The organism is Campylobacter sp. CNRCH_2015_0814, assembly GCF_025772765.1.
In the GTDB taxonomy this organism is placed as follows: Bacteria; Campylobacterota; Campylobacteria; order Campylobacterales; family Campylobacteraceae; genus Campylobacter_D.
In genome coordinates this window covers 1-57671 of the sequence record NZ_JAKMSR010000001.1, presented here as the reverse complement: position 1 = coordinate 57671, position 57671 = coordinate 1, and the positions used below count along the sequence as shown (strand labels likewise).

At 29.7% G+C, this 57671-nt stretch carries 57 protein-coding genes and 1 pseudogene (1 of these 58 running past the window's edge); 31 read left to right on the top strand and 27 right to left on the bottom strand.

Translation table 11 applies throughout. From position 1 onward, the window contains the following. Together groL and groES are read right to left on the bottom strand one after the other, a co-directional pair. Positions 1–584: the 5' portion of a chaperonin GroEL gene (gene groL, locus L8X24_RS00290; protein ID WP_070256698.1), read on the bottom strand. Its footprint begins 1054 nt before the window's first position; the window shows 584 of its 1638 coding nt (coding positions 1–584); it begins with the start codon at positions 582–584; its stop codon lies beyond the left edge, outside the window. A gap of 13 nt (positions 585–597) precedes the next feature. Next, positions 598–858, bottom strand: coding sequence for a co-chaperone GroES (gene groES, locus L8X24_RS00285; RefSeq protein WP_257941733.1), 261 nt, complete (start codon positions 856–858; stop codon positions 598–600). Positions 859–1020: 162 nt separating this feature from the next. Here groES and L8X24_RS00280 point away from each other — a divergent pair, with 162 nt between their 5' ends. Further along, positions 1021–3564 carry a hypothetical protein gene (locus tag L8X24_RS00280; protein ID WP_263663108.1) on the top strand — a complete coding sequence of 848 codons (2544 nt, stop codon included), beginning with the start codon at positions 1021–1023 and terminating at the stop codon, positions 3562–3564. A gap of 29 nt (positions 3565–3593) precedes the next feature. Here the strand turns inward: L8X24_RS00280 and hpf are convergent, their stop codons facing one another. The 13 genes from hpf to yajC all read right to left on the bottom strand — a co-directional run bounded on the left by hpf (position 3594) and on the right by yajC (position 17662). Continuing rightward, positions 3594–4112, bottom strand: a complete 519-nt coding sequence (hpf, locus tag L8X24_RS00275; protein WP_012661742.1) for a ribosome hibernation-promoting factor, HPF/YfiA family — start codon at positions 4110–4112, stop codon at positions 3594–3596. A gap of 78 nt (positions 4113–4190) precedes the next feature. Beyond that, on the bottom strand, positions 4191–4871 hold the full coding sequence (locus L8X24_RS00270; RefSeq protein WP_263663107.1) for a 3-methyladenine DNA glycosylase: 681 nt from the start codon (positions 4869–4871) through the stop codon (positions 4191–4193). After that, on the bottom strand, positions 4868–7807 hold the full coding sequence (locus L8X24_RS00265) for a DEAD/DEAH box helicase (protein ID WP_263663106.1): 2940 nt from the start codon (positions 7805–7807) through the stop codon (positions 4868–4870). Before L8X24_RS00265 ends, L8X24_RS00270 begins: the two co-directional genes overlap by 4 nt. Continuing rightward, the gene (locus L8X24_RS00260) at positions 7797–8201 is read right to left on the bottom strand and encodes a bactofilin family protein (protein WP_263660127.1); all 405 of its coding nucleotides are present in this window, start codon (positions 8199–8201) and stop codon (positions 7797–7799) included. Before L8X24_RS00260 ends, L8X24_RS00265 begins: the two co-directional genes overlap by 11 nt. Further along, positions 8129–9040 carry a M23 family metallopeptidase gene (locus L8X24_RS00255; protein ID WP_243705623.1) on the bottom strand — a complete coding sequence of 304 codons (912 nt, stop codon included), beginning with the start codon at positions 9038–9040 and terminating at the stop codon, positions 8129–8131. The genes L8X24_RS00260 and L8X24_RS00255 overlap by 73 nt, the downstream gene beginning before the upstream one ends. Beyond that, a complete protein-coding gene (locus L8X24_RS00250) occupies positions 9027–10196 on the bottom strand; it encodes a Mur ligase family protein (RefSeq protein ID WP_263663105.1) in 1170 nt (389 codons plus the stop codon). Before L8X24_RS00250 ends, L8X24_RS00255 begins: the two co-directional genes overlap by 14 nt. A 1-nt stretch (position 10197) precedes the next feature. Further along, positions 10198–11565 carry a hypothetical protein gene (locus tag L8X24_RS00245; protein ID WP_263663104.1) on the bottom strand — a complete coding sequence of 456 codons (1368 nt, stop codon included), beginning with the start codon at positions 11563–11565 and terminating at the stop codon, positions 10198–10200. Position 11566: 1 nt separating this feature from the next. Then, positions 11567–12064 carry an LPS assembly lipoprotein LptE gene (lptE, locus tag L8X24_RS00240; protein WP_263663103.1) on the bottom strand — a complete coding sequence of 166 codons (498 nt, stop codon included), beginning with the start codon at positions 12062–12064 and terminating at the stop codon, positions 11567–11569. Continuing rightward, entirely contained in the window at positions 12061–14490 is a 2430-nt protein-coding gene (gene leuS / locus L8X24_RS00235; RefSeq protein WP_263663102.1) for a leucine--tRNA ligase, read from the bottom strand. The genes lptE and leuS overlap by 4 nt, the downstream gene beginning before the upstream one ends. An 8-nt stretch (positions 14491–14498) precedes the next feature. Next, entirely contained in the window at positions 14499–14840 is a 342-nt protein-coding gene (locus L8X24_RS00230) for a DUF6394 family protein (RefSeq protein ID WP_039618681.1), read from the bottom strand. Between the two features lie 2 nt (positions 14841–14842). After that, a complete protein-coding gene (gene secF / locus L8X24_RS00225; protein WP_263663101.1) occupies positions 14843–15814 on the bottom strand; it encodes a protein translocase subunit SecF in 972 nt (323 codons plus the stop codon). Then, positions 15814–17394: a protein translocase subunit SecD gene (gene secD / locus L8X24_RS00220; protein WP_263663100.1), complete on the bottom strand. Its 1581-nt coding sequence runs from the start codon at positions 17392–17394 to the stop codon at positions 15814–15816. The genes secF and secD overlap by 1 nt, the downstream gene beginning before the upstream one ends. After that, positions 17387–17662, bottom strand: coding sequence for a preprotein translocase subunit YajC (gene yajC, locus L8X24_RS00215; protein ID WP_012661754.1), 276 nt, complete (start codon positions 17660–17662; stop codon positions 17387–17389). The genes secD and yajC overlap by 8 nt, the downstream gene beginning before the upstream one ends. Between yajC and L8X24_RS00210 the strand changes: the two genes are divergently transcribed. Then, complete coding sequence (locus tag L8X24_RS00210) at positions 17632–18954, top strand: apolipoprotein N-acyltransferase (protein WP_263663099.1); 1323 nt, start codon at positions 17632–17634, stop codon at positions 18952–18954. The two genes, yajC and L8X24_RS00210, sit on opposite strands and share 31 nt — an antisense overlap. Positions 18955–18965: 11 nt before the next feature. On the opposite strand, the gene metK is transcribed toward L8X24_RS00210, so the two are convergent. Next, complete coding sequence (metK, locus tag L8X24_RS00205; protein ID WP_039628549.1) at positions 18966–20159, bottom strand: methionine adenosyltransferase; 1194 nt, start codon at positions 20157–20159, stop codon at positions 18966–18968. A 132-nt stretch (positions 20160–20291) separates the two neighbouring features. Here metK and sstT point away from each other — a divergent pair, with 132 nt between their 5' ends. From sstT to L8X24_RS00120, 17 genes are all read left to right on the top strand, one after another. Further along, complete coding sequence (gene sstT / locus L8X24_RS00200) at positions 20292–21518, top strand: serine/threonine transporter SstT (RefSeq protein WP_263663098.1); 1227 nt, start codon at positions 20292–20294, stop codon at positions 21516–21518. 9 nt (positions 21519–21527) lie between these two features. Next, complete coding sequence (locus L8X24_RS00195; protein WP_263663097.1) at positions 21528–22406, top strand: aspartate carbamoyltransferase catalytic subunit; 879 nt, start codon at positions 21528–21530, stop codon at positions 22404–22406. A gap of 4 nt (positions 22407–22410) precedes the next feature. Further along, positions 22411–24132 carry a M3 family oligoendopeptidase gene (locus L8X24_RS00190; protein WP_263663096.1) on the top strand — a complete coding sequence of 574 codons (1722 nt, stop codon included), beginning with the start codon at positions 22411–22413 and terminating at the stop codon, positions 24130–24132. Continuing rightward, entirely contained in the window at positions 24125–24571 is a 447-nt protein-coding gene (locus L8X24_RS00185; protein ID WP_074691700.1) for a hypothetical protein, read from the top strand. The genes L8X24_RS00190 and L8X24_RS00185 overlap by 8 nt, the downstream gene beginning before the upstream one ends. After that, entirely contained in the window at positions 24568–26631 is a 2064-nt protein-coding gene (locus L8X24_RS00180; protein ID WP_263663095.1) for an ATP-dependent helicase, read from the top strand. The genes L8X24_RS00185 and L8X24_RS00180 overlap by 4 nt, the downstream gene beginning before the upstream one ends. Then, on the top strand, positions 26628–27446 hold the full coding sequence (gene truB / locus L8X24_RS00175) for a tRNA pseudouridine(55) synthase TruB (protein WP_263663094.1): 819 nt from the start codon (positions 26628–26630) through the stop codon (positions 27444–27446). The genes L8X24_RS00180 and truB overlap by 4 nt, the downstream gene beginning before the upstream one ends. Next, entirely contained in the window at positions 27440–27667 is a 228-nt protein-coding gene (csrA, locus tag L8X24_RS00170) for a carbon storage regulator CsrA (protein ID WP_012661763.1), read from the top strand. Before truB ends, csrA begins: the two co-directional genes overlap by 7 nt. Continuing rightward, positions 27664–28419 carry a 4-(cytidine 5'-diphospho)-2-C-methyl-D-erythritol kinase gene (locus L8X24_RS00165; protein ID WP_263663093.1) on the top strand — a complete coding sequence of 252 codons (756 nt, stop codon included), beginning with the start codon at positions 27664–27666 and terminating at the stop codon, positions 28417–28419. Before csrA ends, L8X24_RS00165 begins: the two co-directional genes overlap by 4 nt. Beyond that, positions 28419–28874 (top strand): SsrA-binding protein SmpB, encoded by a 456-nt coding sequence (gene smpB / locus L8X24_RS00160; protein ID WP_263663092.1) that lies wholly within the window; start codon positions 28419–28421, stop codon positions 28872–28874. The genes L8X24_RS00165 and smpB overlap by 1 nt, the downstream gene beginning before the upstream one ends. Positions 28875–28887: 13 nt before the next feature. Further along, on the top strand, positions 28888–29505 hold the full coding sequence (locus L8X24_RS00155; RefSeq protein ID WP_263663091.1) for a thioredoxin domain-containing protein: 618 nt from the start codon (positions 28888–28890) through the stop codon (positions 29503–29505). Continuing rightward, a complete protein-coding gene (locus L8X24_RS00150) occupies positions 29489–29782 on the top strand; it encodes an ATP-dependent Clp protease adaptor ClpS (RefSeq protein ID WP_263663090.1) in 294 nt (97 codons plus the stop codon). Before L8X24_RS00155 ends, L8X24_RS00150 begins: the two co-directional genes overlap by 17 nt. After that, positions 29779–31908: an AAA family ATPase gene (locus tag L8X24_RS00145; protein ID WP_263663089.1), complete on the top strand. Its 2130-nt coding sequence runs from the start codon at positions 29779–29781 to the stop codon at positions 31906–31908. Before L8X24_RS00150 ends, L8X24_RS00145 begins: the two co-directional genes overlap by 4 nt. Then, on the top strand, positions 31883–32524 hold the full coding sequence (gene aat, locus L8X24_RS00140; protein ID WP_263663088.1) for a leucyl/phenylalanyl-tRNA--protein transferase: 642 nt from the start codon (positions 31883–31885) through the stop codon (positions 32522–32524). The genes L8X24_RS00145 and aat overlap by 26 nt, the downstream gene beginning before the upstream one ends. A gap of 92 nt (positions 32525–32616) precedes the next feature. Further along, a complete protein-coding gene (gene flgB / locus L8X24_RS00135) occupies positions 32617–33048 on the top strand; it encodes a flagellar basal body rod protein FlgB (protein ID WP_039668590.1) in 432 nt (143 codons plus the stop codon). A gap of 10 nt (positions 33049–33058) precedes the next feature. Further along, complete coding sequence (gene flgC / locus L8X24_RS00130; protein ID WP_039618718.1) at positions 33059–33553, top strand: flagellar basal body rod protein FlgC; 495 nt, start codon at positions 33059–33061, stop codon at positions 33551–33553. A gap of 3 nt (positions 33554–33556) precedes the next feature. Beyond that, positions 33557–33850, top strand: coding sequence for a flagellar hook-basal body complex protein FliE (gene fliE / locus L8X24_RS00125; protein ID WP_039668591.1), 294 nt, complete (start codon positions 33557–33559; stop codon positions 33848–33850). A 3-nt stretch (positions 33851–33853) separates the two neighbouring features. Beyond that, positions 33854–35656 carry a peptidoglycan D,D-transpeptidase FtsI family protein gene (locus L8X24_RS00120; protein ID WP_263663087.1) on the top strand — a complete coding sequence of 601 codons (1803 nt, stop codon included), beginning with the start codon at positions 33854–33856 and terminating at the stop codon, positions 35654–35656. A gap of 37 nt (positions 35657–35693) precedes the next feature. Here the strand turns inward: L8X24_RS00120 and hemH are convergent, their stop codons facing one another. The 3 genes from hemH to L8X24_RS00105 are packed head-to-tail and all read right to left on the bottom strand — an operon-like array spanning position 35694 to position 38529. Further along, positions 35694–36596 carry a ferrochelatase gene (hemH, locus tag L8X24_RS00115; RefSeq protein WP_263663086.1) on the bottom strand — a complete coding sequence of 301 codons (903 nt, stop codon included), beginning with the start codon at positions 36594–36596 and terminating at the stop codon, positions 35694–35696. A gap of 2 nt (positions 36597–36598) precedes the next feature. Next, complete coding sequence (locus L8X24_RS00110; protein ID WP_263663085.1) at positions 36599–37456, bottom strand: Gfo/Idh/MocA family protein; 858 nt, start codon at positions 37454–37456, stop codon at positions 36599–36601. After that, positions 37453–38529, bottom strand: a complete 1077-nt coding sequence (locus L8X24_RS00105) for a DegT/DnrJ/EryC1/StrS family aminotransferase (RefSeq protein ID WP_263663247.1) — start codon at positions 38527–38529, stop codon at positions 37453–37455. The genes L8X24_RS00110 and L8X24_RS00105 overlap by 4 nt, the downstream gene beginning before the upstream one ends. Positions 38530–38637: 108 nt before the next feature. Between L8X24_RS00105 and alaS the strand changes: the two genes are divergently transcribed. The 6 genes from alaS to L8X24_RS00075 all read left to right on the top strand — a co-directional run bounded on the left by alaS (position 38638) and on the right by L8X24_RS00075 (position 47168). Further along, complete coding sequence (gene alaS, locus L8X24_RS00100; RefSeq protein WP_263663084.1) at positions 38638–41175, top strand: alanine--tRNA ligase; 2538 nt, start codon at positions 38638–38640, stop codon at positions 41173–41175. Continuing rightward, positions 41175–41717: a septum formation inhibitor Maf gene (gene maf / locus L8X24_RS00095; protein WP_263663083.1), complete on the top strand. Its 543-nt coding sequence runs from the start codon at positions 41175–41177 to the stop codon at positions 41715–41717. Before alaS ends, maf begins: the two co-directional genes overlap by 1 nt. After that, positions 41717–43648, top strand: coding sequence for a penicillin-binding protein 1A (locus tag L8X24_RS00090; protein ID WP_263663246.1), 1932 nt, complete (start codon positions 41717–41719; stop codon positions 43646–43648). The genes maf and L8X24_RS00090 overlap by 1 nt, the downstream gene beginning before the upstream one ends. Positions 43649–43728: 80 nt before the next feature. Continuing rightward, positions 43729–44622, top strand: coding sequence for a protein-methionine-sulfoxide reductase catalytic subunit MsrP (gene msrP, locus L8X24_RS00085; protein WP_257396805.1), 894 nt, complete (start codon positions 43729–43731; stop codon positions 44620–44622). Then, the gene (locus tag L8X24_RS00080) at positions 44622–45182 is read left to right on the top strand and encodes a sulfite oxidase heme-binding subunit YedZ (protein ID WP_263663082.1); all 561 of its coding nucleotides are present in this window, start codon (positions 44622–44624) and stop codon (positions 45180–45182) included. The genes msrP and L8X24_RS00080 overlap by 1 nt, the downstream gene beginning before the upstream one ends. A gap of 90 nt (positions 45183–45272) precedes the next feature. Then, entirely contained in the window at positions 45273–47168 is a 1896-nt protein-coding gene (locus L8X24_RS00075; RefSeq protein ID WP_263663081.1) for an NAD(P)/FAD-dependent oxidoreductase, read from the top strand. Between the two features lie 30 nt (positions 47169–47198). On the opposite strand, the gene L8X24_RS00070 is transcribed toward L8X24_RS00075, so the two are convergent. The 4 genes from L8X24_RS00070 to L8X24_RS00055 form a co-directional block, all read right to left on the bottom strand. Continuing rightward, positions 47199–47723, bottom strand: coding sequence for a DUF2165 family protein (locus L8X24_RS00070; protein ID WP_263663080.1), 525 nt, complete (start codon positions 47721–47723; stop codon positions 47199–47201). Positions 47724–47789: 66 nt separating this feature from the next. After that, the gene (locus tag L8X24_RS00065; protein ID WP_263663079.1) at positions 47790–49910 is read right to left on the bottom strand and encodes a heavy metal translocating P-type ATPase; all 2121 of its coding nucleotides are present in this window, start codon (positions 49908–49910) and stop codon (positions 47790–47792) included. After that, positions 49900–50091, bottom strand: a complete 192-nt coding sequence (locus tag L8X24_RS00060) for a heavy-metal-associated domain-containing protein (RefSeq protein ID WP_263663078.1) — start codon at positions 50089–50091, stop codon at positions 49900–49902. Before L8X24_RS00060 ends, L8X24_RS00065 begins: the two co-directional genes overlap by 11 nt. Further along, on the bottom strand, positions 50092–50637 hold the full coding sequence (locus tag L8X24_RS00055) for a GNAT family N-acetyltransferase (RefSeq protein WP_263663077.1): 546 nt from the start codon (positions 50635–50637) through the stop codon (positions 50092–50094). Between the two features lie 80 nt (positions 50638–50717). On the opposite strand from L8X24_RS00055, the gene L8X24_RS00050 reads away from it, so the two are divergent. From L8X24_RS00050 to L8X24_RS00025, 6 genes are all read left to right on the top strand, one after another. Beyond that, entirely contained in the window at positions 50718–51425 is a 708-nt protein-coding gene (locus L8X24_RS00050) for a YebC/PmpR family DNA-binding transcriptional regulator (RefSeq protein WP_263663076.1), read from the top strand. A gap of 9 nt (positions 51426–51434) precedes the next feature. Next, the gene (locus L8X24_RS00045) at positions 51435–51917 is read left to right on the top strand and encodes a peptidylprolyl isomerase (RefSeq protein ID WP_263663075.1); all 483 of its coding nucleotides are present in this window, start codon (positions 51435–51437) and stop codon (positions 51915–51917) included. A gap of 47 nt (positions 51918–51964) precedes the next feature. Continuing rightward, the gene (locus L8X24_RS00040; protein WP_214098150.1) at positions 51965–52393 is read left to right on the top strand and encodes a trehalose-6-phosphate synthase; all 429 of its coding nucleotides are present in this window, start codon (positions 51965–51967) and stop codon (positions 52391–52393) included. A 49-nt stretch (positions 52394–52442) separates the two neighbouring features. Then, the gene (locus L8X24_RS00035) at positions 52443–53048 is read left to right on the top strand and encodes a DedA family protein (protein ID WP_263663074.1); all 606 of its coding nucleotides are present in this window, start codon (positions 52443–52445) and stop codon (positions 53046–53048) included. A gap of 150 nt (positions 53049–53198) precedes the next feature. Further along, a complete protein-coding gene (locus L8X24_RS00030; RefSeq protein WP_263663073.1) occupies positions 53199–53975 on the top strand; it encodes a threonine/serine exporter family protein in 777 nt (258 codons plus the stop codon). Next, positions 53972–54490: a threonine/serine exporter family protein gene (locus L8X24_RS00025; protein WP_039618755.1), complete on the top strand. Its 519-nt coding sequence runs from the start codon at positions 53972–53974 to the stop codon at positions 54488–54490. The genes L8X24_RS00030 and L8X24_RS00025 overlap by 4 nt, the downstream gene beginning before the upstream one ends. Here the strand turns inward: L8X24_RS00025 and argS are convergent. The 4 genes and pseudogenes from argS to L8X24_RS00005 all read right to left on the bottom strand — a co-directional run. Then, positions 54487–56082, bottom strand: a complete 1596-nt coding sequence (gene argS / locus L8X24_RS00020) for an arginine--tRNA ligase (RefSeq protein ID WP_263663072.1) — start codon at positions 56080–56082, stop codon at positions 54487–54489. The genes L8X24_RS00025 and argS overlap by 4 nt on opposite strands. A 9-nt stretch (positions 56083–56091) precedes the next feature. Then, positions 56092–56331, bottom strand: coding sequence for a twin-arginine translocase TatA/TatE family subunit (locus L8X24_RS00015; protein WP_263663071.1), 240 nt, complete (start codon positions 56329–56331; stop codon positions 56092–56094). 1 nt (position 56332) lies between these two features. Next, positions 56333–56947 carry a guanylate kinase gene (gene gmk / locus L8X24_RS00010; protein ID WP_263663070.1) on the bottom strand — a complete coding sequence of 205 codons (615 nt, stop codon included), beginning with the start codon at positions 56945–56947 and terminating at the stop codon, positions 56333–56335. Next, positions 56944–57671, bottom strand: a pseudogene (locus tag L8X24_RS00005) (highly acidic protein); the annotation flags it as partial. The pseudogene L8X24_RS00005 and the gene gmk, both read right to left, overlap by 4 nt.

The following is a 57671-nucleotide window of genomic DNA, read 5'->3' as shown; positions in this document are numbered from 1 at the left end:
TCAAATTGCATACCTTCAACCACATTTAATTCATCATTAATTGATTTTGCTTCTTCAACAGTGATAACACCATCTTTTCCAACTTTTTCCATAGCATCAGCGATTAAATTTCCGATTTTCTCATCTGAATTTGCAGAAATTGTTGCAACTTGAGCAATTTCTTTTTTATCTTTAACTTCACGAGAAAGTTTTTTAAGTTCAGCTACTATAGCTTCACAAGCTTTATCCATACCTCTTTTAACTTCGATAGGATTAGCACCTGCTGTGATATTTCTCAAACCTTCTTTGAAAATAGCATGCGCTAAAACTGTTGCTGTTGTTGTTCCATCGCCTGCTTGATCAGCTGTTTTACTAGCTACTTCTCTAACTAAAGAAGCACCCATATTTTCTAAAGAATCTTTTAATTCTACTTCTTTAGCCACACTCACGCCATCTTTTGTGATAGTTGGAGCACCAAAACTTTTTTGAATTAATACATTACGACCACGTGGTCCCATAGTAACTTTTACTGCATCATTTAGTTTTTTAACACCTTCATAAAGTTTATTTCTTGCTTCATCTGAAAAAAATATTTCTTTTGCCATTTTTTATCCTTTTTTATTTAATAATCCCTAAAACATCTTCAACATTAAGAACCAAATACTCTTCATTGTCAAGTTTAATTTCAGTTCCGCCGTATTTTGCAAACATTACTTTATCATTTACTTTAACATCTTCTATTTCTTTGCTTACTGCAACAACTTCACCATTTAATGGTTTTTCTTTAGCATTATCTGGTATAATAATCCCAGAAGCAGTAGTTTTCATTTCTTCTAAGCGTTTTACCAAAATACGCTTTCCTAGAGGTTGAAAATTCATTTTGTATCCTTTCTAAAATGTGCCATTTTTAGCACTCTTTGTTTTTGAGTGATAGAATTATACATTAAAGAAAGTTAATTGTCAATAAATTAAGTAAAATATATCATATAAGTTTAGTCTATTACGCTAAATTTTTATGATATATTATTATAAAGGTTTCTCATGAAAAAAATTCTTTACATCCTTTTAGGCGTAGTATGTGTGGCATTGCTAGCTATATATACATTATTGTTTACAAGCATGGGTAATGCTTTTTTAAAACCAAGAATCGAAACGATTATTGCTCAAAAAAGTGGTATGAATGTTAAATTTGAAAATTTCAAAATTAGTTTTTCACAACTTGACATTAAAGCAAATATTGATGATAAATTTTTTGCTAATATAGAAGGTGGCATATCACCTTTAAGACTAGGATTTGATTTAAACTATCTTTTAGGACTTAAACAAAACTATATTCAAAATCTTGGCTTAAAAAGCGATAAAGATTTTACATTCAAGGGTGATGTTGTAGGTAAAAGTAGTGATTTTTCGGTAAAAGGTAATGGATTTTTATTTGATTCTAATCTTAGCTTAGATGCAAAAATTGTTGATTTTTCTCCTATAAATCTTGAATTTATTGGAAAAAATATAGATTTAGCTCAAATTTTAGATTTTGCTAATTTACCAAGATATGCTCAAGGAAAAATTAGTATTATAAGTGATATACAAGCTAAAGATTTAAAACCAAATGGTAATGCTTTGATTAATTTTTACACAAGTTCTATCAACAATACTCTCATTGAAAAAGATTTTAATCTAAGCCTACCAAAACAAAGCTATATAAAGGGTGAAATAAGATCTTTAATCCAAAACAATGAAGTTATATCTAAAAGTGAAATTTTAAGTAACTTCTTCAAACTTTATACACAAAAAAGTATTTATGATATAACAAAACAAAGCTTAGCTAGTGATTTTGACATCAAAATAGATGATTTTAATCAATTTTCATCTTTAGCTAAAATAAAACTCCAAGGCAAAAGTCAAATTCAAGGTAATTTACTTTTTGCAAACAATCAATTACAAAAATTAGATGCTAACTTGCTTGGATTTGGTGGTAGCTTAAAAGCTATTTTAGAAAATAATAATCTTAACATCAACACAACTGATATAGAAGTAGCAGAGCTTTTAAAGACTATCTCTATGCCTGCTTTTATTAATTCTAAATTAATTTTAGATTTAAAAGCGCAAGGACTTGATTTTAAAAATTTCAATCTAAATACTAGGTTAAACAATGCAAATATAAATGTTGTAGAATTTAAAAAACTAAGCAATCTTGATTTTCCAAAAACAACTTTTAATCTACAAGCTAAAGCAAATGCGAAAAATTCTTTGATTGATTATGAAGCTTTGCTTGATTCAAACATAGCAAAAATACCTCAGCTAAAAGGCTCTTATAATCTTACAAACAAAGATTTAAAAGCACAAATTAGTGCTTTTGTAGATAATCTTAACAAATTAAAACCTTTAACCAAACAAGATCTCAATGGACCTTTAAATTTAGATGCCAAAGTTGATCTTAAGGCAAATCAAATTCAAAATCTTGATGCAAATATTAAAATCATGCAAGGACTTATCAATGCGAAATCTAATGGAAAAAGTTTACAAGCGAAAGTTGATAATATAAAATTAGAACAACTTTTCCCTTTAATAGGACAAAAAGTTTTAGCATTTGGCGATGTAAATGCTGATATTGATTTAAAAACACTTGATTTTAACAATATTAATGGTGATTTTAAAGCCACTATCAATTCTTCTTTTAATGAAGTAGAATTATCCAAGCTTTTAGAGAAAAAATTTCCAAAGAATACTTCAGCAAAAATCAATCTTGATGGAAAAATTTCTAAATCAATCATTGATTTTAATGCTAAAGCTCTAAGTTCATTTGCAAATATTAACTCATTAAAAGGAAATTTTGATCTTAATCAAATGGCTCTAGCAAGCACTTATAATATATCATTGCAAGATTTTTCTAAGCTAGGATTTTTAGTCGATAGAAACTTAAAGGGCAAGGCTGATTTTGAAGGAAAATTTTATTTTAAAAACGCTTTAATAGATGCAAGCGTTAATAGTAAAAATATATTTGATGGCTCATTAAATGCAACTTTAAAAAATAATATTTTTAACGCTAAAATGCAAAATACTGATCTTTCAAATTTAGCTCAAAGTTTAGATTTGCCTGATTATTACCAAGCAAAATCAAATTTAAGTATTGACTACAATCTTTTAAAAGAAAGCGGTGTGGTGCTAATGAACTTAGCCGATGGACAACTTAAGAAAAACCTCATCACAAGTGCTTTAATGCTACTTTTACAAAAAGATATCACTCAAGATGTATATCGCAACGGTGAAGCTAAAATAAATATCAATAAAAATCTTATAGATTTAAATTTAAACCTAGTGGCTGATAGAAGTAATATAAACATCAGCAAAGGCAAAGTTGATACAAAAAGCACTAAATTAAACATTCCTTTTAATATCGTTATTGATAGAGCAAATTTCAAAGGAATTATAAAAGGAACAACACAAGATCCTAAAGTAAGTCTTGATACAAAAAGTGTTGTAAATTCTATTGTTAATACAATAGGTGGAAATGCTAGTGATGGTGCTAAAAACACAGGTAAAAAAGTAGATCAAGCAATAGATAAAATTTTTAACAAACTCTTCTAATATATCTAGCCTTAAAAAGGCTAGATTTTTTAAAATAAACCAAATTTACCATCTTTTTTCTTATATAACACCCTCATTTTTGCATCTATGTCATTAAAAACTAAAAATATATCCTTACTTGCTTTTAGCTTTTCTAATGCTTCTTCAATTTCTAAAGGTTTATATAGCTCAAGTTCTGTTGGAACTATCTCATCTTCCTCAATCACACTTGGCAATACTAAATTTTCTTTTATCTCATCTTGATGCTTATGAGTAATATTTTTATCATGTAATCTTCTTAAAACCTTAGAAATTCTATCAATAGCTAAATCTATAGCAGCATATAAGTCTTTATCCTTTTGCTTTACAACCACTGTGTTAATACCAGCTAAGTTAATGCTAAATTCAGCCCAAAAACCTTTCTTTCCATGCCTTTCATCAGCGCTTATAACACAACGTGCAGAAATCACATCTAAGCCATATTTACTTAAAGCATCAAAGCTTTTTTCCACATACTCTTTTATAGACTCAGTTAGCTCAAATTGCTTTCCAACTATACTTGTATTCATTACTTCTCCTTTTTATGAAGTTAAATACATTATAGCACTTTAATCGTAAAAAAATAACTTTTTAAATAAAAAATAAATTTAAAATTTTAAAGGATCTAAAATAAGTGCGCCATCTGCTGAAAGTTTTTTACCTTGAAAGTGTGTTTTACAAAAAGAAACAATTAAAGCATGAAAAATTTGATAAAGCTCATATAGTTCACATTCTTTTTTTAGCAAAACACATAATTCTTGTTGATTTTTAGCTATGCCTTTTTTTAAAAAATCTGCTAATTCATCATAACTTTGACACTCATAACCTAAATAATTAGCTATTTTTGCACTATAAGCATCAACTACTAAAACTTCTTTTTTACATATATAATTTAAAATTCCATCTGCACTTTCTTGACCCAAGCCTTTAATGCCTAAAAGCCATTCTCTATCTACTTCTTCTTTAAAAAGTTCAAAAGAATTAAAATCTTGGAAATATTTTTGAGTGAAATTTTTAATATATTTTGCCTTGGTATTATAAAATCCACTTGGCTTTATTAAAAGTGCTAAATCTTGAGTGTTTAACTTTGATAAATCTTCTATATTAGTAATATTTGCTTGTTTTAAATTTATCAAAGCTTTTAACACATTTTTCCAGTTTGTATTTTGAGTTAAAACCACAGAAATTAAAATTTCAAACTCGCTTAAAGTATTATTTTCTAGCCACTCAAAATCGTTATAGTTGATATTTGCATTAACTAAAGCTTTAAAAATTTCATATCCACTCATGCTTTTTCACTCTTTCTTAAATGCATCAAAATAGCCTCGATCACATCATCATCGTCTTTGCTTTTTGCCTTAATGACTTCCTTACTCTCATCATCTTTTACAAAACAAATATTTTGCTCATAATTACTCACTAGTTTATAATGCTTGCTAGCTAAAATTTTTATGATGATTAAATCCAAAAACTGCTTTGTGAAGATATCAGGCTTACCAAAACGATCATTCATCTCACTTTCTATTTCATAGACTTCATTAACACTCATACATTTACTAAGTCTTCTATAAAGCTCTAATCTCAAACGATCTTCACCAATATACTCACTATTTAAAAAGGCATTGATATTAAGCTTTAGATCTATTTTTTTCTCTTTAATTTCTTCTTTTTTGCTTAGCTTATTAATTTCATCTTCTAACATTTTAAGATATAAACTATAACCAATTTGTTCTATATGTCCACTTTGATCCACACCTAATAAATTTCCACCACCACGAATTTCTAAATCATGATAAGCAAGTACGCTTCCTGAGCCTAAATAAGAATTACTCTCCAAACTCGTAAGTCTTTTTAAAGAATCTTTTGTGATTTTTTCCTTATCTTCAATCAAAAAATAACAATATCCTTGCTTAGCACTACGCCCTACTCTTCCTCTAAGTTGGTGCAAATCAGCCATACCAAAGCGATCTGAATTTTCTACTATGATAGTGTTTGCATTTGCCAAATCAATACCACTTTCAACTATAGAAGTACAAAGCAATAAATCATATTCTTTATTTTCGAATTTAATCATTTCTTCTTCGGTAGTTTTTGCATCAATTTTAGAATGCAAGATTAAAATTTTTAAATTCGGAAATAAATCTAAAAGATATTTTTTACACCCATCAATACTTGCTATATGATTGTGAATATAAAAAATCTGTCCTGCTCTTCTTAATTCTCTTGAAATAGCTTCTTTAATCAAAGCGTCATTACTTTCTCTAACAAAGGTACGCACATCCAAACGATCCTCAGGTGGAGTTTGTAAAACACTATATGATTTTAAAGAACTAAGAGCTTGATTTAAGCTTCTTGGTATAGGCGTTGCTGACATAGATAAAATATGGGAGTTTTTACTTAATTCTTTGAGTTTTTCTTTTTGTTTTACACCAAATTTATGCTCCTCATCTATCACAACTAAACCCAAATTTTCACACTCAATCCCTAAAAGAGAATGCGTTCCTACCACTACACAAGGCTTATTTTCTTTTAAAAATGCCAAAACTTGTTTTTTTTCTTTAGCACTAGTAAAACGATCTAGCTTAAAAACATCTATATTAAAAGAGTCAAATCTTCGTTTTAAGGTTTTAAAATGCTGGGCTGAAAGTAAAGTAGTTGGCACAAAAAACAAAGCCGTATAGCCACTTTTTACACAAGTAAATATAGCATTCATAGCAACTTCTGTTTTACCAAAGCCCACATCACCACTTAAAAGCCTATCCATTACTTGAGAACTTTTTAAATCTTGAGTGATTTCTTGACAAACTTGACTTTGATCTTTAGTATAAAAAAATCCTGCTTTATTGATAAATTCATCTTGTAATTCTTGAGAAATTTTTAATTCTTTTGCTTTTATCAAAGCTCTAGCCGCTGCTAAAGAAACTATATTTGAAGCAATGGCAAATAATTTTTCTTTTAATCTTTCTTTGATTTTTAGAAAACTTCCTTTTCCAAGCTTATCAAGTAAAGGCACGCCACCACTTGCACCGATATATTTATCAATCATATACAAATTTTCAACAGGTAATAAAAGCTTGTCATTATTTAAATACCCAAGAGCTACAAATTCTTTTTTTGCTCCTGCAATTATAATAATCTCAAGACCTAAAAATTTAGCTACACCATAATCTTCATGCACAACAAAATCCCCAACCCTAAGCTCATCTATTACCAAACTTGCTTTTCTAACTCTTTTACTTTTTTCTTTTTTATTTAAAGAGATAATAAGCTCATCTTGAGTGATTAGGTTGATTCTTTCTTGAGATATTTTTAATTTAATATTTGAAAATTCTTGTAAATTTAAAGCTTTAAACAAAGCTTCATTTTTTGCCAAAATAGTAATTTTTTTATCTTTGTGAAAAGTGAAAAAATCATAATTATAAGAACTTACTAAATCTTTATAAAATTTTGGTTCAGGTAAAATATTTTGATTGATTTTACTAATATCTTCTTCAAAATCATTTATATCAAAATTTTTTATACTCACAAAATTTAAATCCAAATAATCACAAAAGTCATCAACACACCAAAAACCCAAAGAATTAACATCATTAACAATGCTTTGACTTTGAAAATTTTGAATTTTTTCTTGTAAATTTTCATATTGCTCTTGATTAAAAGCACTTAAAAATGGACAAATCTCAATTTTTGAAAGTTCATTTGGGATTGATTTTTGTGTATGAATATCAAAATATCTTATACTTTCTATCTCATCTGAAAAAAGTAAAATTCTAAAAGGTTGTTCTTCGTTAATCGCAAAAATATCTATAATATCCCCGCGTATTGAAATTTCACCCTTATCTTGAACTATATCTACAAATTCATATCCACTATGTAAAATTTCTTCTTTAAATTTCTCTAAAGTAAGAAGTGAATTTCTTTTAAGAATAATGTTTTTTAGATGCTTTTTACCTGGTAACTTTTGCAAAATTGTTTTTATAGGAGATATTAAAATTTTATTTTTATTTTCTTTATGATAAGCATTTAATACTTTACAAATTTCAAAAAGTTCTTTAGAAAAAGAGCGTAAATCGCTACCAAATTCTGCTCTAAAATCAGGTAAAACGAAAGTTTTTAAATTTAAAAATAAACAAACTTGAGCTAACTCATCTGCTTCTTTATCATTCTCACAAATTATTAACTCAGTTTTATTACTTAATAAATATTCATATAATTTAGCTTGCATTTTCTGAATTTTCTATACTCACATCAATAGTTGCAAGCTCTTCTTCTTTTTCAATTATTTTACTACTTCCGTTAAATTTCCCACCATTTTCAATACTTAATTGTTTAACTATGATATTACCATTAAGCACACCGCCGGATAAAATTTCTAAAGAATCAACTTGCATTTCTCCCTCAAAAACTCCATTGATTACTATTTTACTTGCCTTAACTTGTCCTTTTAAAACACCACTTTTACCTATCACTATCACATTAGAAGAATTAATTACTCCTGTAATTTCTCCATCTAAATGAAGCATAGAATCAAAATAAAATTTTCCTTCTATTTTTGCTCCGTTTGAAATGACTGTAGTTTCGGATACTGCAGCAATAGAGCCTTTATTAAAGATTGCCATGGCACTCTCCTTTCTTTTTCAAAAATTTGTTCATAGTTTTTTCGGTTTAAATCTATAAAAATCTTAGGATCTAAAAGTTTATTAATAAATCTAACCTCATAATGCAAATGCGGCCCCGTAGAAAGACCTGTATTTCCTGTATAACCCAACAAATCACCTTTTTTTACAAATTGCCCTGCTTTGACAACATCCTGACGCGTCATATGTGCATAAACCGTTTTAAAACCAAAATTATGGATCAAAATCACTGAGTAACCATAGCCATTATTGCTATATGCAGCGTATTCAACCACTCCATTTGCCGGCGCATAAATAGGAGTTTTTAAAGCTGCTCTTAAATCAATACCTGGATGAAATTCTTTTTTATTTAATATAGGATGATGGCGCCATCCGAAATTACCTGTGACTCCATTATCTTCTATCACATGACCATTTGGAATTTGTGTTAAAAATAAATAAGCTTGATCATTAGTAAGTTTGACTTTTTCTAATCTTTCTGGTATATCTAAACTTTCATCTTGCTTTAAGCCTAAATTATCCTCAATATCTGCAAGTTGGGTTTGGAGTTCATCATATAAGGCTGTTTTTTCTTCTAAACTTTTTTGCATACTCTCATTTTGAGAAAACAATTTAGTATTCTTTGAAGATAATATTTCTTGTTCTTTTAAAAGCTCTGAACGCTTATCTGCTAGATAATTAATATATAAAGCACCTAAAACTATAACAACAAAAACAAAAGTAGTAAAATAAATTATTACTTTTTTTATAATCTGACTTAATAAAAAATGTCTAGAACCATTTACATCTGTAATAGTTAGCGTAAATTTATCTTTCATTATAGCCTCTTAAAAATTTTTCTACCAATACAAAAGAACCAAAAACTAAATATAACTCATCTTTTTTTATTTGTTCAAATTTTTGATAAACAATATCTAATTTTTCTAAATTTTCTAGCAAAACAGAACCCGCCAAAGGTCTATCTTTACTTTCATAATCATAAATTTCAACTATTTTTATTATAGGCTTTAAAGCTCTTAAAATTTTATAAGAATCTTTATCTAAAAAGCAATTATAAACCAAATGAACTTTTTTTTCCTTGAAAATTTCAACTAAAGCTAAAGCCGCCATTTCATTATGTCCTACATCAATAAAAATATTTTGACTTATTTGCTCGCACCTTCCTTTTAAATCAAGTTTTGGTAGATTTTTGATACTTTGAATTAATTCTTTTTCATTTTTAGCACAAATTTTAGAAAAAGCTTCTAAAGCTAAAAAAAGATTATCTTTTAAAAAAGTTGCAAAATTGTGCTTTTGAATATATTCTTGCACATAAGGATAAATAAAATTATTTTTTTCTAGCAAACTGATACTTAAACTAGCTCGTTTTAAATTTGCTATTTTTTGAGCCAAATTTAATACTTTTGCTTCTTGCTTATGATCAATTAAAGCTTTGGCACTCATGGCTTTTAATTTTGTTCTTGCTATTTCTTCTAAATTTTTACCTAATAAATCTTGATGATCAAATCCTATTTTAGTAAAAATACTAAAATTTATTTCAAAAACACTTGTAGCATCGTACTCTCCACCTACTCCAGCTTCTAAAATCACATAATCGCAATCTTTAAAAACAAAAAATGCTAAAAATGTAGCATACTCAAAATAGCTAAGTTTTTTCACATCATCTAAAAAAACACTTTCTAATTCTTCGTGTGCTTTTTCTAAAAGCTCATTGCTTGCAATTTTCCCATTTAACCAAAATCTTTCATTAAATTCAAAAATATGTGGACTTGTATAATGCCCTACTTTACATCCTTGCTCTAAGAGTAAAAGGGCTAAAAATCTACCTGTACTTCCTTTGCCATTAGTGCCAATAATTTGAATATTTTTAGTTTTTGGGATAAATTTTTTATATTTTTCATACATACTAAACATAAAAAATCTACTGATTTTTTGTACATGCATGGTTTTTTGTGAAAGTGTTTGCTGGAATTTCATACTAAGCTTTTTGCATTAATTCTTTTAAAATATCGCCATCTGGAAATTCTTTTTTTTCTATACAAGAAGATGATAAAACAAGTCTAACTACTTCTTCTTTATAAATAAATTTATAATCATCTATAAGCTTCAAAGCTTTTTCCGTAAAGATTTGAGCATCTTCTAAGCTTTTACCCGGAAAAACAATTAAATAAGAACTTTCATCTAAAATCCAAATTTCAGCTAAATTTTTACATAAGTCTTTGAGGATTTTTTTAAACTTCCCGCTAATGGTTTTAAAACTATCAATACCATAAGCATTAATAACATGTTCTATATTATTGATTTTAAAGAAAGATAAAGCATAATTAACCGCATAAAGCTTATAATTTTCATCAAGTTTTTTAAGCTCTTGAGCAAGACTCCATTGTTCTCTTTGCTCATCATCGCTTGTAGCTTGAATTTGAGTTTTAATTTGAGCTATTTGCTCGTTTGCATACAAAAGCTTATCTTTTAATGTATCAAAATTAATCTGCACATTACCATTTTTATCTTTAGTTAAAGCATTAATAAATTTCACATCTTCTTGGCTATTATCATAAAGCTTTGAAACCATTTCATTTAGGCTTTCTAAATGCTGATTGAAAAAAGAAAGATTTTTTTGTATGTAGTATTTATCTATTACTTCTTTTTTTTGTAGCATCAAACAATATTCATGTGCAAATTCTTTTCTAGCAATCAATCTAGGATTTTCTTTTAATTTTTGCTTAAATTGCTCTACTTCTTTACTCTCACCAAATAAAGGCTCCAAAGAAGCTAGTAAAAGTTCAGCTTGTTTTTCATAGGAACGTTCTTTTAGCATAGTGATAAGTTTTTCTATTAAAGCATGAAAATCCAAAAAAGCTCGGATATTAAATTCTTCTAATTTTTTTAAGAGTTCTCCATCTTCATAAGATTTTTCAAGTTCTTTCCATTTGGCTCTTAAAAGATATATGGTTTCTAAGTCCATAGCTTGAGATAATCTGTGTTGAGTAATTTGAGCAAGCTCTTTGATTTTTTTATCTTTACTAATACTAAGTTGCTGAATGATTAAGCCAAGTAAAGCATAAACATCTTCATATTTTCTACTTACCTGTCTATTGAGCCTAGAGACTAAAAACATCAAAAACTCATCAATAGTTCGAATGCTCTTTCCTTTTAATTCTTGTTTGTAAGAATCATCTAAAAGATTGGTGTATTTTTCTATTCTGGCTTTATTTGAACTCATCACTCCTGCTTTTTTAGCACACTCTTCAAACACCTCGCTATAATTTTCAGGAGTTGGATATAACTTACGCTCTTTTAGTTTTATCAATGTTTCTTTTGCAATTTCATTGATATGACTTGCCATTTTATTTATAACCCCTAATAGCTATAATAGAAACAAATTCATCAAAAGCTTCACTTGATGCATTTTTAATTGCTTCAAATCTTGCTTGATCACTGATGATAGAGTTTGGATTAATATCAAAATTATAACTCCCTTTAGTATTTACAATTTCTTCCTTGCCATTTTTATAACGCAACACAAACTCCAAATAAAGCTCCGCTTTATAATAAATTACATAACCATTTTTATCATAAACTATAGGATGAAATTCTAATTTTTTCATCGTAACTATAATAGAACTATCTGCATTATACTCATCTGTGATTTTTCTACCAAGCTTATTAAGCATAGCTTCTCTTAGAATATCTGTTATGTAAACACTGTTTTCAGGATCTTGTTTGCTAATATTGATTTTTAAAAATACATTTTCGCCCAAAACTCTACTTGCCATCTGCGAAGAGGGAATATATCCACAAGCTATGATGAAAAAAGCAAAAAACAACACTAGATATTTTTTCATTTAATCACCAAATTTACCAATTTCTTATCAATATAAATTTCTTTTACTATAGTTTTTTCTTTTAGCCATTTTGCAACATTTTCTTTAGCTAAAGCTAAAATCTCATCTTCTTTAGCTTCTGAATTTATTTCAATCTGTGCTCTTTTTTTACCATTAACACTAATAGCTATATTAAAGCTATCCTTTATAAAAACCTCATCTTTTATTTTTAATACTTTAAAATTTTCACATTTAAATAAATGCTCACTAAGTTCAAAACAAACATGAGGGATGATAGGCTCTAAGATATTTAAAATAATATAAAAAGCTTCTTTTGAAACTTCTTTATCATTTATAGCATTTAAAGCATTTAAAGCCTCCATACATGCAGCTATTAAGGTATTAAAGGCAAAACTTTCTTCATAAACTTCGAAAGATTTTTTCAAAGCTTCATATACTTTTAATCTAGCATATTTTTCTTCTTTATTTAAACTTTGATGATCAATTTCTTGTATTTTTCCACATTCTAAACTCATAGCCTTTTCATAAAGCCTATTGATAAATTTAAACGCACCTTCTAATGCACTATCGTTCCATTCAAGTTCTTTAGCAGGTGGTGCAGCAAACAATATAAATAATCTTGCACTATCTGCTCCATATTTTTCTATAATATAATCAGGATCAACCACATTCCCCTTAGACTTACTCATCTTAGCACCATCTTTAGTAACCATTCCTTGGGTTAAAAGTCTATTAAAAGGCTCATCATCTTTTAAATAACCCAAATCTCTAAGTGCTTTTTGGAAAAATCTAGCATAGAGTAAATGTAATATCGCATGTTCAATCCCACCAATATATTCATCAACATTCATCCAATAATTAACACTTTTTTCATCTACTGCTTTTTCTTGCCATGTTTTATCATCACTTGCAAAACGCGCAAAATACCAAGAACTTTCAAAGAAAGTATCTAAAGTATCGCTTTCTTTTTGCGCTTTTTTACCACATTTTGGACAAACGCACTCTTTCCATGTTTCATGCTTATCAAGTGGATTTCCTTCTCCATTTATCACCACATCCTCAGGCAAGGTAATAGGTAAATTTTCTATTTTTTGAGGAACTATGCCACAAGAGTCACACTTAATCATTGGTATAGGAGCTCCCCAATATCTTTGTCTAGAAACACCCCAATCACGAATTTTAAAATTAGTAACCTTTTTACCAATACCCAAAGATTCAATTTTTAAACTAATTTTTTCTCTAGCATCATTGCATTCTAATTGATCAAATTCGCCACTATTAGTTAAAACGCCTTCTTTTAAAGTGTAGCATTGTGCGTCATTTTCATCTTTATAAATTACTTTTTTTATAGCCAAATTATAAGTTTTTGCAAACTCATAATCTCTTTCATCGTGAGCAGGCACGCTCATAACAGCCCCACTACCATAATCACTTAAAACAAAATTAGCTACCCATAAAGGAATTTTTTCTTTACTTAGTGGATGGATTACATAAAGATTTAAAAAATATCCTTCTTTTGGTGCGGCCTGTCTTTGGCGCGGTGTTTGATTTTGTATATTTTGAATTTTAGCTATAACATCTTGATTTAGTAATTTTTTATCAATTAATTCATTTACCATTTCATGATCAGGCGCTAAAGCGATGTAAGATACTCCATAAATAGTCTCAGCTCTTGTGGTAAAAACATTGATCTTTTTTGCGCTGATTTTATCATTTTCTTCTATATCAAAATCAAAACTAAGCCCTGTGCTTTTACCTATCCAATTTTCTTGCATAGTTAGAACTTGACTTGGCCATTTTCCTTCTAATTTTTTAAGATCATGCAATAATTCATCTGCATAAGCAGTGATTTTTACATAATATCCTGGCATTTTTTTTCTAATGACTTCATGTCCACAACGCCAACATTTGCCATCTTCAACTTGCTCATTTGCTAAGACTGTTTTATCATTCTCACACCAATTAACTTCAGCTTCTTTAGTATAAACAAGTCCTTTTTCATACATTTTGATAAAAAATTCTTGCTCAAATTTAGTATATAAAGGATCAGAAGTAGCAAACATTCTTTTTTTAGAAAAAGAAAAGCCCAAAGATGCAAGTTCATTTTGCATATAATCAATATTTTCATAAGTCCATTTTTTAGGATGGATACCATGTTTAATTGCAGCATTTTCAGCAGGCATACCAAAACTATCAAAACCTATAGGATGTAAGACATTAAAACCTTTTTTTCTATAATACCTAGCCATAGCATCACCTATGCTATAGTTTCTCACATGTCCCATATGAATTCTACCACTTGGGTATGGAAACATAGATAAAATGTATTTTTTTGGTAAAGAAAAATCATCTTTTGGTTCAAAATATTCTTTTTCTTGCCAAATTTTTTGCCATTTTTTTTCTATTTTACCTGCTTCATATGCCATTTTAACTCCTAATTTTCTTCTTGATTTTTTACTGAATCAACTATAACTAAAATCATTGAAAAGATATTAGCTATCAAAGCACCAATTGCTAAAGTATAAACCATAACATTAGCTTCTGGATTAATTTGTATTAAAGCAAAAGCTGGAATTAAATGCAAATCAGCTACCAAAGAACTAGCAAATAATTCAGCTGCTAAGAAATTTCTAACCCCAATTTTCAATAAAGTAGAAATTAAATTCACACAAGCTGCAATAAATAAAGCAACTTCATTTTGATCATATAAAAATCCTGCGGTTGTAGTTAAGCTCATTAGAGCAAAAAAGATATAAATAACCTTACCCCAATTCATTTTTACACCGTTCCTTTTTCATACATCGCTCTTAATTTCTCTTTTTCTTGTTTTTTCTTTACTTTTTCTAATTCTTTTTGACGATACTGCGTAACACTAAATTTAAACCATAAAAGTGCTGGACTTGCTACAAATATAGAACTTGCAGTACCTGCTACAATACCCACTATCATAGTTAGAGCAAAACCTTCTATCATAGATCCGCCAAAGAAATAAAGCACTACAACAGTAATTAAAGTTAAACCCGTTGTTAAAGTAGTTCTTGATAAAGTAGCTGAAACTGATTCATTGATAATTAAATCAAGTTTTGAATTTTTACTTGTTTTAACACCTTCTCTAATCCTATCAAAAATAATAATCGTATCATTTAAAGAATATCCAAGCACAGTTAAAACAGCCGCCAAAATATCTAAATTTACATCTATTTCAAATAATGCAATAGCACCTAAAGTAATGACTATATCATGAATTTCACACACAATAGAAGCCATAGCAAAACGCCATTCAAATCTCACTGCCAAATAAATCAAAATAGCAATCAAAGAAATTCCAACCGCCATAAGACCTTTATTACGCAGTTCATCTCCTACTTTTGGACCTACTACATCCACGCGGCGCACTTCAAATTTACCTGTATCTTTTAACAAATTTGCAATACTTACTCCAATATCACTTCCTAAACTATCACTGCTTCCTGAAAAACGAATAATCACTTCATTAGCGCCACCAAATTCGGTAACACTAGCTCCTTTTAAATTTTCATTAATAGCTAAAGCTTTACGAATTTCAGCCAAGGGTGCTTTTTGCTCATATTGAAGTTGTACCAAAGTTCCACCGGTAAAATCAATACCAAAATTCAAACCCTTAGTAAAAAGGATAAAAATAGAACCAAAAAATAAAATAAAAGACAAAGAGATGGCTGCAAATCTCATTCTCATAAAATCATAAACATGTTTTTGACTAAAAAATTGCATTAAGGTCTCCTATATCCAAACCATAATCTTGTGTTATTGCTTTTTTCCATACGGTTCATAAACATTTCAAACATACCATGAGTTCCAACAATAGAAGTAATCATTGAAACTAAAATCCCAATACTCAAAGTCACCGCAAAACCTTTTACCGCACCTGTTCCATAAGCATAAAGCACCACTGAAGTAATAAGCGAAGTAATATTAGAATCTAAAATCGCGCTCATTGCATGCTTATAACCATTTTCAACACTTTGCCTTATGCTAGCACCTTCTCGTAACAATTCTCTAATTCTTTCATTAATAATAACATTAGAATCTACTGCCATACCCACGGTCAGCACAAGTCCTGCCATACCAGGTAAAGTCAAAGTTGCTCCAAACATAGCCATTACAGCAATAATCACTAAAATATTTGCCACTAAAGCAATATTAGCAAAAATTCCTGCTATACCATAATACATCACCATAAATGCAATAACTAATATAGAAGCACCTGCTAGGGCTATCATACTCATTTTAATACTATCAGCACCCAAAGATGGTCCAACACTTCTTTTTTCAAGCATTTTAACCGGTGCTAAAAGTGCCCCACTTCTTAAAGCAATGGCCACATCATGAGCTTCTTCTACAGTAAAGCTACCACTAATTTGACCACTACCCCCGCCTATTCTTTCATTAATTCTTGGAGCTGAATATACTTTATTATCTAAAACTATAGCTAAGCGTTTGCCTACATTATTTCCTGTATAGTCTCCAAATTTTTTAGCACCTTCTGAATTTAAGGTAAAATTAATCACAGGAAGATTATTACTTTGTGCAAAACCTACTTTTGCATCTGTTAACATAGAGCCATCAAGAATAGGTATAGATTTTACTAGATATTTAATTTGAGGATTTTTTGCATCTTCAAAAATCAAGTCTCCATATTCAGCAGCTTGAGCTGGAGTAAGATTATTTACCTGATCCATTCTAACATCATCTACTTCCATTAATTGCAAATGTGCAGCTTTTGCGATAAGCTCTCTAGCTCTAGCCTCATCTGCAGCAGTTTTAATACCTGGAAGTTCGACTAAAATTTTATCCTCACCTGATCTTGCTACATTTGGCTCTGCAAGGCCAAATTGATCAAGTCTGTTTCTAATGGTTTCCACGGCTTGTAAAATAGCTTGCTCATGAGTTAATTTAATTTCTTCTTGGGTTAAAGAAAGTGTGTAGTGTAAATTTTCATGTGTAATAGCCAAGCCTTTGATGTCTTTTAATAACAAATCAACCTTAGCTATATCATTTTCATCTAATAAACTAAATTCAATACTAGTATCATTTACTTTGATTTTATCAACAATAATATCTTCTTTATTGATAGAATAACTAAGAGAAGAGGCTATGGATTTAACCTTTGATTTAACCGCCTCTTCTACTTCTACACCTAATAACATATGCAAACCACCTTGCAAATCAAGTCCTAGGTTGATCTTAGCACCACTTTGGGTTTGCATAAAAGAAGGTATGGAAAAAATTAATCCTATAAGAAAAACTACAAAGAAAATGATACTTCTATAAGTAATTTTTCCACTACGCATCAATTTTCTTTGCTATGAAATCTCTAGAAATTTTTACAACTACATTTTCATCATTAAGCTTAACTTTGATAAAATCCTCTTCTGGTTTTACCACCTCGCAAATTATCCCACCATTTGTGATGATTTTATCTCCTTTTTCTAAAGATAAAACCATTAATTTGTGGTCTTTTGCTTGTTTTTGCTGTGGTCTGATAACCAAAAAATAAAAAATCGCAAAAAGCACAATGAGAGGCAACAATGAAGTCCAAATATTTCCGTTTTCTGCCATTTCTTCCCCTTTTTTTAAAGTTCATAAATTCTAATTCTACCACTTTTAAAATAATAAAAGCCTTTTTTTCTGCACTTTTATTGTCAAATTTTATTTATTTTTCTTTTTTTGAAAATTTACTTTTTGAATTTATTTCACCATTTTTAAGTATATATGGTTTGATTTTATTGCTAAGAAATAAAAGTAAAATAGGATATTTTTATACCGGATTTTTTGTAGGAATTTTATGGTTTTGGTGGATAGCTTTATCATCAATTTATTTTGATTTAGCTTATTTAATTCCTTTAGAAATTATCTTAATCGGATTAATTTATGGATTATTATTTTTAGTATGTTTTTTTCTTAAATATGATTTTTTAAGGCTTTGTGGGATTTTTTTACTTAGTTTTGTTCATCCTTTTGGATTTGATTGGCTAAATTGGGGTGTTTTAAGTGTATATGGAATCTTTGATGCAAGTTATCAAGGCATTATAGCTATGTTTTTGATTGCTTATTTTTATTATGAAAAATACATTTCAAGATATTATAAAATAGCAATCATTTTAATCCTTATTCTAATAGGAGCTCAATATAGTCAAAAACAACCACAAACACTAAATTTAGACTATAAATTAATTCAAACTAATATCTCCCAAGATCAAAAATTCATACAAGAAAATTTACAAACTCATTCTAAAGATATATTTTATCAAATCAATCAGGCCATAAAAGAAGGCAAAGAAGCAATTATTTTTCCTGAAACAGCTTTTGCCTTTGCTTTAAATAAAGCTCCAAGTTATTTACAAGCTTTAAAAGATTTATCAAAACAAATCATCATCATCACAGGTGCTATAAGTACCACACCTAATCATCTATACAATAGCACTTATGTATTTGACAATGGCAACATACAAGTTTTTAACAAACACTATCTTGTACCTTTTGGGGAAGAAATTCCTATATTTAAAAACTTTTTTAAAAAATATCTTTTAAATATTGATGAATTTTCAAAAGGAAAGGAATTAAATCAATACACTCTAAATAATCAACTCATCACTAATGCTATCTGCTTTGAAGCTACAAAAGAAAAACTTTATAAACACTCAAAAATCATCATCGCTATTTCAAACAATGCTTGGTTTAATTTTTCAAGTGAGTATAAATTACAAAATTTTCTAATGCGTTTTTATGCAAACAATTATAATGTAAGCATATATCATGCAGTTAATGGAAAAGAAAATGCTGTAATTAAGTCAAAAGAGATATTGATTTTAAAGATAAAAGAAAAACTTTTAAAGCAAAATGAAGCTTAAAAGCTTCATTATTATAATGCTTTAAATTCATCAAGAGCGTCCAATTTTTCCCAAGGATAATCAGCCTGACCTACTTGACCACGAGCAGCTACATCAGCATACATGAAAGTATCTTTACTTGGTTTATCAAGATTGAATTTATTTTTAATCCAATTTGGAGTTAATGGGAAAGTTTTCATCACAAAATCACTTAAAATATCATCATTTAATCTTGTGTTTGTTCCCATACAATCCACACTAACAGAAGTTGGTTTAGCTACACCTATAGCATAAGAAAGCTGCACTATGCATTTTTTAGCAAGACCTGCGGCTACGATATTTTTAGCAAGCCATCTTGCTGCATAAAGCCCACTTCTATCAACCTTAGTATAATCTTTAGAAGATTGCGCTCCTCCGCCTATTGGAGCATAGCCACCAAAGCTATCTACTATAAGTTTTCTTCCTGTTAAACCACTATCATGCAACGAGCTGTGATTTACATATTTTCCCGTTGGGTTGATTAAAATTCTTGTTTTTTCTGGGCAAAAAAGCTCTTTTGGTAAATTTGAATCTAAAATCAAATCCATCACCAAAGCTCTTAGATCTTCTATTTTCATACTTTCAACACAAGGAGCTGAAACTACAATAGTATGGATGCTTTGAGGTTTGCAATTTTCAAAATTTTCTTTATTTACATAATCAATTGTCACTTGAGTTTTAATATCCACTCCAAGTTTATCAGGATTGTTTTTTGCAAACTCATATACTTTATCACAAAGCATTCTAGCATAAGAAATAGCTGCTGGCATATATTCTTTTGCTTCATTACTTGCAAAACCAAACATTATCCCTTGATCACCCGCTCCAATTTCTCCATCTTCTTGATCAACACCTTGATTGATATCAGGACTTTGTTCATTTAAAAATACCATTACATCTAAATCATCAGGATGTAAACATTGTTTTTTGCTAAAATGTGGATGCCCATCATAACCAATATCTGCTAGAGCTTTTTTTACAATATTTTCATAATCTTGTTTTTCTAGTTTATGTTTTGATTTAATTTCACCACCAATTACTACTTTATTTCCTGCTACAAAAACCTCACTAGCAACCCTTGAATCTTTATCGTGAGTTAAAAAAGCATCCACTATAGAATCAGCTATAATATCAGCACATTTATCAGGATGTCCTGCACTAACAACTTCAGAAGTAAATAAATACATATTTTTAATATTCCTTATCATAAAAAATTCTAGCCTTATTTTAACACAAGCTAGCTTAAAAATCAAAAAGCTTATTTAAGCTTTACTTTGTTAGAATAAATTAAAAATTTATCACTACAAAAAAGGTAAAAAATGAGTTTATTCTCTTGTGCAATCAAACGCTATAAAGATGGAAATCTTATTTTACAAATTTGCATAGGTATTGTTTTAGGAATTTTAATAGGTGTACTTTCTAAAGATTTAGCTATTTTTGCAAATATTTTTGGTACTTTATTTACAGGAGCTTTAAAAGCTATAGCACCGATTTTAGTTTTTATTTTAATTTTAACAACCATTTGCACAAAAGAATTTAATCATGGAAGTGAAAAAATAAAACATATCATTTTCTTATATATATTTGGAACTTTTTTAGCTTCTTTAAGCGCGGTTAGTATAAGCTTTGTCTTTCCCGTAGAATTAGTATTAACCGATATTGAAAAAGCTTCTACTACAAGCCCTGCACATATAGGCGAAGTATTTAAAACCTTACTTTTTCAAATCGTAGATAATCCTATCCACGCTTTATCTTCAGGAAATTATTTAAGTATATTAGCTTGGGCTATAGGTGGGGGTTTTGCTCTAAGGCATTGTTCAAATGACGCAAAACAACTTTTTACTGATATCAACGAAGGTGTATTAAAAATTGTTAAATTTATAGTCAAGCTTGCTCCTTTTGGAATTTTTGGACTTGTAGCAAATTCAGTTGCTCAAACAGGAGCAGCAGGACTTTTAAGTTATGTTAAATTATTAATCATTTTAGTTTTAACCATGTTTTTTGTAGCCTTTGTGATTAATGCTTTAATTGTTTTTGCTTATACGAAGAAAAATCCTTATCCTTTGATTTTTATTTGCTTAAAACATAGTGCTGTTTTTGCATTTTTTACAAGAAGTTCTGCAGCAAACATCCCTGTAAATATGGCACTTTGCTCTAAATTAAATATCAATAATAATTTATATAGTATTTCTATTCCACTAGGCGCTACGATTAATATGGCAGGAGCAGCTGTAACCATTGCTATATTAAGTCTTGCAGCAGCTCACACAGTAGGCATTGAAATAAATTTTTTACAAGCTATGCTTTTGAGTGTTTTAGCCGCATTTGCAGCTTGTGGAGCTAGCGGGGTTGCTGGAGGTTCACTCTTACTTATACCACTTGCTTGTTCTTTATTTAATATTGATTATGACATAGCTATGCAAGTAGTTGCGGTTGGTTTTATCATAGGGGTTATTCAAGATAGCGTTGAAACAGCTTTAAATAGTTCAACAGATGTTTTATTTAGTGCCATTTGTTCAGATAATGAGCTTAATTTAAAAATTTAAGGAGGACTTATGAGGCATTTAATTACTACAAAAGATTTTAGCAATGATGAAATCTTGGCTTTATTTAAAGAAGCAAAAGAATTTTTAGATGAAAAACCGCGTACATTTTTAGAAGGAAAAAGTGTCACAACAATTTTCTTTGAAAATTCAACACGCACTCAATCAAGCTTTGAAACAGCTGCAAGAAGACTGGGTGCTAAAGTTTTAAAATTAGATGTTTCAAGAAGTAGCTCAAGTAAAGGTGAAACACTTTTTGATACTGCTGCAAATTTAGATGCAATGGCACCAAGTGCTATTGTAGTTAGACACAAAAACTCAGGTGTGCCTCATACTTTAGCAAATTATGCTCATTGTCCTATAGTTAATGGAGGCGATGGTAAACACGCTCATCCTACCCAAGCCTTACTTGATCTTTTTACTATAATGGAACATTTTGATTATAATGTAAAAGGTAAAAAAATAGCAATAGTAGGAGATATTAAAAACTCGCGCGTCGCTGCTTCAAATTTAGAATTATTACCTCGTTTTGGTATTGATATCACCCTAGTAGCCCCACCTCATTTTATGCCAAATTATCCCATTAAAAAAACAAATAAACTAAAAGAAGTTATTGATGATATTGATATTATCATGAGTCTTAGAACACAAACTGAAAGACACAATATTCCAACCTATGCATCGCTTAAAGATTATGCAAATGATTTTTGCATTAGCAAAGACTTAATAAAAGATAAAAATCTCATTATCCTACATCCTGGTCCTGTGCATAGAAACATTGATATTAGCGATGAAGTAATGGCTGATAAAAGATGTAAGGTTTTAACTCAAGTTAAAAATGGTGTTGCCATTAGAATGGCTGTATTAAAAAAACTCATTTTAGAAAGCTAAAATCATGCAAAATTGGAACTTAAGTACGTTATTTAAAGATGAGCAAGAATTAAATCTTTTTTTACAAAAAACCCAAGAAGAAGCTTGTGAATTTAAAAAACAATATGAAAATAATCTTCATAGTTTAGACAATGAGCAATTCTTACAGGCTTTAAAAAATTATGAAGAATTAATCTTAAAACTTTCTCACATACTAACCTATGTGTATTTAAATTTTGCTCAAAATACCACAAAAGGTGCTTTTTATGCAAAATATGAAAATTTAAGTAAAAAAATAGAAGAAAATCTTTTATTTTTTGAACTTGAATTTTGCGAATTAAAAGAAGAAAAAAGCAAAACTTTCATCACATTTTGCAAAGATTATGAGTTTTATTTAAACAATCTTATCAAACACAAAAAACACAATCTTTCTAAAAAAGAAGAAAGAATTATCCTGGCTCTATCAAGTACAGGCTCAGATGCATTTGCAAGATTATTTGATGAAACCTTTAGTGCTTTAAAATTTAATTTTGAAGGGCAAAAATTAAGCGAGGAAGAAATTCTAAGCAAGCTTTATGATAAAGATAGAAGCATTAGAAAAAAAGCTTCAAAATGCTTTAGTAAAACCTTAAAAAAGCAAAACAAACTTTTAGTATATATTTTTAATATAATTAAAAGTGAACTTGCTAGTATTTGCGAGTTAAGATCCTATGAAAGTCCTGAAACCCCAAGACATATAAGAAATCAAATTTCTAAGAAAAGTGTTGATGCGCTTATTAGTGCTAGCGAGAATAGCTTTGATATTGTTTCTAAATTTTATAATGCAAAGAAAAAAATTCTAGGATATAAAAAGCTAAAAGATTATGATCGTTATGCGCCTATTGGAAAGGAAATGCAAGTTGATTTTGATCAAGGAAAAGATATAGTTTTAAAAGCCTTTGAAAAATTTTCTAAAGATTTTTATATGATAGCAAAAGAAGCTTTTGAGAATAATTGGATCGATGTTTACCCTAAAGAATTTAAACAAAGCGGTGCTTTTTCCCACTCAAGTACACCACTAAGCCATCCTTTCATACTTTTAAACTATACCAACCAAAGACGTGATCTTTTCACCCTAGCACATGAGCTAGGTCACACTATACATCAAAAACTTTCTTATAAAGTAAGTTTTTTAAATCAAGATACACCTCTAACTACAGCAGAAACTGCTTCAGTGTTTGCAGAAATGTTGATTTTTGATTACATTAAAGAAAATTTAGACAAAGAAGAGCTTTTGTCCTTATATGCGGCAAAGATTGAAGATATTTTTGCTACTCTTTATAGACAGATTAATTTTACTACTTTTGAACGCAGATTTCATGCTAAAAAAGAAGAGCTAAGCGCTCAAGAACTAAGTGAAATTTGGCTTGAAGAATCAAGAAAAATGTTTCAAGATAGCGTAGTTTTAACCAAAAATTATGGCCTTTGGTATTCTTATATACCGCATTTTATACACTCTCCATTTTACTGCTATGCTTATGCTTATGCACAACTTTTAGTTTTAGCACTCTATGGTCTATATAAAAGTGGCAAATGTCCTAATTTTACCTCAATTTATATTGAGTTTTTAAGTAGTGGGGGAAGTAAAAGTCCAAAAGAACTTGTAGCTATGTTTGGCTTTGATATAGAAAGTGATGAATTTTGGAATATAGGCTTAGAGCAAGTTAGAATACTAGTAGATGAATTTTTAAGGCTAAGCGATGATTGATAAAATTTTAAATAATAAAAATTTTATAAGTTTAATGCAAAAAAGCATTTATGAATGTTTGCAAATTTTAATCCAAGAAGATATCGAGTTTAATATCATTGTAAATACTAAATTTGTTACACTCGAACCTCCTTTGCCACCAGAATTAGATGTAGTGAGTAAAAATCCTTATTGTCTTTTTGCACTTGGTGGTTATACTTTTAAATCTATAGTTTTAACAAATGAGCATATAGAATTTCATGCAGGTTTTGGACCTGATGATTTTGCAACCTTTGTGAAAGTGGATTTAGGGGCAATTACTCAAATTCAAGTTGAAGATAATATCATTTTTGTTAATTTTTCAAACTATTTCAAAAAGCAAAATGATCAAAAATTAAAAGAAAAATCCATGAATGCTTTTTTAAATAATCCCAACAATAAAGATTTATTTAAAAAATGAGTTTTTTTGAAGATTTAAATGATAGCCAAAAAGAAGCTATCATGCATATTGATGGAGCTATGCTGATACTAGCAGGTGCAGGTAGCGGAAAGACTAAAACCATTACCACTAGACTTGCTTATTTAATCGATCATGTAGGCATTCCTGCGCAAAATACCCTCACACTAACCTTTACAAATAAAGCTGCTAATGTAATGAAAACAAGAGCCTTAGCACTTTTACAAGATCAAAATTTACACAATCCCCTTTTATGTACTTTTCATAAATTTGGCTTGTTATTTTTAAGACTTTATAGCGAAAGAATTAATAGAGCAAATAATTTTGTCATTATTGATACAGATGATAAAAAGAAAATACTAAAAGATTTAGCTAGCGAAAATTTGCAAAGCTCTTTAGCAAGCATAGGTGCTTATATTTCAAATTTTAAAAATCAAAGCAAAAGTGCTCAAGAAATACGTAAAGAATTAGAATTTTTAAAAGATGAAAAAAACAAAAATTACGAAGAAATCATTCATTTATATGAGCAATATGAACATTTTTTAATCCAAAATAATTTTATGGATTTTGATGATTTACTCATGCTAACTAATAAAATTTTAGAAGATGAACAATTTGCAAAAGAGCAAAGTCAAAAATATACTTATATAACAGTAGATGAGTATCAAGATACTAATGCCTTGCAATATCAAATTCTAAAAAAACTTTGCACGTCTCATGAAAATATTTGCGTGGTGGGTGATGATGATCAAAGTATTTATGGTTGGCGTGGAGCTAAAATAGAAAATATCTTAAATTTCAAAGAGCAATTTAATAATGTAAAATTAGTCAAACTAGAGCAAAATTATCGCTCAACTAGCGCTATTTTGCAAGCTGCAAATGAGCTTATAGAGCATAATAGAAAAAGACTAGGAAAAACTTTGATTTGCACCAAAGATGAGGGCGAAGAAATCACAATTTTACAAAATGATGATGAGAAAATTGAAAGCTTTAAGGTTGCAAGAGAAGTTTCAAAACTTTTAAACTCAGGGATTAATCCTAGTGAAATAGCCATACTTTATAGAGTAAATGCCCTATCTCGTGCTCTTGAAGAAGCTTTTAGCAAAGAAAAAATTCCTTTTAAATTGCTAAGTGGAATTCGTTTTTATGAAAGAGCTGAAATTAAAGATATTATTTCTTATTTAAGATTGCTTTCAAATTTAAATGATGATTATTCTTTTAAACGCATTATCAACCGCCCTAAAAGAAACTTTGGTAATGCAAGTTTAGAAAAGCTAGAAAATTATGCCAAAGAAAATCATTTGTCTTTATTTGAAAGTCTATGTGCTTTGCAAGGAAGTGGATTTTTTAGCAAAAAAACAGACAAAGAATTAGAAAAATTCATACTAAGCATACACAAAATCAAAGAAAAAGATGATTTACTTGCAATGATTTTAGCCTTAGAAGAAGAATTTAAAATCAAAGAATTTTATAAAGATAACCCAGAAGGCGAAGATAAACTTTTAAACATAGATGAACTTTATGCTAACTTAAAAGATAAAATCACTCATGGAAATTATAATGGCTTAGATGATATTTTAAATGAAATTTCTTTACTTAATGAGCAAGATGGACTTGATAAAGAAAGTATTTGTATTATGAGTATTCATGCAAGCAAAGGACTTGAGTTTGATTATGTTTTTATTATAGGTTTAGAAGAAGGATTTTTCCCACTTACTAGCGAATCAAGCAATATAGAAGAAGAAAGAAGACTTGCTTATGTAGCAATCACTAGAGCCAAGAAAAAACTTTATCTAAGCTATGCTAATTCTAGATTTTACAAAGGAAGTCGCACAAGATTAGAAAAAAGTAGATTTTTTGGCGAGAGCAATGTAATCAAAAAAGAATTAACACTAGATCATCAAAAAAATTGCTACAAAAAAGGCGATTTAATCAAACATAAAATTTTTGGCATAGGTAGAGTCACTGGGGTAAGTAAAATAGGTGCTGAAGAAAAACTCACGATTAATTTTGGAGGCATAGAAAGAATGATAATGTCAAGTTTTGTGGAAAAAGTGATATGAATAAGCTTTTTGTAGCTTACAAACCAAGCGGAATGAGTTCTAATGCTTTTTTAGGCAAACTCAAGAAAAAATATAAAAATAAAAAAGCAGGTTTTTCAGGAACACTTGATCCTTTTGCAAAAGGTGTTTTACTCATAGCCTTTGATCAATATACAAAACTTTTTCGCTTTTTTGATAAAAATCCAAAAGTTTATAAAGCAACGCTTTGGCTAGGCGTGCATTCACTAAGCCTTGATAATCAAAATATCAAAGAGATCAATCTTATAAATGCTTTTAATGAGCAAATTTTAGAACAAATTAAAAATGAACTTTTAGGTAAAATCACCTACACCCCACCCGCATTTTGTGCAAAAAAAATAGATGGAGTGCGCTCTTATGAGCTTGCAAAAAGAGGTTTTGAAGTCAATTTAAAACCTTGCGTTATGGAAATTTTTTATACTAAAATTTTACACTATAACCACCCCTTTTTAACCATAGAAATAGCAGTTAGTGAGGGTTCTTATATACGCTCTTATTGTGAATTATTTGCTAGAAAACTTGGTATTAAAGCCACGCTAAGCTCATTAGAGCGTTTAAGTGAAGGAAGGTTTTTTTATGAAAATGAAAAAGAGTTAAATCCTTTAGCTTATTTAAATCTTAGAAAAAATACGATAAAATACCCCCAAAAATTACACAATGGACAAAAAATATTTTTGGACGATTTGGAAATTCAAGAAGAAGGTAGCTATATTTTAGAAGAAAAAGATTTTTTTTCTATCATTTCTATCCAAGATAATCAAGTGCAATATTATTTAAATAAGGTATTAAAATGTTAATTTTATCAAGAAAAGAAAATGAAAGTATAAAAATCGGAGATGATATAGAAATCAAAGTAGTTCAAACAGGCAAAGGCTATGCTAAAATAGGCATCGAAGCTCCAAAGTCTTTAATGATACTACGCAAAGAGCTTATCGAGCAAGTAAAAAGTGAAAATTTACATGCAATTAGTGATGAAACGATAAAACTTGATGATCTGAGTAAAAAGCTAAAAAAATGAAAGCTTACGCAAAAGCTAATATTTTTTTAAAAATCACAGGAATTGACTCAAGATCATATCATTTATTACAATCACGCTTTGTCTTGTTAAAAGATATTTTTGATGAATTAAGCTTTAGCGATGAAAAAACAAAAGAAGGATTTGAAATCACTGGAAATTTTACCCAAGATACCATCATACACAAAGCTTATAAAGAATTAGAAAATTTAGGATTTTCTAATGAATTAAATGAATTTTTTAAAGACAAAAGTTTAAAGCTTATCAAAAATATTCCCATAGGTGGAGGCCTTGGTGGAAGTAGCACTGACGCAGTGACATTTTTGCTTATGATTAACGAAGCTTTAAATTTAAAACTTAACCAACAACAACTTGAACAAATCTGCCAAAAACTCGGTTCTGATTTAATCTTTTTTTTAAGTAGATATGATAGTGCAAATGTTAGCGGGTGTGGCGAGATTGTAGAATATTTTGAAGATGATTTTACTCAACTTGATTTTACTTTTCCTACTATTGAATGCTCAAGTGCAAAAGTATATAAAGCATTTGATGAAAGCTTATATGATTTAACAGCAAATTTAAATTTGTCCAAAACACTTAAAACACTCAAAACAAGCGAAATTTTAGAGTATAAAAATACTGATTTAAATGACTTATTTGCTCCTTGTGTAAAAATTTATCCTAAAATGCAAACTTTTCTTAATGAAGCTTATTTTTTAAGTGGAAGTGGAAGTGGAGTTTTTAAGGCTAAATGATGAAAAAAACTATAGTAAAAAACAAAAAAGCTTTTTTTGATTATGAAATTTTGGAAAAATTTGAAGCAGGTATTGTTTTAAAAGGTTCTGAGGTAGTAGCATTAAGAGCTAGTAGAACAAATTTAAAAGATTCTTTTGTGCGTATTATCAAAGGTGAAATTTTCTTACTTAATGCTCATATTTCTCATCTTAGTACTACACATTCTTTTTATAAGCATGATGAAAAAGGTGCGCGAAAACTTTTAATGCATAAAAAGCAAATCGATAGGCTTTTTGGTAAAATTAGCACTCAAGGCTTTACTATAGTGCCATTAGAACTTTATTTTAATGAAAAAAATAAAGCAAAAGTCTTAATAGCCTTAGCCAAAGGAAAAAACTTACACGATAAAAGAGAAAGCTTAAAGAAAAAACAAGCAGATCTTGAGGCAAGAGCTGCTATGAAAAATCATTATTAAAAAAAGGATTTTGATGAAAAAATTTGCTTATTTATTTTTTACATTTGCTTTTGCATTTTTAATAAGTGCTTGCTCAAGTGAAGAAAAAATCGAAAACGAATTTGCATTTGCTGAGTATAAAATGGGTGATGAAATTCTTTTAAAAAGTGTCAATGGTGGTGAAAAAACCTTAGTAAGAACACAAAATGGTTTTATGGTAAAGGGTGAAGAGAATAAAATTTTAATGTTTGATTTTTTTGGAACCTTTTGCACACCTTGCCAAGAAGAAGCTACCCATCTAACAAGCTTATGGCAAAAAAATACAGATAATTTTATCATCATGGGGCTTAGTCATTTTGAAAATGTAAGCGATCAAACTGTAAAAGATTTTGCTATTAAATATGGGGCGTATTATTTTTTAAGCAATTCTAAAGAAAATGATAGAATTGTCGCACAAGCTTTAAAAGATATCAACTATCAAAGCATGGAGCAACTTCCTTTTAAAGTGGTTTTAAAAGATGGTATTTATCAAGATTTAACAGACTTTTGGAATAAAGACTCAAAAAATTATGTGAAATATTATCTTGGGAAAGTTTCTACTGAGATTATGCAAGAAGATATTACTAGGATATTAAATGGGTCTAAAAAGTGAAATTTTAGAGCAACAAAAACTAGCAGAACCTAAAATGTTTAAGGTTTTGCTTTTAAATGATGATGTTACCACTATGGATTTTGTAATTGAAATTTTAATGAATATTTTTCATCATGATTTTGAAAAAGCAAGTGCAATTATGCTTGAAATCCATCATCAAGGAAGCGGAGTTTGTGGCATATACACAGAAGAAATTGCACTTAGCAAAAAACAGCAAGTTGACATGGCAGCAAAAAACAATGATTTTCCACTCCAAACAAGGATAGAAGAACAATGAAATATAAAGAATTAATTGACTCATTTATACCAAATGCAAGACATTTAAGCTTTATCAATCATCATGAATTTATCACTTGTGAGCATTTACTTTTTGCTTTAGTTAAACTTAGTAATGACTTTAAAAATCTACTTGAAGAAATCGGAGATGGTGATTTACAAGGCTTTGAAAATGAGTTAAAAAACTACTTAGCTAAAAATAACGAAATTTTAAAAAAAGAAATAGAACCTATTTTTTCTGTGATCTTGGAAAATATATTACACAAGTTAAATGCAAAAAATCAAACAAGTGTGATTGATTTTATCATCGCACTTTGCAAAGAAGAAAAAGCTTATTCTTATAATATTTTAAAAAAACACCTAATAGAAGAAGAAAAAATAAAAGAATTGTTACAAAATGCTGAATTTGAAAATTTAAAAACCCATACCATAGAGTTAGTTGAGCTTGCAAAAAAAAGCAAAATAGATCCTGTTATAGGCAGGAAATTTGAACTTGAAAGAATGATGCAAATTCTAAGCCGTCGCAAAAAAAATAATCCTATTTTAGTTGGTGAGCCAGGTGTTGGTAAAAGTGCCATTATAGATGGACTAGCGTTAGCTATAGCTGAAGAAAAAGTGCCAAAACATTTAAAAAACTCAAAAATTTATAGTCTTGATATGGCAAGCTTGCTTTCAGGGACAAAATACAGAGGTGATTTTGAAAAAAGATTAAAAGATATCATTAAAGAATTAGAAAATATCCCTAATGCTATTTTATTTATAGATGAAATTCACACCATAGTAGGAACTGGCGCAAGCAATGAAAGTCATGCAGATATGTCAAATTTATTAAAACCTGCACTAAGTAATGGCAACATCAAATGCATAGGAGCAACTACTTTTATAGAATATAAAAACACCTTCGATAAAAACAAAGCTCTAAGTAGAAGATTTGCAAAAATTGATATAGATGAACCAAGCGAAGAAGAGTGTTTTTTAATCTTACAAGGCTTAAAAAGCAAATATGAAAATTTTCACAAAATCAAAATTAGTGATGAAATTTTACAAACAAGTATAAAATTAGCAAAACAATTTTTACATGATAAATTTTTACCCGATAGTGCGATTGATTTAATCGATGAGCTTGGTGCAAGCTTTGCTTTAGAAGATAAAAAAAGTAAAAAAATAGTAAAAATAAAAGATTTAGAAAATACTTTAGCAAGAATGACGCATTCTCATAAAATTTATGAAAGCGATCAAGGTAAAATTCTTAAGAACTTAGAGCATGATTTAAAACAAAACATCTTTGGACAAGATGAAGCTATTAAAGCTTTATGTTCTATTTTAAAACAAAGCTATGCAGGATTAAAAGGTAAAAACACCCCAAAAGGCGTGTTTTTATTTACCGGTTCAAGCGGGGTTGGTAAAACCGAACTTGCGAAAAATTTAGCACAAATTTTAAACCTTAACCTTGAAAGATTTGACATGAGCGAATACTCACAAAAACATGATGTGAGCAAACTCATAGGAACTTCAGCAGGTTATGTGGGCTATGAAGATGGTGGCTTGCTTAGTAATAATATTAGAAAAAATCCTTTTAGCGTAGTTTTATTTGATGAGATAGAAAAAGCTCATCCTGATTTAACTAATACTTTTTTACAAATTTTTGATAATGCAAGCTTGACGGATAATAGTGGATTAAAAGCTGATTTTAAAAACACTATTATCATTATGACTTCAAATTTAGGCTTAAAAGAAAGTAATGAGCTTGGTTTTTTAAGCAGTGATAAAGAAAAAAGCAATAAAGCCATAAAAGATTTTTTTGCACCTGAATTTATCAACCGTATTGATAAAATCATTCATTTTAATGACTTAAATCAAGAAATTTTAGAACAAATCGTTCAAAAAGAGCTAGATTTAATGGCGAAAAATTTAAATAATATCACCATAGAAGCTGATAAAAAAGTAAAAGAATTTCTTGCTAAAAAAACTAATAATAAGGAATTTGGGGTAAGATTGTTAAAACGCATTATTGCTGAAGAATTAGGAGAGAGATTAAGCGATGAGATTTTGTTTGGAAAATTAAAAAATGGTGGTAAATTAAAACTCAAACTTTCCAAAAATGAAAAAATCGAATTTGTATTCTAAACTTTTAAAAAGCCCTGATGATGCGCCTGTTTTTATTAGCGAAAAGCTAGAAGTAGATTTTATACCTCATGCTTATCGTCTAGGGCTTTTTCCATGGACTAGTAATCCTGTTACTTGGTGGTGCCCTTCTCCTAGAATGGTGCTTTTACCTGATGAAGTGCGTATACAAAAAAGCATAAAAAAAGCTTTAAAAACTTATGAAATAAGACTTGATTTTGATTTTAACTCGCTTATAAGCCATTGCGCAAAAAGAAAAAAAACTTGGATAAGTCAAGAATTTATACAAGTTTATACAAAGCTTTTTAAGCAAAATTTAGCTCATAGTGTTGAAGTTTATGAAAATGATGTTTTAATCGGTGGTTTATATGGACTTATCATAGGCAAAATATTTTTTGGCGAAAGCATGATAAGCCTTAAAAAAGATGCTTCAAAAGTAGCCCTAATAAGACTTTGTGAGCTTTTAAAACCATATGATTTTTTAATAGATTGTCAAGTGCCTAATGAGCATTTAAAATTTATGGGTGCTAAAGAAATGACAAAAAAAGATTTTTTAAAAACACTAGAAAAAAAAGTTTCGCTTGAAAGTGGCTTTAAAAATTTCAAAAATTTACTATAAAAAGATATACTTATAGATAAACAAAATTGCATAAATATTTTGGAATGATTTTTGCTTTTAGTCTATAAAAGCTTTATTTTAAAGGAAAAATTATGATAAGCCCTTTTAAATCAAAAGAACTTATTGTTGATGCTTTAGCAGGAAGAAACCTAAGAAGTCAAATGATTAATTCTAACCTTGCAAATGTTGATACTCCTTTTTATAAAGCAAGAGATATAGAATTTGAAACTGCTTTAGTTAATAGAGCAAATGAAATTTTTAAAAAGAAAGATACTAAAGAGCTTGAATTAGCAAGTACAAATGCAAATCATCAAAAACCTTGGAAATTTCCAGATCCTAATAAATCAACCATTTATTTAAGAGATGGACATTTAGCAAGAAATGACGCAAATACAGTAGATCTTGATGTAGAAACTACTGAAATGAGTAAAAATACTATGATGATTACTGCTTTAGATGGTGTTTTAAGAAGACAAAGTAATATTTTTTCAACCATCATAGAAACAAGCTCTAAATTAGGCTAGGAGAAAAACAATGGCTTATTTAAGTGATTTTGATATTAGCGGATACGGACTTAGTGCTCAACGCTTTAGAATGAATGTAATTAGCTCAAATATAGCTAATGCAAACACTACCAGAACAGCAGAAGGCGGACCGTATAGAAGAAGAGAAGTGATTTTTAAAGCGACTGATTTTAATGAATTACTAAATAAACAAATCGCTAAAGATAATAATTTTTTAGAATATGAAAATCCTTTAAACGACCCAGCTTCGCAAAAAGATGCAAAACCTGCTATAATGAGCGTAGTAGTTGATAAGGTTGTAAGAGATGATAAAGATTTTCGTATGAAATTTGATCCATCTCATCCAGATGCAAATGAACAAGGTTATGTTGCTTTTCCAAATATAAACCCTGTCATTGAAATGGCCGATTTAATAGAAGCAACAAGAGCTTACCAAGCAAATGTAAGCGCTTTTACAAGCACTAAAACTATAGCACAAAGTGCGATAGATTTACTAAGAGGTTAATAAATGAACACTATTAATGGTATAAATCAATTTAACAATGTTAACAATAAAAATAATAACAACTCAAATAATATAGGTGATGAATTTTCAAGCTTATTAAAAAATTCTATAAACAACCTTAATAAAACTCAAGAAACAGCTGAAGCTGCTATGGTAGATATCGCAACAGGTGAAGTAAAAGACTTACACCAAGCAGCAATTGCGATTAGCAAAGCTGAATCAAGTATGAAATTTATGCTTGAAGTTAGAAATAAGGCTATAAACGCATATAAAGAAATTTCAAGAACTCAAATTTAATATATGCTTTCAAACACCATTAGAAATAGAGTTTCAAAGGTAGCTTTTGCTTTTTGTATGGCTCTGTTTTTTATGGCCTTGTTTTTACTTTCTACTTTTTTTCTAACCTCAAAACGCCATATACCAAATACCCAAAAAGAACAATATTTTTCCGCTCTTAGAGGTAATATCATCACAAGCGATAATTTTACAGTAACCTCTAGTAGGCAAATTTATAGAGCAGAGATTGATCTAAGAAGTTTAAATCCTGATAAAAAAGAATTATTCTTAACGCTTTTTCAAATTTATAGTGGTGCAAGCGATGAACAAATGCAAGATATCAAAAAAAGAATGCTTGCAAAAAAAAGAAGAAGTTATAATTTTATTTTACTCCAAGATATTAACTCAAAAGATGCAAGTTATTTAAAAGAATTAGCTAAAAAGCTTTATACTCAAGGTTTTTTTAAGTCTTTTACAAATAACAACGGCAGAGTTGAAACAAGAGGACTTGATATCATAGAACACAAAGAAGATCGCGTGTATATGCCAAAAGACTCACTTACTCCTATCATAGGCTACACAAGAACTTATATGGATGAAAAAAGCGAAATTTTTAAAAATGTCGGCATAAAAGGTTTAGAAAAATACTACAATGAATGCTTAAGCCCTTTACAAAATGCAAAAATCCAAGGTTTAAGAGATATAGGTGGCAATATTATCTTAAATTTACACTCTTATGAAAAGCGTAAAATAGATGGATGTAATTTATACTTAAATATTTCACTAAAACTTCAAAAAGGCTTAGAAAAGGCTATTGATAAAAGAAATGAAGATCTAAAAGCTAATGAAATTATAGTTGCAATTATGGAAAGTAAAAGTGGAAAAATTTTAGCCCTTGCTAGCTCAAGAAGATACGATCCGCAAAATCGTGGAAAAGATCTATCTGTACTTAATGCAAGCGCGATAGAATATGGCTATGAAGCAGGTTCTGTTATAAAGCCTTTTATATTTACCACTGCTTTAATGCTTGATAAAATCAAAGTCAATGAAATCATCAACACTCAAGGCGGTCAATACAAGCTTGGTCGTTTTACCATACGCGATGATCATAGAAAAGATAAAATGAGCATGGAAGAAGTTATCACCTACTCTTCAAATGTCGGCATGATTAAAATCGCCCAAAGATTAAGCAATCTTGAAATCATCTCAGGGCTTAGAATTTTTCGTTTTGGAGAAAGAAGTGGTATTGATCTTCCTTATGAACAAAAAGGAGAAATACCAAATCCAAAAAGGTTAAGAGAAGTAGAAAAATCTGTATTAAGTTATGGTTATGGCTTAAAAACAACTTTTATGCAACTTCTAGCTGCTTATAATGTATTTAACAATGATGGAATTTATATCACACCACAAATTGCAAATAAAATTTATCAAGATGGACGCTTAATAAAACTTGATGATGAAGTTAAAAAAGAAAAAATTCTCTCAAGTAAAGCTGCCAAAGAAATGCAACAAATTTTAATCAATGTTATAGAAAAAGGAACGGGTAAAAAAGCACAAACTCAAGGCATTATCATAGGTGGTAAAACAGGTACAGCTAGGATTGCTGAGAGAAAAGGCTATACTTCAAATCGCTACAATGCTTCATTTTTTGGCTTTGCAAATGATGAGAAAAACAATTACACCATAGGGGTTTTGGTGAGAAATCCTACCAAGGCTTATAGTTATTATGCTGCACAAAGTGCTTTACCTATGTTTAAAGATACAGTAAATCTTATGATAAAAGAAAGTTATTTAAAGCCTATAGAAAACAAAACGATAAAAAACTAATCCAAACTAACTTTAAAATTTAGAGTTTTATTTGACTCTAAACTAAACAATTTAAAACAAACTCTATAAACTCATCGCTATCATTAGAACAAGGGATAAGCTCATAATCACTTTTTGCTAAGTGTCTATACTCAACTCCAAGTTCAAAAATCGTTTCAGAACAATCTATACAAAAAGATATAGGATAAATCAAAGCTTTTTGATCTAAATTTGCTAAAATATCACTTGTATTAGGTTCAAGCCATTTTACTGGACCTAGTTTTGATTGATATGATAAAATGATTTGTTCAAATTCATTTTTAAGTTTTTCTTTTAAGATACCCACATGCTCTTGCACATGTTTTTCATACAAATCGCCTTTTTTAATCACTGAAAGCGGTAAAGAATGCGCAGAAAAAATCAAAGTTTTATAATCACATTCTTTCTTTTTTTCTAAAATATGCTTTATAATCATTTCATTATAAAGTTCATCTTTATAAAAAACATCAATGATTTTTACATTAGCTTGATTTTGGATACTTCTTAGCTCATTTTGCACCACTTCTAAAGAACTAGTTACAGTAGTTTTAGAATGATGAGGATATAAAGGAAATAAAATGATTTCATCATTTTTTTGAAAATCATATTTTGAAAAAACCTCATTTGCAAAGGGTGGTACATAAAGACTAATAAAATCAAAGCTATATTCTCTAGTTTTAGAATTTAATCTATCACATAAACTTTGTGTGATTTGAGTAAGCGGGGACTTCCCACCCATTTTTTCATAGTTTTGCTTCATAGCTTTTAGTCTTGATTTTCTTATCATAAAGGCTACAAATTTTCTTAAAAAAACATTTTGTATCCCTAAAATATAAGGATCATTAAACATATTTTTTAAAAAAACTTCACATTCTTCAAGTTTATTAACCCCGCCCATATTTAAAAAAAATACATATTTCACTATCAAACACCTTCTAAAATTTCTTGTACTCTCAAAGCATCTTCAATGCTAGCTAAATTTTTACAAACCCCATTTTGCAAAAGCTCAAAAAAAGCTTCATGCTCCGCATATAAAGGAGAGTTTTCATATAAATTTGGAATTTTTTGCATATTGATAAAAAGTTCAAAATTTTTAAGATCAAGTTCATAAGTATGTTTTTTACCTAAAAGTGTGATTTTTCTTATAATGCATTGTCCATTCCAGCTATCATGAATACTTGCTAAGATATTTTCTAATTTTAAGCTTATCATTACCTCATCTTCAAATTTATCATGATGAAAGCTTTTATAAATATTTGCTTTTAAAATTTGCTCTTGACTTAAAAATCTAACTAAGTCAATATCATGCACACCAAGATCACTTAAAACACCTACATCGTTTATTCTTTGTGGATAAGGAGAAATTCTTTGTATGTTAATACTTATAATCTCATCTTCTAAAAGTTTTTCTTTTAAAGTTAAAATAGCAGGATTAAATCTCTCGCAAAAACCCACCCCTACTCTAACTTTATTTTCTCTAGCTTTTTGCTCTAAAATTAAAATTTCATCAATATTTAATGCCAAAGGCTTTTCTATCAAAATATTTTTTATTTTAGGAAAAACCTTTAAAGCTATGTCTAAATGCGTATGAGTAGGCGTGGCAATGATAACACCATCAAGATTTTGTGCTAAAAAATCATCAAAATTTTTATGAAAAAAGTGTTTAAATTCATCTTTGCAAAAAGGATCATAAAGATGAATTTCTTTTACTTTTAAATTACGCTCAAGTTCTCTTAAATGGTTTTTGCCCATTTTACCAAGGCCTATAAGCCCTATTTTCATTCAAAAGCCTCAATCACTCTAGCTTGGTGCTCTTCTTTTAAAAATGCACTCATAGGCAAAGATAAAATTTCATTACTCAAAAGCTCTGTATTTGGCAAATCACCCTTTTTATAAGCAAGATAATCAAAAGCTTCTTGCAAATGAAGCCCTAAAGGATAATGCACCGCAGTAGGTATGCCTTGCTCTTGTAATTTTTGCATGAAATTTTCTCTATTCTTCACACGTACGCTATATTGAGCCTGGGCACTCACAAAATCATCTTTTCTTGGCGGTAAAATACAATTTTTTAAATTTTCATCATAAATTTTTGCTATTGCTTCTCTTTTTTTAATCTCTTCATCTAAGTATTTTAATTTCACATTTAAAATAGCTGCTTGGATAGTATCAAGCCTTCCATTAATACCGATGTATTTATGCTTATATCTTTGCACTTGTCCATGATTTAAATAAATTTTTATTTTTTGTGCTAATTCATCATCTTGGGTAAAAATCGCCCCGCCATCTCCATAAGCACCTAAAGGCTTAGACGGGAAAAAGCTTGTGCAAGATATATCAGCTATAGCACATGATTTTATACCCTTTTGACTAGCTCCAAAACTTTGCGCGCTATCTTCTATCAAAGCAATATTTTGACTTTTACAAAGCTCTTTTAGAGCAAACATATCAGGCATAAGCCCAAAAATACTCACAGCAATTACAGCTTTAGTTTTAGGCGTGATAGCACTTTGAACTTTTTCTAAACTAAGATTATAATCTTTAAAATCAATATCTACAAAAACAGGTTTAGCGCCGATTAGAGCAACCATTTCAGCCGTAGCTATAAAGGTAAAACTTGGCACTATTACCTCATCATCTTTACCTACGCCCAAAGCCATCAAGGCTAAAAATAACGCACTTGTGCCACTTGAACAACCTATTGCGTGTTTAATACCTATATATTTAGCTAAATTGTTTTCAAATTCTTCTAATTTTGCACCACCTATGAAAGAAGTGCTTTGTAAAACTTCACTAATAGCCTCATCGATTTCATTTTTATAAGCATTATATTGAGCATTTAAGTCTATAAAAGGAATTTTCATTGTATTACCTTAGTAAATTTAAAATCGTGATTATAAGATAGTTTTACTTAATTTAAAGTATTTTTGGTATTATTTTAAGCAAAAAACTAGCTAGGAAAATCTATGGATATAAGAAAAGAATATTTAGAATTTTTTAAGTCAAAAGGACACGAAATCACTCCTTCAAGCCCTTTAGTTCCTGATGATGCGACTTTACTTTTTACTAATGCAGGTATGGTGCCTTTTAAAAGTATATTTACTGGAGAAGTACCACGCCCTAATCCTCCGCGTAAAACAAGCTGTCAAACTTGTATAAGGGCCGGTGGAAAACACAATGACTTAGACAATGTAGGCTACACAGCAAGACATCATACTTTCTTTGAAATGCTTGGAAATTTTAGTTTTGGGGATTATTTTAAAGAACAAGCTATTGCTTATGCTTGGGAATTTGTAACTGAAGTTTTAAAACTACCTAAAGAAAGATTATATGTAACTGTACATGAAAGCGATGATGAAGCATATGAGCTTTGGCAAAAACATATAGAAAAAGAAAGAATTTATAAATTTGGCGATAAAGATAATTTCTGGCAAATGGGTGATACTGGACCATGCGGGCCTTGTAGTGAAATTTTTTATGATCAAGGTGCTGAGCATTTTAATTCTAGTGAAGATTATATGGGTGGTGATGGAGATAGGTTCTTAGAAATTTGGAACCTCGTTTTCATGCAGTATGAAAGAAGTGCAGATGGAACGCTTACTCCATTACCAAAACCAAGTATTGATACAGGTATGGGACTTGAAAGAGTTAGTGCTATAAAAGAAGGAAAATTTAGCAATTTTGATAGTTCTTTGTTTATGCCTATTATTGAGAGTATTGCAAAACTTTGTGGCAAAACTTATACCTACGAAAATGGGGCTAGCTATAGAGTAATCGCTGATCATATTAGATCAAGTGTATTTTTACTTGCTCAAGGAGTTGGCTTTGATAAAGAAGGTAGGGGCTATGTTTTAAGAAGAATCATGCGCCGTGCCTTAAGACATGGATATTTACTAGGTCTTAAAAGAGCTTTTATGTATGAGCTTGTAGATGTAGTTTGCGAGTTAATGGGTGGGCATTATACTTACCTAAATGAAAAAAAAGAATTTATCAAAGAGCAGATTAAACTAGAAGAAGAAAGATTTTTAAGCACTATCGAAAATGGTATTGAAATTTTCAATGAAGAACTTAAAAAAACTAAAGATATTTTTAGCGGTGAAGTAGCTTTTAAACTTTATGATACTTATGGTTTTCCACTTGATTTAACCCAAGATATGCTAAGAGAAAAAAATCTTAGTGTAGATGAGGCTAAATTTAATGAGCTTATGCAAGAACAAAAAGATAGAGCCAAAGCTTCTTGGAAAGGAAGTGGGGATAAAGCAATTAGCGGGGACTTTAAAGTTTTATTAGAAAAATTTGGTAAAAATACTTTTAGTGGTTATGAAAATTATGAAGAAAAAACTAAAATCATGGCCATTTTAGATGAAAATTTTAAAATCATAACCGAAGCTAAGGCAGGAGATATAGCATGGTTAATGCTTGAAAAAACTCCATTTTATGCAACAAGTGGAGGGCAAAGCGCTGATATAGGTTTTATCAATGAAAATGAGGTTTTAGATACACAAAAATTCTTTGATATTAATCTTAGTCAAGTGAAATTAAAACAAGATCTTAAAACAAATGATGAAGTGTTAGCTTGCATAGATACTAAAAAAAGAGAACAAATCGCAAGACATCATAGTGCGACACATTTATTACACCATGCTTTAAGAGAAATTCTTGGCTCACACATTAGTCAAGCAGGTTCTTTAGTAGAGCATAATAAATTAAGGTTTGATTTTACTCATCCAAAAGCTCTAAACAAAGAAGAATTAAAGCAAATAGAAGCTTTAGTAAACACTTACATCATGCAAGCAAATGAAGCTAAAATTGAAATTTTGGCTTTAGATGAAGCTAAAAAAAGTGGCGCCATAGCTTTATTTAGTGAAAAATATCAAGAAAAAGTAAGAGTTTTAACCCTAGGAGCTAGTAAAGAACTTTGCGGTGGTACCCATGTGAAAAATAGCTCTGAAATAGGAAGTTTTTATATCATCAAAGAAAGCGGGGTTAGTGCTGGAGTTAGAAGGATAGAAGCAGTAGTAAGCAAAGCTGCACTTGATTATGTTAATGAAAATTTAAAAGAACTAAACCAAGCCAAAGAAGAGTTAAAAACTCATGATATTTTAAGCTATGTGGCAAAATTAAAAAATGAAATAGCTAGTTTAAAAAATGAATTAAAAAATTCAAACAAAGCAGAATTAAACTCTAAAGAACTAAATGGCATTCAATATTGCGTGCAAAAAATAGATAGTGGCGATATAAAAACCATGATAGATGAGTTTAAAAACAAATTTAACAAAGCTGTAATTTTACTTTTACAAGAAAAAGAAGGCAAAATCATCATAGCAGCAGGTGTTAAAGACGCTTCATTGAAAGCTGGTGTTTTGGTAAAAGAAATTGCGCAAATGCTTGGTGGAAACGGTGGCGGTAGGGATGATTTTGCAACAGCTGGCGGTAAAGATACAAGTAAAATAGAACAAGCGCTTGATCATGCTAAGAAAATCATAGAAGAAAGTCTTGCTTAATGCTTTATCTAGCTTCAAGTTCGCCTTCACGCGTTGCTTTATTAAAAGAAGCAAATATCGCTTTTGAACAAATTATTATCGATTATGATGAGAGCTTGGTAAAAAAAGATAATCCAAGCTCTTATGTGCAAAAAATTGTTTTAGAAAAAGAAAGGCAGTTTTTTGCAAAATATCCTGATTTAAAAAATGTTTTATTTGCTGATAGCATAGTTTGTGCTCAAAATATCATTCTAACTAAAGCTAAAAGCGATAATGAGGCTTTTAATATGCTCAATTTGCAAAGTGGCAAAAGCATTAGCGTTTTAAGCGCGATGATTTTAGTTTTAGAAGATAAAAAGATTTTTAATCTTAGCAAGTGTGATTTGATTTTGGATAAATTTGATTTAAAAGATATGCAAGAATACGTTGAGTCAAAACTTTATCAAGGCAAAGCCGGAGCTGTGATGTGCGAGGGATTTCATAAAAAATACATTAAAAAAATCATAGGCCATCAAAGTACAGCACTAGGGCTTAATATAGAACTTTTGAAAGCATTTTTATGATAAAAATTTTAAAAATATTTCTTTCTTTTTGTGTAGTGTGTGCGGTTGGAGTTTTTATATTTATTGCATATTTGTTTTCTGATTCTGATTTAAATCAATACACCTTTAAAGATTATAAACCGCCTCTTACAACACAAATTTTTGATAAAAATGGAAAATTAGTTGCAAATGTTTTCGAGCAACACCGCTTTTATGCTCCTTATGAAGAACTTCCACCAAGACTTATAGAAGCTTTGGTGGCCATTGAAGATACTAGCTTTTTTGAACATGGTGGTGTTAATATAGATGCGATTTTTAGAGCAGCTATTAAAATCATAAGAAGTGGTGGAAAAACCATGGAAGGAGCTTCCACTCTTACGCAACAATTCATAAAAAACACAGAATTAACCCCAGAGCGTACTTTAAGTAGAAAGCTAAAAGAAGCTTTACTTGCATACAAAATAGAAAGTACTTTAACTAAAGAGCAAATTTTAGAAAGATATTTAAATTTCATATTCTTTGGACATGGATATTATGGAGTAAAAACTGCTGCGCTTGGGTATTTTAGAAAAAATTTAGATGAGCTTAGTTTGAAAGAAATTGCCATTTTAGTAGGTATGCCAAAGGCTCCAAGTACTTATGATCCTACTAGACATTTAGATCTTTCTTTAGCTAGAGCAAATAGCGTAGTACAAAGAATGTATAATCTTGGTTGGATTTCTAAAGAAGAGTATGAAAATGCCTTAAAAGAAATTCCAAAAGTATATGATGATACTTTAACACAAAATGCAGCTCCTTATGTTACTCAAGAAGTTTTAAAACAACTAAGCGGAATTAAAGACTTAAAAAGTGGCGGTTATAAAATAGAGCTTGCTATAGATCTTGATGTGCAAAATATTGCAAGAGAAGCTTTAAAATTTGGCTATGATGAAATAGTTAAAAGAGATAAAGATGCCAATTTAAGCACACTTAATGGAGCTATGATAGTAGCAAATCACCAAAATGGAGATATATTAGCCTTAGTAGGTGGAGTAAATTATACAAAAAGTAATTTCAACCGCGCTACTCAAAGTTTAAGACAGCCTGGAAGTTCTTTTAAACCTTTTTTATACCAAATTGCTATTGACATGGGTTATTCTCCTATGAGCAAGGTTGCTGATATTTCAAGAATTTTTGAAAGCACCAAAGAAGATGAGAAAGACTGGAAACCTAAAAATTACGGTGGAAAATTTCTAGGGCTTATAAGCTTAAAAGAAGCATTAACTGGATCAAGAAACCTAGCTACCATAAATTTAGCTCTTGCCCTAGGACTTGATGTGATCCATGATAAACTTCAATTTATGGGCTTTGAGAATATACCGGTTGATTTATCTATAGTTTTGGGTAGCTTTGGAATTTCTATTTATGACTATGCTAAACTTTATACAGTATTTGGAAACTATGGCGTGCAAAAAGATTTGATACTCATTAAAAGAGTAATTGATAAAAATGGCAAAATAGTAGTAGAGTTTAACTCTGGAGAAAGAAAAATCAGCGAACCCGAACAAGCCTTTTTAGTTAATGATATGATGCAAAATGTTGTTGAAAAAGGCACTGGACGCAATGCTAGAGTAGAAGGGATTGAAATAGCTGGAAAAACAGGTACTTCAAATAAAAGCATAGATGCGTGGTTTTGTGGCTTGACTCCTGAAATAGAAGCTATCATTTGGTATGGTAATGATGATAATAAACCTATGAAACAAATCGAAGGTGGTGCAAGGACTGCTGCTCCAGTTTTTAAAGAATTTTTAACAAAATACTTAGAACTTTATCCTGATAGTGCCAGAAAATTTATCATTCCAAAAGGAGTTTACCAAGGAATTTATGAAAAACAAAGAGAATATTATACCAATACTTCTCCATTTCCAAAAAACAACCCTGCTCTATCTGAAAACAATGAGATAATTTTTTAAAATATTTTTTTATATAATAAAAATTATCCTTTTATTTTCCTTTATATGTTTTAATATCACAAAACTTATAAAGGAAAATTATGAATATCACAAACGAACAATTATATAAAAAAAGACGCCATTTTTTAAAACTAGGCGCTGGAGCTTTAGTTAGTTCAGCCTTAGTTCAATCTGAATTGATGGCATTAAATTTCTTTCCTGATCCTAATAATGAAAAATTAAAACTTAGCGATGAAAAAATTGCGACTAATTATGTAAATTTTTATGAATTTTCTACTGATAAAAAAAGAGCCGTAGAGCTTGCGAAAAATTTTAACACAAATGGTTGGAAAATAGAAGTTAGCGGGGAAGTTGAAGAGCCTTTGACTTTAACCATGCAAGATTTATTAGCCTTTCCTTTAGAAGAGAGAATTTATAGATTTCGTTGTGTTGAAACTTGGTCTATGGTAGTGCCTTGGGTTGGTTTTGAATTGCGTGCTTTAATAGAAAAATGCAAAGTCAAAAGTGAGGCTAAATTTATAAAATTTACCACTCTTTTTGATAAAAATCAATTTGCCGATCAAGCTTCATTTTTCCCAACTCTTGATTATCCTTATGTAGAGGGTTTAAGATTAGATGAGGCTATGCATCCACTAACGCTTATGGCTGTGGGTATGTATAAAAAGCCTTTATTAGGACAAAATGGAGCGCCGATTCGTCTTGTAGTTCCATGGAAGTATGGCTTTAAAAGTATAAAATCTATTGTAAAAATAGAATTTACCAAAGAACAACCTAAAACCACATGGGAGCTAGCAAACCCTAGAGAATATGGATTTTATGCTAATGTTAATCCAAATGTCTCTCATCCAAGATGGTCTCAAGCAAATGAGCGTCCTTTGGGAGATTTTTTCACCAAGCCTACACAAATGTTTAATGGCTATGAAAAAGAAGTAGCACATTTGTATAAAGATATGGACTTAAAGGTTAATTTTTAATGAGCAAAAAAGTTTATAATATCGGTGGATTTTTAGCCTTTGCTTTAAGTATTATTTTTAGTATTTATCAAATCATGCAAGAATTTGATATTGTAAAATCTGTATATTTTTATAGTGGTATATTCGGCTTAATCTTTTTTGGATTGAGCCTGTTTTTTTCACTTTTAAAGTATAAACACACAAAAGATTACCCTAAATTTTTAGGTTTTTATGCATTTTTTTGGGCTTTGATTCACTTTTTTAATTATTTTGCTTTTGGAAAAAATTTAGATTTAATACTTTTTTTCAAAGATACTTTTAGTAAAAATTTAGAATTTAGTGGTTTTGTAAGCTTTTTTATACTCACATTTATGTTTATAAGTTCATTTAAGTTTTTTAAAAAAATGAGTAAAATAAGAAAACTTGGATATTTTTGCTTTTTACTAGCAACTTGGCATTATTTTTTATCTGCAAAAATACCACAAATTCCACATTTTTTAGCTTTAAGTCTAGCCTTGATTTTTCTACTTATTAAACTATATAAAAATTATAAAAAGAGAAAAAAAGTAACTTTTTTATAAAAATTTGTATTCAAATGAAACACTTTTAAGAGTAAATATATAAATATATTCTTAAAATAAGACTTGATATATCTTATTTTAAGGACAATCATGCAAAGAAGAGATTTTTTAAATGGAATGGCTTTAACTATACTTGCAGGAATGACTCCTTTGCAAGTATTATATGGTAAAGAAGCCAAAATCGAAGATTTTACCAAAGAATACTATCCTCCAAAATGGCTTGGACTAAGGGGTAGCAATAATGCAAGTTATGAATTTGCACATATGCTAAGAGATGGTGAAAAATTTGACTTTAGCGCTATCAAACCTAAACAAGAATATGATTTGGTTGTAGTTGGAGCTGGAATTAGTGGTTTAGCAGCTGCCTGTTTTTATCAAAACAAATTTGGAAAAGATAAAAAAATTCTTATCCTTGATAATCATGATGATTTTGGTGGACATGCTAGAAGAAATGAAATAGATTTAGAAGATGGTACTATTTTAAGTTATGGTGGTAGTGAAACATTTCAATCACCAAAGGCGTTATATTCCAAAGAAGTAGTAGATTTATTATCATCTTTGGGTGTGGATATTGATGAGCTTGCTAAACGTTTTGATGTAAATTTTTATCCTGATTTAAATCTTAGCAGGGGTGTGTATTTTTCTAAGGCTGAATTTGGAGTAGATAAGGTCGTAAGTGGCAACCCTAGAAAAGTAATTTGTGATGATATTCCTGAGGGAAGACATAATGGTAGAAGCGTTGAAGCTTTTATAGGTGATTTTCCTCTTAATGAAAAAGATAAAAAAGATTTAATTGCTTTATTTAAAAGCGAAAAAGACTATTTAAAAGGCTTGACAAAAGAGCAAAGAGATGAGTATGTGGCTAAAACAAGCTATAAAAAATTCTTAGAAGAAAAAGTTAAGCTTTCACCACAAGCTGTAAAATTCTTTGAAGGTATGACAGATGACTTTTTGGCTTTAGGTATTGATGCTGTTTCTTGTGAAGATGCTAGAGCTTCATTTTTACCTGGTTTTGACAAACTTGGACTTGATCCAATCGAGGGAGAAGCATTAGCTGAAATGGAAGAACCATATATCCACCACTGTGCTGATGGTAATGCTACTGTTGCTAGATTAATGGTTAGAAGATTAATTCCTGATGTGTCTAAAAAAGGCAAAGATATGGATGAAGTTACTCTAGCTCATTTTGATTATTCTAAACTTGATCTTGCTAAAAACAAAGTGCGTTTAAGATTAAACAGCACTGTTATAAATGTAGAAAATACAAAAGATGGAGCTTTAGTAACTTACGTTAATAAAGGCAAAAATTACAGAGTAAAAGCTAAAAAAGTTGTAATGGCAAATTATAATAGTATGATTCCATACATAGTACCAAGCATGCCACAAGATCAAAAAGATGCTTTGAGTAAAAACGTAAAAACATCACTTTTACACACAAATGTTATTATAAGTAACTGGGAACCATTTATAAAACTTGGAGTACATGAAATTTATTCACCAAAAATGCCTTATGCTAGAACCAAGCTTGATTATCCTGTGGATATGGGAGGATACCATCACCCAAGAGATCCTAAAAAGCCTATTTGTGTTCATATGGTATGCTCGCCTTTAGTATTTGCTTCTATGCAAGGAATCGACCTTGAAGGAATGGATGCAAGAGATAGAGCTAGAGTGGGTAGAAATTTATTATTCACTATGAGTTTTGAAGAACATGAAAAAATCGTTCGCGATCAACTTCAAGGCATGTTAGGCTCGGCTGGATTTGACCATGAAAGAGACATTAAGGCTATAGTTGTAAATCGTTGGGGGCATTGTTATTCATATACAGAAAACAGTCTTTTTGATGATAGTGAAGAAGCGCAAAAAACTATAGAACTTGCAAGAAAACCTTTTGGTAATATCGTTATAGCAAATTCAGATGCTGATTGGGATGCTTATATGCACGCAGCAATTGATCAAGCATATCGTGCTGTTAATGAACTATAAAATCAAACTCCTTTTTAGGAGTTTGATGAATCAATCATCGTTTTTGATACTAATATAAATTAAAGCTAAAAGCATATAAGTTACTAATCTGGTAGCATCAGGTAAGCCATTCCAAGTTTTACTCATCCACATACCAAACCATTCTGCAGCCACTACTTGAAAGCCAAAAAACCAAAGTAAACAACAACAAGTTAAAGCAATGATTCCAAATTTTTTAGCTTCATGGAAAGTTTTTGCATCTGAATTTCTTGCGTTAAACATATCCAAGGCGCCTTTTAAAGCAGTTAACATAATAAAAGCTTCAAAACAAATAATAAAAATATAGGCAATATGATGGATAGTAGAATTTGTAATAGCTCTATAAACAATAGCATTACCTAAATAATCAGGTTTGGTATCCATGCTCATAACATGTTTTACAAATTGAAAATTTGAATTGTAATCAGTTACATTACCAAAAACAACAATAGCCGCTAAAGAGGCAACTGTAAGCAAGATAATCATTTTAGAATATCTTACTATATTCATCATAGAAAAACCGCAGTTGCAATTCATTCTAGTACTCCTTTTTGTTAAATTTATATTAATATAATATAGAAAATATTAAATAAACTTAAATACCTAACGTAATCTTAAAGAATTTAGTACAACTGTTACTGAACTAAAACACATTGCCAAAGCTGCCAAATGCGGACTAAGACTTATAAATGGCACAAAACCTGCTGCAATAGGAATGCACAAAGCATTGTAAATAAAAGCCCAAAAAAGATTGAGTTTGATGATATTTTTAGTTTTTTGAGAAAGCTCAAAACAATAAGCTATTAAAGATAAATCATCTTTTATTAAAATCAAATCTCCACTTTTTTTAGCAAGCTCACTTGCTTTGGAAAAACTTATGCTTGCACTAGCTAAATTTAAAGCAGGAGCATCATTGATACCATCTCCTATAAAAAGCACTTTTTCTTTTTTAATTTTTTCTTTTATAAAATCAAGCTTTTGCTCGGGTTTTAAGTCAGAATAATACTCATCGATATTAAGCTCATTTGCTATTTTGGCAACACTTTTTTTATTATCACCGCTTAAAATAATACTTTTTACACCTTTTTGCTTTAAATTTACTATCAAGTCTTTAGCTTCGTTTTTAAGTTCATTTTTCAGGCAAACCCCACCAAGACAAATATTATTTTTTGCAAAATACAAACATATAGGTGCTTGATCTTCAAATTCTTGCAAAAATTGCTTGCTTTTTTGTATATCAACACCATTTTCAAGCATTAATTTTTCATTGCCTATTAAATATTTATCTTCATTTTCCTCATAAAGCAAACCACTACCCACTAAAACACTTAATTTTCCTTGCAAATTTAAATTTACATTCAATTCTTTAGTAAAAGCCTTTGCGATTGGGTGTGAGCTTAAATTTTCAATTTGGGTGAGTTTTTGAAAATTTTCTTGAGTTAGATCATGCTTATAAACACTTAAATCATCTTGACTTAAAGTGCCAGTTTTATCAAAAATAGCAAGTTTTATACTAGCTAAATTCTCTAGCACTGCTGGATTTTTCACTAAGATAAAATTTCTTGCTCCATTTGCTAAAGCGCTAACTATGGCTATAGGGGTTGCTAAGCCCAAAGCACAAGGACAAGAGATTAAAAGCGTAGCACAAGCATGTAAAAACGCTGCATTAATTCCTTCTTTGAAATACCAAAAAGCAAACACAAAAAGTGATAAAATTATAATACAAGCTACAAAATAAGCTGAAATCTTATTAGCTAAATTTGCTAAAGGTGTTTTGACATTACCTGCTTTAAAAACAAGATCTTTGATTTGTTCTAATGAGCTTTCAATCGCCTTTTTACTAGCTTTAATCTTTAAGCTTCCATTAATCAACACAGTTCCTGCTAAAATCTCATCATCTTGCTTTTTTAAAAGTGGTAAAAACTCTCCTGTTAAAAAACTCACATCAACCTCAGCTTCACCTGCTATAATCACCCCATCAGCAACAACGCTTTCGCCCTCTTTTACTAAAATCACATCATTTTCTTTTACAAAAGCACTGGGTATGCTTTTTATACTTCCATCTTCTAAGATTATATTAGCTTTTTTAATATCTATGTTTTTTAATTTATTTTGATACTCTAAGGATTTAAATTTAGCCTTTTCTTCTAAGTATTTACCTAATAAAACAAAGCTTATAATCATCGCTCCGCCACTAAAATACAAATAACCATCTTTGCTAAATACCTCAAAATACACAAAAAAAGAATATACAAAAGAAGTAAAGGCACCTAAGGATATCAAAGTGTTCATATCTAAATTTTTATGTATTAATCCTTTAAGAGCGTGGATAAAAAAACCTTTTCCGCAATAAAAAATCGCTACCATAGATAAAAACATTTGAATTAAAGCAGAAACATTTCCTTGAACAAACATTTCAAAATACATCACAATAGAGCTTAAAATTATACTCATGATAAGCTTTGTTTTCATATTTTTAAGCTCTTTGAGTTTAAACTCGTATAAATTTTGCTCTTCTTGTAATATCTCAAAACCCAAAGCTTTGATTTTTTCTTTGATTTTTACTTCCAAAGATAAATCTTTAAGCAAAAACACCCCGCTAGAATTGACATAAGAAACACTTACATCTTCGACTCCATCAATTTTTGCACAAACTTTTTCTATAGCATTAGAGCAATTAACACAAGTCATATTACCTATTTTTAATTTTAACTCATGCTTCATCTATCTCAAAACCTAAATCTTGTAATTGTTTTTTGAACTCTTCAACTTGTTCTGCTTTTAAATCAATCTCAATACTTTTTGTTTCAACATTTATTTGCATGGTACCAAATTCATCTTCCAAAGAAGCCTTGATTAAATTTACACAACTTTGACAATTAATATTTTTAGTTTTTATAATCATTTATTCTCCTTTTTCTCTGTATTCATATTTATGAGAGTGAAAAATTTTATTTTTTATCAGTTTAAAACCCATTTTTTCATAAAGCATTTTTGCATTTATATTTTCATCTTCTACGATTAATGAAAGCTTTTTACCATTTTTCAAAGCTTCATTGAAAGCGCATTCAATCAATTTCTTAGCAATACCTTTCCCTCTTGCTTTTTCATCCACACAAATACTATCTAAATAAAACTCATTTTCACATTCTTTTAAAACTTTTTCTTTGATTCCTAAAAATTCTAAATGCTCATTTAAAGGCTTATCTAGCTCATCCGCCAAAGCCCCATCATAAAAACAAATCGCACCTAAAATTTCCCTATCTTCTTCATAAACATATATATTTTCATAGCTTAAACGATTATTTTCTTGAGTGAAGAAATTTTCTAAAACCTCTATGGCTTTTTGATGATCATTATAACCACTAAGTTTGTATATAAAATGATCCATTGCTAAAGCAAGCAATTGTATGCATTTTTTAACATCATCTTTTCTAGCTTTTCTGATCACTCTTTTACTCCTTTAAAATCAAATTTAGACTTCTTAGTTTATACTTTTAACTTTAAAACAATATAAGAAAGAGAGAATTTATGGGAAGAGCGTTTGAATATCGCAGAGCCTCTAAAGAAGCAAGATGGGATAAAATGAGCAAACTTTTTCCAAAACTTGCAAAGGCTATACAAGTAGCAGCAAAAGAAGGCGGAGCTGATCCTGATATGAATCCAAAGCTTCGTAGTGCCATAGCTACTGCAAAAGCTAATAATATGCCAAAAGACAATATCGATGCAGCTATTAAAAGAGCAAGTGGAAAAGATAGTGCTGATATTAAAAATATCCACTATGAAGGAAAAGCAGCACATGGAGCTTTAATCATTGTTGAGTGTATGAGTGATAATCCTACACGCACAGTGGCCAATGTAAAAGCGATTTTTAGCAAAAATGGTGGAGAAATTTTACAAAATGGCTCTTTAACTTTTATGTTTTCACATAAAGCTGTTTTTCATCTTGAAAAATATGATGGAGATTTAGAAGAACTTGAGCTTGAATTCATTGATGCAGGACTTGAAGAGCTTGAGCAAAATGAAGAGGAATTACTAATTATAGGTGATTACACTGCTTTTGGCGAGCTTAGCAATGCCATAGAAAAAAAAGGCTTAGTGCTAAAAAAAGCAGGACTTGAATATCTTGCAAACAATCCTGTAAATTTTAGCGAAGAACAACTTCTTGATATTGAAAAATTGCTTGATAAATTAGAAGATGATGATGATGTACAAGCAGTTTATACTAATATAGAATAGGATCAAAAAATGCTTAAAAAAATCGACACAAAAAATGCAAAAAAATACAATTTTGCTATCATTAGCACCGAAAAAGGTGATATGAAATTAGAATTATTTCCCGATGAAGCGCCACAAACTGTGTGTAATTTTGCCAACTTAGCCAATGATGGTTTTTATGATGAGCTTGTTTTTCACCGCGTGATTCCAAATTTTGTGATACAAGGTGGTTGTCCTTATGGTATAGGCTCAGGTGGCCCTGGATATGAGATAGAATGTGAATGTGACGATCAAAAACACAAGCACTTAAGAGGTAGCTTATCTATGGCTCACGCTGGCAGAGATACAGGCGGATCGCAATTTTTCATTTGTCACAGCCCACAGCCTCATTTAGACGGAGTGCATACTATCTTTGGGCAAATTAACCCTGAAGATAAAGAAAGTTTGGAAGTACTAGATAGCATTAGAGCAGGAGATAAAATCAAAACTATCCAAATTTTAGAAAAACTTTAATTTTACATCTCCTTAAAATTGTGCTATGATTTTTAAGGAGATTAATTATGCATTTTATTTTTATTTGTATTCATCTTATTTGCGCTGTATTTTTTATAGCCTATGTATTTTTTGATGTATGTGTTTATCGCTTTGCTTATCAACACGCAAACAAAGAAGATTGTGATAAAATCAAAAAAGCCTATACTAAATCAAGTATTTTTATTTTTGCTGGTATTTTTATCTTACTTTTACTAAGTGGATTTTATCTTTTGAGCTTTTATGAAATTAACTCTTTTTGGGATTTTTTTGCGAGTAATTTTGGCATATTTTTATTTATCAAGCTTTTATTATTAATAACAATGCTAGCTTTGACTTTTTATTCTTTATTTTTTATAAAAGTTTTAAAAAGAAAAGATCCTTTGAAATCTCACTTGATTGCATTGATTTTATGTATTTTAATAATCATTTGCGCAAAAGCCATGTTATATTTTTAAAACATTAAAACTAAACTTATATCATTAGCTTAAAAAATAAAGGTTATTTATGCTTGGTGATATTATAGATTTTTTACTCACTCTTGCAAAAGATTGGGGTTATTGGGGGATTATTTTTCTTATGTTTGTAGAAAGTTCCTTTTTTCCTTTTCCCAGTGAAGTAGTGATGATACCTGCTGGATATTTAGCCCATCAAAATGAACTTAACTTTTGGCTATGTCTATTTTGTGGGACTTTTGGAGCTCTTTTGGGTGCTTTATTAAATTATTACTTATGTTATTTTTTAGGGCGTAATGTTATTTTAAAAATATGTAAATATTTTGGAGTTAATGAAACAAAATTTGCTCAGTTTGAAGCCTTTTTCAATAAACATGGTGAAATATCAACATTTAGCGGTAGATTAATCCCTGGATTGCGTCAATACATTTCTTTACCTGCTGGACTTGCAAGAATGAATTTGAAAAAATTTATATTTTATACTAGTTTAGGAGCTGGAATTTGGTGTTTAATTTTACTTATATTAGGTTATATTTTAGGTAAAAATGAAGACTTACTTAAAGAATATTTGCATTTTGTTATTGTAGCTTGTATTATTTTTGCTACTATGATTGTGGCTATTTATATCTATATCCAAAAAAGAAAAAAGATATCTTAAAATTTCAATTTTAAATACCTAGTTTCATTAGCTAGGTATTTTATTATTTCCTTTAATTTAATATATATTGTCTAAAAACATTTAAATTTATATGATTTTATATTTGATTTTTGATAAAATCTTATAAAAATTATTTCAAAGAAAAATGTTATGCAAAAGCCATCTATTCAAAATTTAACAGATTTTTTAATCGAATACATCAGTGTTTTTCTAAGTGCTGGAACCTACACAGCAAGAGTGGCAAAGTGCGTTGGAAGAATAGCTAATGCATATGGTTATGAGATTAACATGAATTTTTTCTTTCATCATACCACACTAAATATTTTTGATAAAGATGATAATTCCATACAAAGAACCTATATCATACCTAATAAACACAATCATATTAATTTTAAACTGATTTTAGAACTTAGTACATTAAGCTGGCAAATTCATGATCATAAATACAACCTAGAAGAAGCTAAATTTTCTCTTTTAAAACTCAAACAAAGCACAAGAAATCCTTTTTTAGCGAATTTATTTTTAGTATCAGTGGCAAATTCCGCATTTTGCAAGCTATTTGGAGGAGATTTTTATGGTTGCTTATTTGTATTTTTAGCTACTTTAGTAGGTTTTAGCTTAAGAGTTTTACTCACTAAAATAAAAATTGATTTAAGAATTCAATACATTATTTGTTCTTTTTTATCTTCTTTTATTGTATTTTTTGGGGTGGATTTAAAACTCGTGCAAGAAGCTAATGTTGCTTTGGGTTCTAGTATATTATATTTAATTCCTGGGGTTTATTTTATAAACTCCGTTATAGACATTTTAAAAGATCATATACTTATGGGGCTTAGTCGTATTATTAGTGTGGCGATATTAGTATGCTGTATTGCCATTGGAATTTACACTACTCTTGGTATTAATGATTTTGGGATTTTAAGATGATTGATTATTCTTCTATACTTTGGGATATGTTTTTTGCAGCTTTAACAGGTTTTGGTTTTGCTTATGTGTGTAATCCACCCTTTAAAACACTCATACTCTCAGCCATATTAGCCGCTATAGCTCATGGCATGCGCTTTACCTTGATGGGATATTTTGGCTTTCAAACCTTGGCTATTGCAACCTTTATAGCTTCTTTTAGTATAGGCTGTCTTGGTTTATTTTTAGCTAAGATTTTTAAAACACCTGCTGAAATCATAGCTTTTCCCGCTCTCATTCCTATGATACCTGGAATTTATGCATATAAGGCCATATTGTATTTAATTTCTTTTATACGCTCAGAAGATATTAGCGAAAAGACTAATTTCTTGATTCAATTTTTTGATCATTTTTTTACAACACTTTCAGTAACACTAGCCTTAGCAGTAGGAGTAAGTGTGACTTTGCTTTTATTTTTTGAGCAAAGCTTTATGATGACAAGAAGTATTAAAAAAAGTAAAAATCACGATCAAAATTAATCGTGATTCATTTTATTTTTTGCTTCTATCCCCATAAGCGCAAAAGCTGTTTTAATACTTAAAGCACATACGGCAAAAAGTTTTAAAAGCTCATCTTCATTATCTGAACCAACTACTTTATTTTCATTATAAAATTTATGAAATAAAGATGCTAAATTTTTTAAATAATCAGGAATTTTTTGCAAGGCTCTTGACTCAAATGCGTCATTAAGCACTGCTTTTAAATTTAAACTTTCAAATAAAAGATTCATGCCATCTTCATTCAAACTCTCAAATTTAGCATGCATAACATCATCTACACTCTTACCGGCTTTAGCAAATATTTGATGAATTCTTGCATGAGCATAATTAATATAATACACGGGATTAGAACTATCTTCTTTTTTAAACTCATCTACATCAAACTCTAAATGTGTATCACATTTTTTACTAATAAAAATATATCTTAACACATCACTGCCAAGCTCTTCTAAAACATCACCCATTAAGATGAAATTTCCTGCTCTTTTGCTCATTTTATAAGGCTCACCATTTTTTAATAATGAAACCATTTGCGCTAAGATAATTTCAAGATTTTGACTATCATGACCTAAAAATTCCATAGCAGCTTTCATTCTAGCTATATAGCCATGATGATCAGCTCCCCATATATTAATACACTTATCATAACCGCGGCTCATTTTATCTTTATGATAAACTATATCAGCAGCTAGATAAGTTCCTTTTCCATCATCTTTAATAATCACACGATCTTTTTCATCGCCTTTAGCACTTGATGCAAGCCAGATTTTACCATCTTGTTCATAAGTACCACCATGCTCTTTTAAAGCTTTTAAGGTATTTTCTAATTCATTATAATAACTTGTTTCGCTCACATAAGTATCAATAAATATCTTAGCATCGGCCAAATTTTGCTTGATAATTTTAAGCATTTTATCCTTAGCCCAAAGTGCTAATTGCGGAATGTTTTCTTCTACAAAGAAATCTTTTTCAAAAACAATAAAAGCTTCTTTTGCTACATCTACGATATATTCGCCTTTATAATACTCATCAGGATATTGAACTTGCTCTTTTAAACAATGCTCTTTTACTGCAAGTAATATAGAAAGACCTAAAAGATAAATTTGATTACCCGCATCATTGACATAATATTCTGTATCAAATTTATATCCTAAATGCCTAGCAACCCTAGTTAAAGTATCGCCAAAAATAGCCCCTCTAGCATGTCCTATGTGTAAAGGCCCTGTCGGATTTGCACTCACATATTCAAGTAAAAAACTCTGCTCTTTTTTATCATCTTTTGCAAAATTTTCACTATCGCCCAAAGCTTGCGTAGCCAAAGAATTTAAAAAAGTTTTTGAAAGTTTAAAATTTACATAACCATTTAAAGCCTCTACACTTTCAAAACAATCACAATTTTTTAACTTAGCAACAATATCATTGGCAATTATCATAGGATTTTGCTTTAATTCTTTAGCCAAAGAAAAAGCCAAAGGCGTGGCAAAATGAGCTAGATTTTTATTCTTGGGATTTTCTAAGATAAAATCTCTTCCTAATTTTTCTTTAATTTCTTTATAAACTAAAGTTTTCAATGTATTGCCTTAAGCTTTTTTTACTTCTTCGTTATTTTCTTTTACAAGAACATCTTTTTCATTGATTTTTTCAATTTTTTGCGCGTCTTCTTGAACGATTTTTTTATTATCTTCTGTATTCATTTCATCTTTAAAAGTTTTAATACCTTTTCCTAAGCCTTTAGCAAGCTCTGGAATTTTTTTTGCACCAAAAAGTAACACTACAATAAGTAATATAATCAACCATTGAGTTCCGCTTGGCATATGCATTTTATTCTCCTTTATTCCATTGAATTTGAATTTGTTTTAAATCATGTTTTGTACTTTTTAATTTTGAAGCTTCAAAAACCGCCTCTAACTCCCTATAGCTTTTTTCAAGATCATCATTTATGATTAAAAAATCATATCGATCCAAATAAGCCATTTCATCACTAGCATTTTCCAATCTTTTGCTAATATCTTCTATTTTATCAGTATTTCGCTTAAGCAATCTTTTTTCAAGTTCTTTTTTATTTTTAGTTGTAATAAAAACAGAAGTAATATATTCAGGCATTTTTTCTTTAGCTATACAAAAACCTTGTACATCGATATCAAAAATGACACTTTTACCCTCTTGTAATGCTTTTTTCACAGGGATTAACGAAGTGCCATAATAATTTTTATGTACCAAAGCCCATTCTAAAAAATCACCTTTTTCTATACCTTGTTTAAATTCTTCTTCGCTAATAAAAAAATAATCTACTCCATTTTTTTCATTTTCTCTAGGAGCTCTTGTTGTACTTGAAATAGAAAAATAAATATTATCTTTTTCTTTAAAAAGCCTTTGAAGCAAGGTACTCTTACCTGCTCCACTTGGCCCTGAGATGATTAAAATTTGACCACTCAATGTTTATCCTCATCAAAGCTTATGTTAATGTTTATATTCATTTTCATGCCTTTTAAGGCTGCTTTTAAAGTATCATCGGTAATACTCGAAGTGATAGTTTGAGCTATACTTTTACTAAGCTCATTTACCATTTCATCTTCTTGTAAATTCTCTGCTTTTTCTTCAGTGTTTACCTTGCTTACTTCTTTCTTTTCTACAATAGCTGGAGCAAGTTCTTCTCCTAAAGCTAACATAATATCATTTTCGTTTAAATTTGCAAATTCATCTTGCGTTTTATCTAAAACTTCACTCATATTTTCCTCTATATTTTCCTCATTCACATCGGCTTGTGATTTCATTTGTAAATCTTCACCCTCACTTAAATCCTGCATATCAAAATCACTCATTAAATTCTCATCAATATCACCAAATTCTTCATCTAGTTCATCAATAGCAGCTAATTCTTCTTTTATTTTATCTTGAGTGCTTAACTCCTCTTCTGGTTGAAAATCATCTATACTTTCATCTTCAAAAACCTCTTCTACTAAAGGTTCATTTTCTTCTGCAACACTATCATCATCTTTTGCTTCACCAATAAATTGAGCATCTTCAGGTAAATCATCAAAACTCATCTCTTTTTCGCTCATTTCTTCAACCATAGGTAAATCATCAAGAGAATCAAATTCGGCGGGGTTTTCTTCTATATTTTCTTCTATATTTTCTTCTATATTTTCTTCTATATTTT

What these genes read in the sequence shown, in the direction of transcription:
- groES (WP_257941733.1), bottom strand. Translation starts at nt 858, where the DNA reads ATGAATTTTCAACCTCTAGGAAAGCGTATTTTGGTAAAACGCTTAGAA.
- L8X24_RS00280 (WP_263663108.1), top strand. Translation starts at nt 1,021, where the DNA reads ATGAAAAAAATTCTTTACATCCTTTTAGGCGTAGTATGTGTGGCATTG.
- hpf (WP_012661742.1), bottom strand. Translation starts at nt 4,112, where the DNA reads ATGAATACAAGTATAGTTGGAAAGCAATTTGAGCTAACTGAGTCTATA.
- L8X24_RS00270 (WP_263663107.1), bottom strand. Translation starts at nt 4,871, where the DNA reads ATGAGTGGATATGAAATTTTTAAAGCTTTAGTTAATGCAAATATCAAC.
- L8X24_RS00265 (WP_263663106.1), bottom strand. Translation starts at nt 7,807, where the DNA reads ATGCAAGCTAAATTATATGAATATTTATTAAGTAATAAAACTGAGTTA.
- L8X24_RS00260 (WP_263660127.1), bottom strand. Translation starts at nt 8,201, where the DNA reads ATGGCAATCTTTAATAAAGGCTCTATTGCTGCAGTATCCGAAACTACA.
- L8X24_RS00250 (WP_263663105.1), bottom strand. Translation starts at nt 10,196, where the DNA reads ATGAAATTCCAGCAAACACTTTCACAAAAAACCATGCATGTACAAAAA.
- L8X24_RS00245 (WP_263663104.1), bottom strand. Translation starts at nt 11,565, where the DNA reads ATGGCAAGTCATATCAATGAAATTGCAAAAGAAACATTGATAAAACTA.
- lptE (WP_263663103.1), bottom strand. Translation starts at nt 12,064, where the DNA reads ATGAAAAAATATCTAGTGTTGTTTTTTGCTTTTTTCATCATAGCTTGT.
- leuS (WP_263663102.1), bottom strand. Translation starts at nt 14,490, where the DNA reads ATGGCATATGAAGCAGGTAAAATAGAAAAAAAATGGCAAAAAATTTGG.
- L8X24_RS00230 (WP_039618681.1), bottom strand. Translation starts at nt 14,840, where the DNA reads ATGAATTGGGGTAAGGTTATTTATATCTTTTTTGCTCTAATGAGCTTA.
- secF (WP_263663101.1), bottom strand. Translation starts at nt 15,814, where the DNA reads ATGCAATTTTTTAGTCAAAAACATGTTTATGATTTTATGAGAATGAGA.
- secD (WP_263663100.1), bottom strand. Translation starts at nt 17,394, where the DNA reads ATGCGTAGTGGAAAAATTACTTATAGAAGTATCATTTTCTTTGTAGTT.
- L8X24_RS00210 (WP_263663099.1), top strand. Translation starts at nt 17,632, where the DNA reads ATGAAGTCCAAATATTTCCGTTTTCTGCCATTTCTTCCCCTTTTTTTA.
- yajC (WP_012661754.1), bottom strand. Translation starts at nt 17,662, where the DNA reads ATGGCAGAAAACGGAAATATTTGGACTTCATTGTTGCCTCTCATTGTG.
- metK (WP_039628549.1), bottom strand. Translation starts at nt 20,159, where the DNA reads ATGTATTTATTTACTTCTGAAGTTGTTAGTGCAGGACATCCTGATAAA.
- sstT (WP_263663098.1), top strand. Translation starts at nt 20,292, where the DNA reads ATGAGTTTATTCTCTTGTGCAATCAAACGCTATAAAGATGGAAATCTT.
- L8X24_RS00195 (WP_263663097.1), top strand. Translation starts at nt 21,528, where the DNA reads ATGAGGCATTTAATTACTACAAAAGATTTTAGCAATGATGAAATCTTG.
- L8X24_RS00190 (WP_263663096.1), top strand. Translation starts at nt 22,411, where the DNA reads ATGCAAAATTGGAACTTAAGTACGTTATTTAAAGATGAGCAAGAATTA.
- L8X24_RS00185 (WP_074691700.1), top strand. Translation starts at nt 24,125, where the DNA reads ATGATTGATAAAATTTTAAATAATAAAAATTTTATAAGTTTAATGCAA.
- L8X24_RS00180 (WP_263663095.1), top strand. Translation starts at nt 24,568, where the DNA reads ATGAGTTTTTTTGAAGATTTAAATGATAGCCAAAAAGAAGCTATCATG.
- truB (WP_263663094.1), top strand. Translation starts at nt 26,628, where the DNA reads ATGAATAAGCTTTTTGTAGCTTACAAACCAAGCGGAATGAGTTCTAAT.
- csrA (WP_012661763.1), top strand. Translation starts at nt 27,440, where the DNA reads ATGTTAATTTTATCAAGAAAAGAAAATGAAAGTATAAAAATCGGAGAT.
- L8X24_RS00165 (WP_263663093.1), top strand. Translation starts at nt 27,664, where the DNA reads ATGAAAGCTTACGCAAAAGCTAATATTTTTTTAAAAATCACAGGAATT.
- smpB (WP_263663092.1), top strand. Translation starts at nt 28,419, where the DNA reads ATGAAAAAAACTATAGTAAAAAACAAAAAAGCTTTTTTTGATTATGAA.
- L8X24_RS00155 (WP_263663091.1), top strand. Translation starts at nt 28,888, where the DNA reads ATGAAAAAATTTGCTTATTTATTTTTTACATTTGCTTTTGCATTTTTA.
- L8X24_RS00150 (WP_263663090.1), top strand. Translation starts at nt 29,489, where the DNA reads ATGGGTCTAAAAAGTGAAATTTTAGAGCAACAAAAACTAGCAGAACCT.
- L8X24_RS00145 (WP_263663089.1), top strand. Translation starts at nt 29,779, where the DNA reads ATGAAATATAAAGAATTAATTGACTCATTTATACCAAATGCAAGACAT.
- aat (WP_263663088.1), top strand. Translation starts at nt 31,883, where the DNA reads ATGAAAAAATCGAATTTGTATTCTAAACTTTTAAAAAGCCCTGATGAT.
- flgB (WP_039668590.1), top strand. Translation starts at nt 32,617, where the DNA reads ATGATAAGCCCTTTTAAATCAAAAGAACTTATTGTTGATGCTTTAGCA.
- flgC (WP_039618718.1), top strand. Translation starts at nt 33,059, where the DNA reads ATGGCTTATTTAAGTGATTTTGATATTAGCGGATACGGACTTAGTGCT.
- fliE (WP_039668591.1), top strand. Translation starts at nt 33,557, where the DNA reads ATGAACACTATTAATGGTATAAATCAATTTAACAATGTTAACAATAAA.
- L8X24_RS00120 (WP_263663087.1), top strand. Translation starts at nt 33,854, where the DNA reads ATGCTTTCAAACACCATTAGAAATAGAGTTTCAAAGGTAGCTTTTGCT.
- L8X24_RS00110 (WP_263663085.1), bottom strand. Translation starts at nt 37,456, where the DNA reads ATGAAAATAGGGCTTATAGGCCTTGGTAAAATGGGCAAAAACCATTTA.
- alaS (WP_263663084.1), top strand. Translation starts at nt 38,638, where the DNA reads ATGGATATAAGAAAAGAATATTTAGAATTTTTTAAGTCAAAAGGACAC.
- maf (WP_263663083.1), top strand. Translation starts at nt 41,175, where the DNA reads ATGCTTTATCTAGCTTCAAGTTCGCCTTCACGCGTTGCTTTATTAAAA.
- msrP (WP_257396805.1), top strand. Translation starts at nt 43,729, where the DNA reads ATGAATATCACAAACGAACAATTATATAAAAAAAGACGCCATTTTTTA.
- L8X24_RS00080 (WP_263663082.1), top strand. Translation starts at nt 44,622, where the DNA reads ATGAGCAAAAAAGTTTATAATATCGGTGGATTTTTAGCCTTTGCTTTA.
- L8X24_RS00075 (WP_263663081.1), top strand. Translation starts at nt 45,273, where the DNA reads ATGCAAAGAAGAGATTTTTTAAATGGAATGGCTTTAACTATACTTGCA.
- L8X24_RS00070 (WP_263663080.1), bottom strand. Translation starts at nt 47,723, where the DNA reads ATGAATTGCAACTGCGGTTTTTCTATGATGAATATAGTAAGATATTCT.
- L8X24_RS00065 (WP_263663079.1), bottom strand. Translation starts at nt 49,910, where the DNA reads ATGAAGCATGAGTTAAAATTAAAAATAGGTAATATGACTTGTGTTAAT.
- L8X24_RS00060 (WP_263663078.1), bottom strand. Translation starts at nt 50,091, where the DNA reads ATGATTATAAAAACTAAAAATATTAATTGTCAAAGTTGTGTAAATTTA.
- L8X24_RS00050 (WP_263663076.1), top strand. Translation starts at nt 50,718, where the DNA reads ATGGGAAGAGCGTTTGAATATCGCAGAGCCTCTAAAGAAGCAAGATGG.
- L8X24_RS00045 (WP_263663075.1), top strand. Translation starts at nt 51,435, where the DNA reads ATGCTTAAAAAAATCGACACAAAAAATGCAAAAAAATACAATTTTGCT.
- L8X24_RS00040 (WP_214098150.1), top strand. Translation starts at nt 51,965, where the DNA reads ATGCATTTTATTTTTATTTGTATTCATCTTATTTGCGCTGTATTTTTT.
- L8X24_RS00035 (WP_263663074.1), top strand. Translation starts at nt 52,443, where the DNA reads ATGCTTGGTGATATTATAGATTTTTTACTCACTCTTGCAAAAGATTGG.
- L8X24_RS00030 (WP_263663073.1), top strand. Translation starts at nt 53,199, where the DNA reads ATGCAAAAGCCATCTATTCAAAATTTAACAGATTTTTTAATCGAATAC.
- L8X24_RS00025 (WP_039618755.1), top strand. Translation starts at nt 53,972, where the DNA reads ATGATTGATTATTCTTCTATACTTTGGGATATGTTTTTTGCAGCTTTA.
- L8X24_RS00015 (WP_263663071.1), bottom strand. Translation starts at nt 56,331, where the DNA reads ATGCATATGCCAAGCGGAACTCAATGGTTGATTATATTACTTATTGTA.